Annotated in this window: 66 protein-coding genes (1 of these 66 running past the window's edge); 19 read left to right on the top strand and 47 right to left on the bottom strand. The window is 65.2% G+C overall.

All coding sequences use genetic code 11. From position 1 onward, the window contains the following. Nucleotides 1-417 carry the 3' portion of a YajG family lipoprotein gene (locus tag HMJ39_RS04820; protein ID WP_194296476.1) on the top strand. The gene continues 165 nt to the left of window position 1, outside the view, so 417 of the gene's 582 nt are visible here — the last part of the coding sequence; its start codon lies beyond the left edge, outside the window; the stop codon is at nt 415-417. Between the two features lie 7 nt (nt 418-424). On the opposite strand, the gene HMJ39_RS04815 is transcribed toward HMJ39_RS04820, so the two are convergent. Both HMJ39_RS04815 and HMJ39_RS04810 read right to left on the bottom strand, forming a co-directional pair. Continuing rightward, on the bottom strand, nt 425-613 hold the full coding sequence (locus HMJ39_RS04815; RefSeq protein WP_161385878.1) for a CPXCG motif-containing cysteine-rich protein: 189 nt from the start codon (nt 611-613) through the stop codon (nt 425-427). A gap of 4 nt (nt 614-617) precedes the next feature. Next, on the bottom strand, nt 618-1,010 hold the full coding sequence (locus HMJ39_RS04810; protein WP_194296475.1) for an HIT domain-containing protein: 393 nt from the start codon (nt 1,008-1,010) through the stop codon (nt 618-620). A 168-nt stretch (nt 1,011-1,178) separates the two neighbouring features. Between HMJ39_RS04810 and HMJ39_RS04805 the strand changes: the two genes are divergently transcribed. Continuing rightward, nucleotides 1,179-1,568 (top strand): MAPEG family protein, encoded by a 390-nt coding sequence (locus HMJ39_RS04805; RefSeq protein WP_194296474.1) that lies wholly within the window; start codon nt 1,179-1,181, stop codon nt 1,566-1,568. A gap of 6 nt (nt 1,569-1,574) precedes the next feature. On the opposite strand, the gene HMJ39_RS04800 is transcribed toward HMJ39_RS04805, so the two are convergent. Beyond that, nucleotides 1,575-2,588 carry an AraC family transcriptional regulator gene (locus HMJ39_RS04800; RefSeq protein WP_194296473.1) on the bottom strand — a complete coding sequence of 338 codons (1,014 nt, stop codon included), beginning with the start codon at nt 2,586-2,588 and terminating at the stop codon, nt 1,575-1,577. 186 nt (nt 2,589-2,774) lie between these two features. Between HMJ39_RS04800 and HMJ39_RS04795 the strand changes: the two genes are divergently transcribed. Next, on the top strand, nt 2,775-3,611 hold the full coding sequence (locus HMJ39_RS04795) for an SDR family oxidoreductase (RefSeq protein ID WP_161385874.1): 837 nt from the start codon (nt 2,775-2,777) through the stop codon (nt 3,609-3,611). Between the two features lie 170 nt (nt 3,612-3,781). Next, entirely contained in the window at nt 3,782-3,985 is a 204-nt protein-coding gene (locus tag HMJ39_RS04790; protein WP_194296472.1) for a hypothetical protein, read from the top strand. 68 nt (nt 3,986-4,053) lie between these two features. On the opposite strand, the gene HMJ39_RS04785 is transcribed toward HMJ39_RS04790, so the two are convergent. Then, entirely contained in the window at nt 4,054-4,434 is a 381-nt protein-coding gene (locus HMJ39_RS04785; RefSeq protein ID WP_161385873.1) for a hypothetical protein, read from the bottom strand. A gap of 224 nt (nt 4,435-4,658) precedes the next feature. On the opposite strand from HMJ39_RS04785, the gene HMJ39_RS04780 reads away from it, so the two are divergent. Further along, on the top strand, nt 4,659-5,090 hold the full coding sequence (locus HMJ39_RS04780) for a phasin family protein (protein WP_161385872.1): 432 nt from the start codon (nt 4,659-4,661) through the stop codon (nt 5,088-5,090). A 115-nt stretch (nt 5,091-5,205) separates the two neighbouring features. Next, on the top strand, nt 5,206-6,525 hold the full coding sequence (locus HMJ39_RS04775) for an ABC1 kinase family protein (protein ID WP_161385871.1): 1,320 nt from the start codon (nt 5,206-5,208) through the stop codon (nt 6,523-6,525). Between the two features lie 85 nt (nt 6,526-6,610). Here the strand turns inward: HMJ39_RS04775 and HMJ39_RS04770 are convergent, their stop codons facing one another. Further along, complete coding sequence (locus HMJ39_RS04770; protein ID WP_194296471.1) at nt 6,611-7,162, bottom strand: porin family protein; 552 nt, start codon at nt 7,160-7,162, stop codon at nt 6,611-6,613. A 132-nt stretch (nt 7,163-7,294) separates the two neighbouring features. Between HMJ39_RS04770 and HMJ39_RS04765 the strand changes: the two genes are divergently transcribed. Continuing rightward, nucleotides 7,295-9,691 carry a hybrid sensor histidine kinase/response regulator gene (locus tag HMJ39_RS04765; protein WP_194296470.1) on the top strand — a complete coding sequence of 799 codons (2,397 nt, stop codon included), beginning with the start codon at nt 7,295-7,297 and terminating at the stop codon, nt 9,689-9,691. On the opposite strand, the gene HMJ39_RS04760 is transcribed toward HMJ39_RS04765, so the two are convergent. The 4 genes from HMJ39_RS04760 to HMJ39_RS04745 all read right to left on the bottom strand — a co-directional run bounded on the left by HMJ39_RS04760 (nt 9,688) and on the right by HMJ39_RS04745 (nt 13,127). Continuing rightward, complete coding sequence (locus tag HMJ39_RS04760; RefSeq protein WP_194296469.1) at nt 9,688-11,043, bottom strand: VWA domain-containing protein; 1,356 nt, start codon at nt 11,041-11,043, stop codon at nt 9,688-9,690. The genes HMJ39_RS04765 and HMJ39_RS04760 overlap by 4 nt on opposite strands. 3 nt (nt 11,044-11,046) lie before the next feature. Further along, a complete protein-coding gene (locus HMJ39_RS04755) occupies nt 11,047-11,976 on the bottom strand; it encodes an AAA family ATPase (protein ID WP_194296468.1) in 930 nt (309 codons plus the stop codon). A gap of 46 nt (nt 11,977-12,022) precedes the next feature. Continuing rightward, on the bottom strand, nt 12,023-12,373 hold the full coding sequence (locus HMJ39_RS04750; protein ID WP_161385866.1) for a putative quinol monooxygenase: 351 nt from the start codon (nt 12,371-12,373) through the stop codon (nt 12,023-12,025). Nucleotides 12,374-12,440: 67 nt separating this feature from the next. After that, entirely contained in the window at nt 12,441-13,127 is a 687-nt protein-coding gene (locus tag HMJ39_RS04745; protein WP_194296467.1) for a nitroreductase, read from the bottom strand. 184 nt (nt 13,128-13,311) lie between these two features. On the opposite strand from HMJ39_RS04745, the gene HMJ39_RS04740 reads away from it, so the two are divergent. The 4 genes from HMJ39_RS04740 to HMJ39_RS04725 all read left to right on the top strand — a co-directional run bounded on the left by HMJ39_RS04740 (nt 13,312) and on the right by HMJ39_RS04725 (nt 18,901). Next, nucleotides 13,312-15,318: an SDR family oxidoreductase gene (locus tag HMJ39_RS04740; RefSeq protein ID WP_161385864.1), complete on the top strand. Its 2,007-nt coding sequence runs from the start codon at nt 13,312-13,314 to the stop codon at nt 15,316-15,318. A gap of 225 nt (nt 15,319-15,543) precedes the next feature. Continuing rightward, nucleotides 15,544-17,487 carry an FAD-dependent oxidoreductase gene (locus HMJ39_RS04735; protein WP_194296466.1) on the top strand — a complete coding sequence of 648 codons (1,944 nt, stop codon included), beginning with the start codon at nt 15,544-15,546 and terminating at the stop codon, nt 17,485-17,487. Beyond that, nucleotides 17,484-17,930: a hypothetical protein gene (locus HMJ39_RS04730; protein ID WP_194296465.1), complete on the top strand. Its 447-nt coding sequence runs from the start codon at nt 17,484-17,486 to the stop codon at nt 17,928-17,930. The genes HMJ39_RS04735 and HMJ39_RS04730 overlap by 4 nt, the downstream gene beginning before the upstream one ends. Continuing rightward, the gene (locus tag HMJ39_RS04725; protein ID WP_194296464.1) at nt 17,927-18,901 is read left to right on the top strand and encodes a hypothetical protein; all 975 of its coding nucleotides are present in this window, start codon (nt 17,927-17,929) and stop codon (nt 18,899-18,901) included. Before HMJ39_RS04730 ends, HMJ39_RS04725 begins: the two co-directional genes overlap by 4 nt. Here HMJ39_RS04725 and HMJ39_RS04720 read toward each other — a convergent pair. After that, nucleotides 18,898-19,869: an alpha/beta fold hydrolase gene (locus HMJ39_RS04720; protein WP_161385857.1), complete on the bottom strand. Its 972-nt coding sequence runs from the start codon at nt 19,867-19,869 to the stop codon at nt 18,898-18,900. The genes HMJ39_RS04725 and HMJ39_RS04720 overlap by 4 nt on opposite strands. A 239-nt stretch (nt 19,870-20,108) precedes the next feature. Here HMJ39_RS04720 and HMJ39_RS04715 point away from each other — a divergent pair, with 239 nt between their 5' ends. After that, nucleotides 20,109-21,497 (top strand): adenylate/guanylate cyclase domain-containing protein, encoded by a 1,389-nt coding sequence (locus HMJ39_RS04715; protein ID WP_161385863.1) that lies wholly within the window; start codon nt 20,109-20,111, stop codon nt 21,495-21,497. Beyond that, nucleotides 21,490-22,521: a tetratricopeptide repeat protein gene (locus HMJ39_RS04710; protein ID WP_194296463.1), complete on the top strand. Its 1,032-nt coding sequence runs from the start codon at nt 21,490-21,492 to the stop codon at nt 22,519-22,521. Before HMJ39_RS04715 ends, HMJ39_RS04710 begins: the two co-directional genes overlap by 8 nt. Before the next feature lie 48 nt (nt 22,522-22,569). Here the strand turns inward: HMJ39_RS04710 and gspD are convergent, their stop codons facing one another. The 5 genes from gspD to HMJ39_RS04685 form a co-directional block, all read right to left on the bottom strand. Continuing rightward, nucleotides 22,570-24,696: a type II secretion system secretin GspD gene (gene gspD, locus HMJ39_RS04705; RefSeq protein ID WP_323370839.1), complete on the bottom strand. Its 2,127-nt coding sequence runs from the start codon at nt 24,694-24,696 to the stop codon at nt 22,570-22,572. A gap of 40 nt (nt 24,697-24,736) precedes the next feature. Continuing rightward, complete coding sequence (gene gspC / locus HMJ39_RS04700; RefSeq protein ID WP_228462160.1) at nt 24,737-25,537, bottom strand: type II secretion system protein GspC; 801 nt, start codon at nt 25,535-25,537, stop codon at nt 24,737-24,739. A gap of 165 nt (nt 25,538-25,702) precedes the next feature. Then, entirely contained in the window at nt 25,703-26,425 is a 723-nt protein-coding gene (gspN, locus tag HMJ39_RS04695; protein ID WP_194296460.1) for a type II secretion system protein N, read from the bottom strand. Nucleotides 26,426-26,440: 15 nt separating this feature from the next. Further along, nucleotides 26,441-26,968 carry a single-stranded DNA-binding protein gene (gene ssb / locus HMJ39_RS04690; protein WP_194296458.1) on the bottom strand — a complete coding sequence of 176 codons (528 nt, stop codon included), beginning with the start codon at nt 26,966-26,968 and terminating at the stop codon, nt 26,441-26,443. A gap of 101 nt (nt 26,969-27,069) precedes the next feature. After that, nucleotides 27,070-28,443 (bottom strand): MFS transporter, encoded by a 1,374-nt coding sequence (locus tag HMJ39_RS04685; RefSeq protein ID WP_194296457.1) that lies wholly within the window; start codon nt 28,441-28,443, stop codon nt 27,070-27,072. Between the two features lie 173 nt (nt 28,444-28,616). Here HMJ39_RS04685 and HMJ39_RS04680 point away from each other — a divergent pair, with 173 nt between their 5' ends. The 3 genes from HMJ39_RS04680 to HMJ39_RS04670 all read left to right on the top strand — a co-directional run bounded on the left by HMJ39_RS04680 (nt 28,617) and on the right by HMJ39_RS04670 (nt 32,704). After that, a complete protein-coding gene (locus HMJ39_RS04680) occupies nt 28,617-29,276 on the top strand; it encodes a LuxR C-terminal-related transcriptional regulator (protein WP_228462159.1) in 660 nt (219 codons plus the stop codon). 121 nt (nt 29,277-29,397) lie between these two features. After that, nucleotides 29,398-32,247 carry an excinuclease ABC subunit UvrA gene (gene uvrA, locus HMJ39_RS04675; RefSeq protein WP_161385850.1) on the top strand — a complete coding sequence of 950 codons (2,850 nt, stop codon included), beginning with the start codon at nt 29,398-29,400 and terminating at the stop codon, nt 32,245-32,247. A gap of 73 nt (nt 32,248-32,320) precedes the next feature. After that, nucleotides 32,321-32,704: a hypothetical protein gene (locus HMJ39_RS04670; RefSeq protein WP_194296456.1), complete on the top strand. Its 384-nt coding sequence runs from the start codon at nt 32,321-32,323 to the stop codon at nt 32,702-32,704. Nucleotide 32,705: 1 nt separating this feature from the next. On the opposite strand, the gene HMJ39_RS04665 is transcribed toward HMJ39_RS04670, so the two are convergent. The 3 genes from HMJ39_RS04665 to dauA form a co-directional block, all read right to left on the bottom strand. Further along, on the bottom strand, nt 32,706-33,176 hold the full coding sequence (locus tag HMJ39_RS04665; RefSeq protein ID WP_161385848.1) for a GyrI-like domain-containing protein: 471 nt from the start codon (nt 33,174-33,176) through the stop codon (nt 32,706-32,708). A 36-nt stretch (nt 33,177-33,212) separates the two neighbouring features. After that, nucleotides 33,213-33,749 (bottom strand): ferritin-like domain-containing protein, encoded by a 537-nt coding sequence (locus HMJ39_RS04660; RefSeq protein ID WP_161385847.1) that lies wholly within the window; start codon nt 33,747-33,749, stop codon nt 33,213-33,215. A 112-nt stretch (nt 33,750-33,861) separates the two neighbouring features. Continuing rightward, the gene (gene dauA, locus HMJ39_RS04655; protein WP_194296455.1) at nt 33,862-35,574 is read right to left on the bottom strand and encodes a C4-dicarboxylic acid transporter DauA; all 1,713 of its coding nucleotides are present in this window, start codon (nt 35,572-35,574) and stop codon (nt 33,862-33,864) included. Nucleotides 35,575-35,668: 94 nt separating this feature from the next. Here dauA and HMJ39_RS04650 point away from each other — a divergent pair, with 94 nt between their 5' ends. The 3 genes from HMJ39_RS04650 (at nt 35,669) to ahpF (ending at nt 38,217) form a co-directional block, all read left to right on the top strand. Continuing rightward, a complete protein-coding gene (locus HMJ39_RS04650; RefSeq protein ID WP_161385845.1) occupies nt 35,669-35,881 on the top strand; it encodes a CopG family transcriptional regulator in 213 nt (70 codons plus the stop codon). Nucleotides 35,882-36,003: 122 nt separating this feature from the next. Continuing rightward, on the top strand, nt 36,004-36,567 hold the full coding sequence (ahpC, locus tag HMJ39_RS04645; protein WP_161385844.1) for an alkyl hydroperoxide reductase subunit C: 564 nt from the start codon (nt 36,004-36,006) through the stop codon (nt 36,565-36,567). Nucleotides 36,568-36,642: 75 nt separating this feature from the next. Then, nucleotides 36,643-38,217 carry an alkyl hydroperoxide reductase subunit F gene (gene ahpF, locus HMJ39_RS04640; protein WP_194296454.1) on the top strand — a complete coding sequence of 525 codons (1,575 nt, stop codon included), beginning with the start codon at nt 36,643-36,645 and terminating at the stop codon, nt 38,215-38,217. A 277-nt stretch (nt 38,218-38,494) separates the two neighbouring features. Here ahpF and rplQ read toward each other — a convergent pair whose 3' ends face one another. The 29 genes from rplQ to HMJ39_RS04495 all read right to left on the bottom strand — a co-directional run. Further along, nucleotides 38,495-38,878: a 50S ribosomal protein L17 gene (rplQ, locus tag HMJ39_RS04635; protein ID WP_161385842.1), complete on the bottom strand. Its 384-nt coding sequence runs from the start codon at nt 38,876-38,878 to the stop codon at nt 38,495-38,497. 20 nt (nt 38,879-38,898) lie between these two features. Further along, on the bottom strand, nt 38,899-39,906 hold the full coding sequence (locus HMJ39_RS04630) for a DNA-directed RNA polymerase subunit alpha (protein WP_161385841.1): 1,008 nt from the start codon (nt 39,904-39,906) through the stop codon (nt 38,899-38,901). A gap of 20 nt (nt 39,907-39,926) precedes the next feature. Further along, entirely contained in the window at nt 39,927-40,553 is a 627-nt protein-coding gene (gene rpsD / locus HMJ39_RS04625; protein WP_161385840.1) for a 30S ribosomal protein S4, read from the bottom strand. 16 nt (nt 40,554-40,569) lie between these two features. After that, on the bottom strand, nt 40,570-40,968 hold the full coding sequence (rpsK, locus tag HMJ39_RS04620) for a 30S ribosomal protein S11 (RefSeq protein WP_067609474.1): 399 nt from the start codon (nt 40,966-40,968) through the stop codon (nt 40,570-40,572). Between the two features lie 22 nt (nt 40,969-40,990). Continuing rightward, nucleotides 40,991-41,347: a 30S ribosomal protein S13 gene (rpsM, locus tag HMJ39_RS04615; RefSeq protein WP_161385839.1), complete on the bottom strand. Its 357-nt coding sequence runs from the start codon at nt 41,345-41,347 to the stop codon at nt 40,991-40,993. 124 nt (nt 41,348-41,471) lie between these two features. After that, on the bottom strand, nt 41,472-41,588 hold the full coding sequence (gene rpmJ, locus HMJ39_RS04610) for a 50S ribosomal protein L36 (protein ID WP_008928865.1): 117 nt from the start codon (nt 41,586-41,588) through the stop codon (nt 41,472-41,474). 36 nt (nt 41,589-41,624) lie between these two features. Then, nucleotides 41,625-43,004 (bottom strand): preprotein translocase subunit SecY, encoded by a 1,380-nt coding sequence (gene secY, locus HMJ39_RS04605; RefSeq protein ID WP_161385838.1) that lies wholly within the window; start codon nt 43,002-43,004, stop codon nt 41,625-41,627. 12 nt (nt 43,005-43,016) lie between these two features. After that, the gene (gene rplO / locus HMJ39_RS04600; RefSeq protein ID WP_161385837.1) at nt 43,017-43,451 is read right to left on the bottom strand and encodes a 50S ribosomal protein L15; all 435 of its coding nucleotides are present in this window, start codon (nt 43,449-43,451) and stop codon (nt 43,017-43,019) included. 3 nt (nt 43,452-43,454) lie between these two features. Next, the gene (rpmD, locus tag HMJ39_RS04595) at nt 43,455-43,637 is read right to left on the bottom strand and encodes a 50S ribosomal protein L30 (protein ID WP_138770791.1); all 183 of its coding nucleotides are present in this window, start codon (nt 43,635-43,637) and stop codon (nt 43,455-43,457) included. A 24-nt stretch (nt 43,638-43,661) separates the two neighbouring features. Next, nucleotides 43,662-44,159, bottom strand: a complete 498-nt coding sequence (rpsE, locus tag HMJ39_RS04590; RefSeq protein ID WP_161385836.1) for a 30S ribosomal protein S5 — start codon at nt 44,157-44,159, stop codon at nt 43,662-43,664. 12 nt (nt 44,160-44,171) lie between these two features. Continuing rightward, complete coding sequence (gene rplR, locus HMJ39_RS04585; protein WP_194296453.1) at nt 44,172-44,522, bottom strand: 50S ribosomal protein L18; 351 nt, start codon at nt 44,520-44,522, stop codon at nt 44,172-44,174. Nucleotides 44,523-44,539: 17 nt separating this feature from the next. Next, on the bottom strand, nt 44,540-45,073 hold the full coding sequence (gene rplF, locus HMJ39_RS04580) for a 50S ribosomal protein L6 (RefSeq protein ID WP_161385835.1): 534 nt from the start codon (nt 45,071-45,073) through the stop codon (nt 44,540-44,542). A gap of 33 nt (nt 45,074-45,106) precedes the next feature. Next, entirely contained in the window at nt 45,107-45,499 is a 393-nt protein-coding gene (gene rpsH, locus HMJ39_RS04575) for a 30S ribosomal protein S8 (RefSeq protein WP_161385834.1), read from the bottom strand. 27 nt (nt 45,500-45,526) lie between these two features. Further along, nucleotides 45,527-45,832: a 30S ribosomal protein S14 gene (rpsN, locus tag HMJ39_RS04570; protein ID WP_161385833.1), complete on the bottom strand. Its 306-nt coding sequence runs from the start codon at nt 45,830-45,832 to the stop codon at nt 45,527-45,529. Between the two features lie 11 nt (nt 45,833-45,843). Further along, entirely contained in the window at nt 45,844-46,383 is a 540-nt protein-coding gene (rplE, locus tag HMJ39_RS04565) for a 50S ribosomal protein L5 (RefSeq protein ID WP_161385832.1), read from the bottom strand. Nucleotides 46,384-46,396: 13 nt separating this feature from the next. After that, on the bottom strand, nt 46,397-46,711 hold the full coding sequence (gene rplX / locus HMJ39_RS04560) for a 50S ribosomal protein L24 (protein ID WP_161385831.1): 315 nt from the start codon (nt 46,709-46,711) through the stop codon (nt 46,397-46,399). A gap of 16 nt (nt 46,712-46,727) precedes the next feature. Next, complete coding sequence (rplN, locus tag HMJ39_RS04555; protein ID WP_138770784.1) at nt 46,728-47,096, bottom strand: 50S ribosomal protein L14; 369 nt, start codon at nt 47,094-47,096, stop codon at nt 46,728-46,730. A 49-nt stretch (nt 47,097-47,145) separates the two neighbouring features. Next, the gene (rpsQ, locus tag HMJ39_RS04550) at nt 47,146-47,415 is read right to left on the bottom strand and encodes a 30S ribosomal protein S17 (protein ID WP_161385830.1); all 270 of its coding nucleotides are present in this window, start codon (nt 47,413-47,415) and stop codon (nt 47,146-47,148) included. A 2-nt stretch (nt 47,416-47,417) separates the two neighbouring features. Beyond that, on the bottom strand, nt 47,418-47,609 hold the full coding sequence (gene rpmC, locus HMJ39_RS04545) for a 50S ribosomal protein L29 (RefSeq protein ID WP_161385829.1): 192 nt from the start codon (nt 47,607-47,609) through the stop codon (nt 47,418-47,420). A gap of 3 nt (nt 47,610-47,612) precedes the next feature. Beyond that, nucleotides 47,613-48,026, bottom strand: a complete 414-nt coding sequence (gene rplP, locus HMJ39_RS04540) for a 50S ribosomal protein L16 (protein ID WP_161385828.1) — start codon at nt 48,024-48,026, stop codon at nt 47,613-47,615. 13 nt (nt 48,027-48,039) lie between these two features. After that, nucleotides 48,040-48,735: a 30S ribosomal protein S3 gene (rpsC, locus tag HMJ39_RS04535; protein WP_161385827.1), complete on the bottom strand. Its 696-nt coding sequence runs from the start codon at nt 48,733-48,735 to the stop codon at nt 48,040-48,042. A gap of 4 nt (nt 48,736-48,739) precedes the next feature. Then, entirely contained in the window at nt 48,740-49,084 is a 345-nt protein-coding gene (rplV, locus tag HMJ39_RS04530) for a 50S ribosomal protein L22 (protein WP_161385826.1), read from the bottom strand. A gap of 10 nt (nt 49,085-49,094) precedes the next feature. Next, nucleotides 49,095-49,370 (bottom strand): 30S ribosomal protein S19, encoded by a 276-nt coding sequence (gene rpsS / locus HMJ39_RS04525; RefSeq protein ID WP_067612803.1) that lies wholly within the window; start codon nt 49,368-49,370, stop codon nt 49,095-49,097. Between the two features lie 22 nt (nt 49,371-49,392). Then, the gene (gene rplB / locus HMJ39_RS04520) at nt 49,393-50,217 is read right to left on the bottom strand and encodes a 50S ribosomal protein L2 (RefSeq protein ID WP_194296452.1); all 825 of its coding nucleotides are present in this window, start codon (nt 50,215-50,217) and stop codon (nt 49,393-49,395) included. A 19-nt stretch (nt 50,218-50,236) separates the two neighbouring features. After that, nucleotides 50,237-50,533: a 50S ribosomal protein L23 gene (gene rplW / locus HMJ39_RS04515; protein ID WP_161385824.1), complete on the bottom strand. Its 297-nt coding sequence runs from the start codon at nt 50,531-50,533 to the stop codon at nt 50,237-50,239. After that, on the bottom strand, nt 50,530-51,132 hold the full coding sequence (gene rplD / locus HMJ39_RS04510) for a 50S ribosomal protein L4 (protein WP_161385823.1): 603 nt from the start codon (nt 51,130-51,132) through the stop codon (nt 50,530-50,532). The genes rplW and rplD overlap by 4 nt, the downstream gene beginning before the upstream one ends. A 14-nt stretch (nt 51,133-51,146) precedes the next feature. After that, nucleotides 51,147-51,782: a 50S ribosomal protein L3 gene (rplC, locus tag HMJ39_RS04505; RefSeq protein WP_194296451.1), complete on the bottom strand. Its 636-nt coding sequence runs from the start codon at nt 51,780-51,782 to the stop codon at nt 51,147-51,149. A gap of 56 nt (nt 51,783-51,838) precedes the next feature. Further along, entirely contained in the window at nt 51,839-52,150 is a 312-nt protein-coding gene (rpsJ, locus tag HMJ39_RS04500) for a 30S ribosomal protein S10 (RefSeq protein WP_067612426.1), read from the bottom strand. A 210-nt stretch (nt 52,151-52,360) separates the two neighbouring features. Then, a partial coding sequence (locus tag HMJ39_RS04495; protein ID WP_456061956.1) for an EF-Tu C-terminal domain-related protein occupies nt 52,361-52,517 on the bottom strand: 157 nt, incomplete at its 5' end.

The raw sequence follows: 52,517 nt of genomic DNA, 5'->3' as shown, positions 1-52,517 counted from the left end.
TTCGGCTCCCGAGGCGGCGTCTACAAGGACACCGCTCTGGTGCAGCCCTCCAACGACGTGCGCTCGGCCCTCGCCGATTCGGTGCGCAAGGGGTTGCAGAGCCTGGGCTTCAACGCCTTCAATCCGGGCCAGGACGCCACCACCCTGGAGGTGCGCCTGGAGAAACTGGACTACATCCCCGAGGAAGGCTCGGTGGTGAACCGGGTCAACCTGGACCTGACCCTGCTGGCCGAGGCCCGGCGTGGTGACACCACCCACACCGGCACCTACAACAGCAGCGTCGAGCACAAGCTGCCGTTCACGCCGTCGGCGGCGCGCAACCAGGAAATGGTCAACCAGATCCTCAGCCGCTCCATCGAGCGCCTGCTCAACGACCGGGAAATGATCCGCTTCCTGGCCGGCGACGACGCGCCCTGAGGCGCGTCTAGTCGTTCTCCGGGCGCGCCGTCACCTCCGGCGCGTCCGGGTCCGTCAGCGCCACCGTGAACACCAGCGGGCGGCAGCAGACGTGACAATCCTCCACGTATTCCTGATCCCCCTGGGACGGATCCACCAGGGCATCGAACCACTCCCAGCAATGCGGGCACTGCACCGGTACCGGAATCAGCTCCATCGCCCTACTCCGGCAGCCGCAGGCGGTGCAGCCACTCCGGCGCCGTGTCCACCGGCACCGGCTCGCCCTGCCCCCACACCGGCCCCGGCCAGCAAGGGTCGCCCTCGAAGCGCGCGATAACGTGCACGTGCAGCTGCGGCACCAGGTTGCCCAGCGCTCCCAGATTGATCTTGTCCGCTCCGGTGACCCGCTCCAGCTCCCCGGCCAGATGGTTCACGGTGGCCAGCAGCCGGCCCTGCTCCGGCGCCGGCAGATGATGCCATTCGCGCAGACCGTCGCGCTTGGGCACCACGATCAGCCAGGGGAAACGGGCATCGCGCATCCAGCGCATCCAGCACAGATCGGTTTCGCCCAACGCGCCGGTGTCGGCGGCCAGACGGGGGTGGAGAGTGGTCATGGTCACAAATCCGCCTTAAAAGCCCGGGGCGACGGCTGGGCAAGGGCGCCGTCGTCGCCTAAGATGATACGCAAAAAATAGCGCTTTAATAAAAGACCGGCGAACACAAAAAGGGGAGCGCCGGGCCGTTTCCAAGGATGGCGTACGATACCTGTCTGGGGGAAGTTCATGGAATGGGTAGCCATCGTTACCATCGTGGCGTTGTTGCAATGCGCCCTGTTCAGCTTCGTGGTGGGCCGCGCCCGGGTCAAATACCAGGTGCGCGCCCCGGCCGTGCACGGCCATGAAATCTTCGAACGCTGCCAGCGCGGCCACGCCAATACCGTGGAGCAACTGGTGCTGTTCCTGCCGGCACTGTGGTTGTTCGGCTGGTACCTGGAACCGCGCGCCGCGGCGGTGCTTGGCCTGGTGTTCGTGATCGGCCGGCAGCTCTACTTCAACGCCTACCTGCAGCAGCCGCGCAATCGCGGACGCGGCTTCCTGGTCGGCTTCCTGGCCACCGTGACCCTGCTGCTCGGCGGTCTGGGCGGCGCCGTCTTTCACCTTATCAACGGCTAGCGGCGGCTAACGGTAGTCGGAGGGGCTGCGGCCGGTCCAGCGACGGAAGGCGCGGGCGAAATTGGAAGCGTCGGAATAGCCCAGGGCCAGGGCGATCTCGTCCACGGAGCGGTGGCTCTGGGTGAGATACTCCACCGCCAGCCCCTTGCGCAGATCGTCCAGCAGGGTCTGGTAGCTGGTGCCCAGCTGTTGCAATTTACGCTTCAGGGTGCGCGACGACATGTGCAGCTCCGAGGCCACGTCGTCGACGCCGGGGAAGCCGCCGGAGCCGGCCAGCATGATGCGCCGCACCTGGCCGAGCAGCGCCGGCGGCGCCTTGATCTGCTCCATTTCCTGCTCGCACTGGGCGGCGGCCATCTGCGCCAGCCGCGGGTCGGCGAACCGCAGGCGCCGCTGCAGGCGCTCCACCGGAAAACGCATCTGGCTGTAGGCGCAGTCGAAGTACACCGGCACCGGGATCAAGGGCCGCAACCGCGCGAAATACGGCGGCTCCGGATAGGAGAAACGCAGCTCGCCAAGGATTTCCACATCGGGGATCAGCTGCATGGCCATGAAATGGAAGCTGGAGAACAGACTTTCCACCACCAGCGGCGCCAGGTCGCCCAAGGCCAGCATCTCGTTGACCTGCAGCACCGCCCAGTCGCCGTCGGCGAAGCTCTCCAACTGGATGATGGTGCTGCGGGTGCGGAAGAACTTCACCGCCAGCTCGATGGCGTCGCCCAGGGTTTCACTGCTCATCGCCGCGTAGCCGAGAAAGCCGTGGGACGACAGCGTCATGGACGCACCCAGCTCCCACCCCATCCAGGGTTCGCCGGTGAGCGCCAGGGCGCGCCGCGCGAAGCGATCGAACACGGCGGCGGTGAGCCGCGCCTTGGGGTCGCGCCAGCAGCCCGGTTCAATGGGCAGCCCCTCCAGGGCGCGCTCTTCCCCGATGCCGCGCCGGTCCAGAAACTCCAGCATCAACGCCAGGTATTCGGCGGAGATGGTGTAGTCCTCCGCGCTCATTTTCAGAATCGTCATACTTATTATCCCATGGCCCAATATGACCAGCCCGGGCACAAGATACCCACACCCTTCCCGCCAAGGCAAGGCCATAGCGACGGCCCCGGGCCGGAGGGGGAGTCATGGCGGCGCCTTTTGTGTATTGCCGGGCTCGGCGGCCCGTTGCTACTTTCGAGGTCTTCACACGGAACCCTCGGAGCCGCCATGAGCACCCCTTCCCTGAACGGCAAGACCCTCTTCATCACCGGCGCCAGCCGGGGCATTGGCAAGGCGATCGGCGTGCGCGCCGCCCGCGATGGCGCCAACGTGGTGCTGTTCGCCAAGACCACCGAACCGCACCCGAAGCTGCCCGGCACCCTCTACACCGCTGCGGAGGCCATCGAGGAAGCGGGCGGCACGCCGCTGGTGTGCGTGGGCGACATTCGCTACGAGGATCAGGTCCAGGCGGCCATGGACCAGGCCCGGGAGGCCTTCGGCGGCGTCGACATCCTGGTCAACAACGCCAGCGCCATCGCCTTGACGCCCACCGAAGCCACCTCCATGAAGTCCTATGACCTGATGCACCGGATCAACACCCGGGGCACCTTTCTGGCCAGCAAGCTGTGCCTGCCGCTGCTGCGCGAAGCGGACAACCCGCACATCCTCAACCTGTCGCCGCCGCTCAACCTGAACCCGGCCTGGTTTGGCCGGCACCTGGCCTACACCATGGCCAAGTACGGCATGAGCCTGTGCGTGCTGGGCATGGCCGACGAATACGCCGGCAAGGTGGCGGTGAACGCCCTTTGGCCGCGCACCGCCATCAACACGGCGGCGGTGCGCAACCACCTGGGCGGTGAGATGGCGGTGCGCGCCTGCCGCCAGCCGGAGATCATGGCCGACGCGGCGCACTGGATCCTGACCCGTCCGCACACGGAGTACACCGGCCGTTTCTTCATCGACGACGAGGCGCTGCGCGAAGCCGGCGTCACCGACCTGAGCCGCTACAAGGTGGACCCGAGCCTCTCCGAGGACCAGTTGCTGCCGGACTTCTTTCTGGACTGATCAGGGCAGCGAACTGACAACCTGGGTCACATCCTGCCAAGGCGCGCCGGCACCCACGCTCGGCGCGTTTTTTCGGCTAGCCGCCAACTCATTGATTTTTATATGAAAAAAAGGAGCCATGGAATGGCACGATTCTGGCTTTGCCGATGGTGCGCAAAGGGATGGTCACCATGAGCAAAATCATCAGAATGGAAAAACGGCACCCGGAAACGGCCCTGGAGAACCTGAACCGGCTTACCGGACTGGACTTCCAGGCGTGGCCGGAATCCCTGCTGGAAACAGGTGAGGACGTGGTCGCCGACAATCTCGACGACCCGTCCCGGCCCGAGGGGGGAAGCCTGGCGTGCCGGCGCGTGGCCGATAACGGCCGCTAACCGGCTGGCGGGCCCCGGGGGAAGGAAGGGGCCCGCCCCGCGGCTTGCCGGGAAGATCCGGCCGCCGGCTAGTAGTTGGAGATCAACTTGTCCTGGGGGCGCAGTGCCGTGCCACGACGCTGCATGTACAGCTCTTCCACCACGTAACGCATGCCCGGATCGGACAGTCGCAGGGAAATCTGCACCTGCTCCACGCTATCGGTGAAGCGAAGCCGCACCAGCCCCGACAGCAGCGCGCTGCCGTCGCCTTTCACTTCCGCGGCATCCACCAGCACCGCCTGGTCGTTCTTGGTGTCCAGGTAACGCACCAGCAACTGAACCCGCCCCGGCTCCCCGGAGACCCGGGTCCAGGCCGCCACGTTGAATTCCGCATCCCACTGCCGCGCGCGGGCCGGTCGCCCATCCGCCCAAATCCGGCTGGGCACCTTGGCGATGAATTTCTCGATCATGAATTCGTATCTCGGCCGATTGGTACTTTCCTATGGAGTGTACGGGGCCGGGCCCGGTTCCCGCCACGTTCAAATTGGCGTCACCGCTGGGAGCTCCATCACAGGCTGCCCAATTCATGGCGGCCAGCCATGTTCAATTGTTCGACAATGATCGCGCACAGCCGTCTCTTTCGCCCGTATCGTTCGTCATGAACAGATTAGCGAAGACGCTAAGGAGGTACATCATGGGTGAACTGAAAGACTTGCGTGAAGAACAGGACAAGCTGCTGAGCCGCGTCAAGGACTTCGGCAACAAGCTCTATCTGGCCGGCCTGGGCGCCTACAGCAAGGCCGGAGACGGCTCCGAGGAGCTCTACGAGGAATACGTGAAGGCGGGCACCGAGGCCTATGGCGACGACGCCGAGGGCAAATCCAAGGTGCTGCTGGCCGGTCGCGGCTTCGCGGTCCGCGCCCGGGCGCTCATCGATGAAGCGCCGCGCAAGCGCCAGGAACTCTACGAACAATGCATCAGCACGGGTAAGGAAGCCCGTGGCGAGAAAGCCGAATCCAGCAACGAATTCGTGCTGGCCGGCCTGGGCGCCGTGACCACCGCCCGCGAGCAGAGCCGCAAGCTGTTCGACGAGCTGGTCAGCGCCGGCGAGAAACAGCGCGCCTGATTCGAACCACCGTTTTTTCTGCCTACTCTCCTTTGGCGGGGCCCTGATCGGGCCCCTTTTTTTGCGCGCGTGGCGGCGCTAGGCTTGCTGAATTCCCATCAGCAGCGAGCGAACCATGGCCAAACGCCGTGACCGGGCCGCCACCGGCGGCCGTTTCTGGAAACTCACCGGCATGACCACCTCCATCGCCACCCGGGTGGCCGGCCAGCAGGTGCGCGGCTGGTTTCAATCGGCGGAGGACCGGCAGAGCAGCCGCGAGGAACTGATGCGCCACATCGGCCGGGAGGTGGCCGCCACCCTGGGTCAGATGAAAGGGGCGGTAATGAAGGTGGGCCAGATCGCCTCGCAGATGCAGGACGTGCTGCCCCGGGAGATCAGCGAACAGCTGGCGGTGCTGCAGAATGCCTCGGCGCCGATGCCCTTCCACGTGATCCGGCGCCAGCTGGAGCGGGAGCTGGGCGGCCCGGTGGCGGAGCACTTCCAGGACTTTCAGGAAACCCCGTTCGCCGCCGCCTCCATCGGCCAGGTCCACCGCGCCACCACCCTCGACGGCGAGGAGGTGGTGGTCAAGGTGCAGTACCCGGCGGTAAAGGCGTCCATCGATTCGGACATGAAGCACCTCAAGCGCATTCTCAAACTGGGCAGCCTGCTGCGCGTGGACGAGCGCGCCCTGGACGCGGTGTTTGCCGAAATCCGCCAGCAACTGGACGAAGAGCTGGACTACCACCAGGAGGCGGCGAACCTGAACCTGTTCCGGGATTTCCACCGCGACGATCCGGACGTGGTGATCCCGCGGGTATTTCCTTCCCTGTCCGGCACCACCGTGCTGACCCTGAGCCTGGAGGAAGGCACGCCCCTGGAGCAGGTCGACGACGCCCACGGCTTCGATCAGGCCCTGCGCAACCGCCTCGGCGAGCGGCTGTTCGACCTGCTTGCCCGGCAGATTTTCCAGCTGCACGCGGTGCATTGCGATCCGCACCCGGGCAATTTCGCGTTCCGTCGGGACGGCGGCATCGTGTTCTACGACTTCGGCGCGGTGAAACGCCTGCCCGAGGAGGACGTGACGCTGATGGCGGCGCTCACCGGCGCCGCCCTGGAGCGGGACTGGGACCGGCTCGACCGGGCCCTGGTGGAAATCGGCGCCCGCCGCGAGGACGCCACGGTGCCGGACGGCTTCTACGAGGCCTGGGTGCCGGTGCTGCTGCAGGGCATCGCCGATACGCCGTTCGACTTCCGCACCGCGCGGCTACACCAGGACGTGATGAAGCAGGCCCGGGCCACCGCCTGGGAGGACATGCTGAAATTCCAGCCCAGCTCGCGGACCTTGCTGGTGCAGCGGGTGGTGGGCGGCCACTACTGGACCATGAAGAACCTGGGGGTGGCCAGCGCGCTGCGGCCGCGCCTGGAACGGATCCTCCGGGAACGGGCCGCCTGAACATGAAAACGCCGGCTTGAAAGCCGGCGCGGGTCGCCATCCCTGGCGGATCGGGGCGTCCTTCGCCCCCGGATCGGATCGCGGATCAGAACGCGGAGCGCAGGCCCACGCTGATACCGGAAATTTCCTCTTCGTCCTGATCGTAGTAGCGCATGTACTCCAGGTTGGCGCCCACGGTATCGGTCAGGTTGAAGTCGATGCCGGCACCGTAGGATTCACCTTCGTAGTGCTCGTCATCGTCCACGGAGTAGTCGATGCCGGCCACGGAGCCCTCGGCTTTCACGGTGCCCTTGAGTTTGGTGTAACCGCCGATGATGTAGGGGTGAACGGACTCGGCCAGCGGCGCGGACAGTTTCACGTAGCCGCCATACATATTGTCCAGCTCGAAGTCGACGATGCCTTGGGAATCTTCTTCGAAGCCCATGCCACCGCGCGCTTCCAGCCCGATGTAGTCATTGAACTCAATACCGGCACGCAGAACGGCGGCGTCGATTTTCAGAGTATCGCTATCGTACTCATCGTTGTCGTACTGGAACTGGCTGTAGTTCGCGCCGATGTACGGTCCCGCCGCGAAGGCGCCGCCGGCCACCAGGGAACAGGACAGTACCATTACCTTGCCCAGAATCTTGACCTTCATTTGCGTCTCCTTTTGCGTGTGAAGTCATCAGTTTGAAACAGGGTACTTGGCCTCGTTCCAGAACCCCCGTTAAATACGGTAAAAGCAACGTGATAATAATCACATTCGGCGAGCAGCCACCGGGAAGGGTGAATGAAGCGTTCTATCAAGGCGGCGGGGTTTCTGATCGGGTTGCTGCTGGTGCTGTGCACCAGCGTTCAGGCCAACACCCTGACACTGGGTGACCAGGCTTACTACGACGCGGCGCCGGAGCTGCGCTGGCTGGACGGCGGTGGCCGGGAACTGACACCGGAGCAGGCCCTGGGGCGGCTGCGCGACGGCCAGGGGCAGCGTCTGTCGGACAGCTATCCGACCCTGGGTTTCCGCCAGGGAGACCAGTGGCTGCTGCTGCCGCTGGCTAACCGCTCCGGGCTGGACCTGTGGTACCTGCGCGCCGCCCGCCCGCATCTGGATCATTTGGACCTGTACGTGTTCGACCAGGACGGGCGACGCCTGAATCACTGGCGCAGCGGCGACCGGGTGCCCTTCGCCGAGCGGCCCCTGCCCCATTACCAGATGGTGTTTCCCCTGGTAATCCCGGAAGGCGCCCGGTGGTGGCTGCTGTTCCAGGCCCGGGGCGAGAACGTCATCGACTTCCCGCTGACGATCCGCTCCCCGGACGACTTCAACCAACTGGACGGCCGCCTGAACCTGTTCCACGGGTTCTACTTCGGCGCCGTGGCGATTCTGTGCCTGTTCAACCTGCTGATCTTTTTGTCCATCCGCGAACCCAGCTATCTGCACTATGTGCTGTATCTGGGCACCTTCGGCCTCAATCTGTTCGCCCGCGAGGGGCTTGCCTTCCAGTGGCTGTGGCCCGGCGCGCCGCAGTGGAACCACCACAGCCTGACGGTACTGAACCTGCTCACCCTGGCCTTTTCCATGGTGTTTTCGTGCTCTTTCCTGGAGCTGCGCCAGCGCGCACCGGCCCTCAACCGGGCCCTGCTGGGCAGCGCCGTGGGGCTGATGGTGCTGGCGCCGATCTCCCTGCTGAACTTCGATTTCTTCATCCAGTTTTCCTCGGCCATCGTGCTGCCCTGGCCGTTCATCGCCACCGGCCTGGCCCTGTGGCTGGTGGGCCGGGGCTACCGCCCGGCGCTGTTCTTCCTGATCGCCTTCGCCGCCGTGGCGGTGACCTCGGTGATCTACATCCTCAAGACCTTCAATCTGATCCCCGGCCACTGGCTGATCGAGAACGCCTTCCAGCTGGGCATCCTGATCGAGGCCCTGTTGCTGTCCTTCGCCCTGGCCCACCGGATGACCACCCTGAAAACCGAGAATGATCGCATCCAGCGCGAGGCCACCGAGGTGCTGGAACGGCGCGTGGAGGAACGCACCCGGGAGCTGAACGCCGCGCTCAGTGCCCGGGGCGAATTCCTGGCGGTGATGAGCCACGAGATCCGCACGCCGCTGAACAGCATGATCGGCACCGTGGACATGCTTCGCGACACGCCGCTCAATGACGATCAGCGCCGCCATCTGCACGTCATCGAGCAATCCGGCACCGCTCTCACCAACCTGATCGACGACGTGCTCGACTATTCCCGGCTGGACGCCGGCAAGATGCCCATCGATCAAACGCCCTTCGACCTGCCCACCCTGGTCCGCGACTGCGCTCATCTGTTCGAGCACCGCGCCCGGCTCCAGGCCAGCGAGCTGCGCCTGACCCTGTCCCCGGAGCTGGGTGAGTACTGCATCGGCGACCCGGTACGGCTGCGCCAGATCCTGGTCAACCTGATCGGCAACGCGGTCAAGTTCACCCACGACGGCGCCATCGACGTCAGCGTGCGCCGCGAGGAGGCCAACCGGGATTACGTCCTGTTCGAGGTGCGCGACACCGGCATCGGCATCGCCGCCGATCAACTGGAGCACCTGTTCGGCTACTTCCAGCAGAGCAATCCGGTGCCACGCCGCCCCCAGGGCGGCAGCGGCCTGGGGCTGGCGATCTGCCGCCAGTTGGTGGAGATCATGGGCGGCGAGATCGGCGTGGAAAGCGCGCTGCACAGCGGCTCGCTGTTCTGGTTCCGGCTGCCGCTGCCGCCCGGCGAGCCCAGCCAGGAGGAAGCCGCGCCGGCCACCGAGGCACAAGGGCCCGGCGCCCACCTGCTGATTGTCGATGACAATCACGTCAACCTGCTGGTGGCGGAGGGGCTGTGCCGAAAGCTCGGCCATGAATGCGAAACCGCGGAGAGCGGCACCGAGGCCCTGGCCACCCTGCTGGCGCGGCCGGACGGCTTCGATCTGGTGCTGATGGATTGCGAGATGCCGGACATGGATGGCTTCGAGACCACCCGGGCGATCCAGCGCCTGCAGCGCGAGGGGCGCCTGCCGGTGATTCCGGTGATCGCGCTCACCGCCCACGCGGTGCCGGAGAAGATCGCCGCCTGCCACGATTCCGGCATGGTCGGCCACATCGCCAAGCCGGTGAACCTGGCGCGCCTTAACCAGGCGCTCAGCGCCGCCCTGGACGGCATCGCCAACAGCCGCTAATCGAGCCGGCGCAGCAGCTCGTCGGTGAACCGGCTCAGGTCGTTGAGCGACGCGCAGCGGCGCGCCGCGCGGCAGTAGGGCTGGTAACGGGCCATGATGGCGTCGCCGCTGTTCCAGCGCGACGGCGGCTCGGGATTGAGCCAGAACACCTGCCGGGCTCGGCGGGCGATGTCCGCCAGGTGGCGCTCGCCGGCGGGCAGGTCGTTGTTGCGGGCGTCCCCGAGGATGATCACCGTGGTCTGGCGGTCGATCTCGCCCCGGCAGCGGGCCTCCAGTTCCTGGAACATGGTGCCGTAATCGGTGCCGCTACCGGACACCCGGTCCAGGATCCGCCCCACCGCCACCTCCGGCGCATAGCGGTCGAAATCCTCGGTAACTTCGTCGAAGCGGGCGGCGAAGGCGAAGCTGCGCACCCGGGGCAGCACATCGGTCATGGCGTACAGGAACTGCAGCAGGAACCGGGCGGCGTCGCGCACCGAGCTGGATACGTCGCAAACCACCAGCACCTTGGCCTTGAGCCGGCGCCGCTGGCGCCAGTGCAGCTCCACCGGCACGGCGTTGTAGCGCAGGCTGGAGGCCAGGGTGCGGCGGGCGTCGAGGGCACCGCGCCGGGCCTTTTTCTGGCGGCGCTGATGGCTGCGGGCCAGGCGCCGGGCCAGCCGCCGCACCAGCTCCTGCACCTGCTGGAACTCGCGCAGTTCGCGAAACGGCGCCGCCCGCAGGGTATGTTCGCGCAGGGCCCGACCGTGGGCCCGGCCGTGCAACTCGAACTGCCGCCGCACATGGGCCAGGGCCCGCTCCCGAACCTGGCTACGCCAGTCCCGGAGCTGTTCGGCGCGACGCTGGTCGGCGCCCCGTGGCGAGGCATCCAGACGCAGGATCTCATCGTCCACCGCGCCCATGCCCATGTTCATCAGCAGGCGGCGGGCGTAAAGGCCCTGCTGGGTGATGACCTGCATGGCGGTGAAATCGATCCGGGCGGCGGCCTCGGCCAGGGTCTGATCAAGCCGCGAAGGGTCCTGGGCGGCGAGCGCGGCGGCGGCCGGCTCCAGCCCCTCGCCACCGCCCTCCTCGGCGGACGGCGCCGCCGGGACCGGGTCGCTGCTGTCGCCGTCGCTGCCGTCGGCGTCGGCGTCCTCGAAATGGAAGAACGCCTCGAAGCAGGCGTCGAAGTCCGGCCGCTCCGCCTGGCTTTTCACCAGGGTCAGCGCCAGGGTCTCGCGAAACCGGTCACGGGGGTGATAGCCGAGCAGCGCGGCGGCGCGGAATGCCTCTTCCGCCTCCACCGGCGATACCCGGACGCCGGCGCCCCGCAGGGCCCGGACGAATTCATGCAGGCGCCGGGCGGCCATGGCTCAGGGCGCGCCGCGCCGGCGGAACCAGTGTGGCAGCAGGTCCCGGGCCAGCTCCGCGTCCTGTTCGTTCTTGAGCACCAGGGTCAGGGTCTGCTCCACCAGCTCCGGCTCCAGGCTGTCGGCGTGCAGCAGCACCAGGGCCCGGGCCCAGTCCAGGCTTTCCGAGACCGCCGGCAGCTTCTTCATGTCCTGCTCGCGCAGGTACTGGATGAAGTCCACCAGTTGCTCGCGCAGTTCCGCGTCCAGTTCCGGCACGCGCTCGGCCAGAATGCGCTGCTCCAGAGCCGCGTCCGGGTAGGGGATGTAGAGGTGCAGACAGCGCCGCTTGAGGGCGTCGGACAGCTCCCGCTGGTCGTTGCTGGTGAGGAACACCAGGGGCTGATGGCGGGCGCGCACCGTGCCCATCTCCGGGATCGAGATCTGGAAGTCCGAGAGCAGTTCCAGCAGGAAGGCCTCGAACTCCTGGTCCGCCTTGTCGATCTCGTCGATCAGCAGCACCACCGGTTCCTCGGCGCGCAAGGCGCGCAGCAACGGCCGCGGCTCCAGGAAGGTCTCGCTGTAGAAGGCGTCGCCCAGATCACCCAGGCGGTGCATGCTCTGCTCCAGGCTCTCGGTGTCCGCCAGCACCCCGCTGAGCTTGTCGCGCAACAGCTGGGTGTAGAGCAACTGCTTGCCGTATTTCCATTCGTACAGGGCGCGGCTCTCGTCCAGGCCCTCGTAGCATTGCAGCCGGATCAGCGGCGCTTCCAGGAAGCCGGCGGCGGCCTTGGCCAGCTCGGTCTTGCCGACCCCCGGGGGGCCTTCCACCAGCACCGGCTTGTGCAGCTGGGCGGCCAGGTACACCGCCAGGGCGGTGCGCTGGTCGCAGATGTAGCCCTGGCGGGCGAAGCTTTGCGTGACGTCGTCGACGGAATCGATCCGCGTTTTCATGGGAAGCCGCCCCTCGGCCGGTTCATGGTTTCAGTGCAGGGTGGTCTCAGTGCAGCGTGGTGCCGTCGGCGAGGGTGGTGACCGTCTGGCCGGCCGGGGCCTCCTCGCCGTCCTCGGTGACATCGAAGTGCAGCGAATGCACCTCGCCGTCGATCATGTCCGGGATGCGGTCCAGGAAATCGTCCAGGTAGTCGGACTCGAAGTGCCGCTCCAGGGCGTCCAGATCGGTCCACTGCTGCCAGAGCATGATCACCCGCGGCGAATCCGCCTTCAGATACACCTCGTAGGACAGGCACCCTTCCTCGTCGCGCGCCTGGCGTGCCAGATGCTGGGCAAGCGCCACCGCGCTCTCGCGCAGGTTGTCGCGGACCGGAATCAAACCTTTGACAATGACCATACTGCTCTTTGGGGGACGGGGAATGAACCCGGCAGTATAGCATGAAAGCGCTCCCCGGTCCGCCCGCTCAGAGGCCCGCCTTGAAGGTCACCGAGTCACCCAGGGGCGCGCGGCCGACCCGGGTACGGTTGGCGGCCACGCTCTCGTCCTCGTAGCCGAAGCTGATGCCCACCAGGATGGCGGTGCTGTCCGGCTCGCCGAACACCTCCCGCACATCGTTGGGGTAGTAGCGCATGCTGCCCTGGGCACAGCTACCCAGCCCATGGGCGGTCATGGCCAGCATCAGCGACTGGATGTACATGCCCACGTCCAGGGCCACGGTGGGGCCGAAGGTCCGCTCCATGCCGATGAATACCACGTGGGGCGCGTCGAACAGCTCGAAATTGCGCAGCTGGGCGCGCAGGCGGCCGGGCTTGTCGTCCCGGGCGATGCCCATGTTGTTGTACAGCTCCACCGCGCAGTCCACCTGGCGCTGCCGGTAGACGCCCTCGAACTTGCCGGCGTTGGGCTCGAAATCCGGCTCCATGGGCACGCCGGCGGAGACCTTCTCGACCATGCGCCGGCGCAGTTCGCCACGGGTTTCGCCGGAGGCCACGAACACCTTCCAGGGCTGGATATTGCAATTGGAAGGCGCCAGCTGCGCCAGCCCGAACACCTCGCGCAGCACCTCCTCGGGGACCGGCTTGTCCAGGAAGCCGCGCACCGAACGGCGCCGGCGCATGGCCTCGGCCAGGGAAACGGATTCAGGGTTCATGGGCATCCTTTTGTTCTTGAATTAAAAATGGAATGGAATTCCATCCTATCCATTCGCGGCCAAAGTACAACCACGCCGTCGCGGCGGCCCTGGTCCTTTCCGCGACGAGAGCGCATCATCGACGGGGACACACAGCAACGTGGCCGCGTGCCGCCAGGGAAGTCGACATAACAAGGGGAATTCCATGAACTACTTCGTCACCGGAGCCACCGGTTTCATCGGCCGCTTTCTGGTCGCCCGCCTGCTCAAGCGCGACAACGCCCGGGTGTTCGCGCTGGTCCGGCCGGGTTCGGAGTACAAGCTGGACGCCATGCGCCGCCGGCTGTGCGTGGAGGAAAACAGGCTGGTCGCCATCAGCGGCGACCTGACCAAGAAGCTGCTGGGCGTGAGCAAACGGGACCAGGACGACCTGGTGGGCCAGATCGACCATTTCTTCCACCTGGCCGCCATCTACGACATCAGCGCCGACGAGAACAGCCAGCGCTACATCAATATCGAGGGCACCCGCCATACCCTGAAGCTGGCCGAGAAGCTGGACGCCAAATGCTTCCACCATGTTTCTTCCGTGGCCGCCGGCGGGCTCTACGACGGCACCTTCACCGAGGACATGTTCGAGGAAGCCGAGGGCCTGGACGATCCCTACCTGCTCACCAAGCACGAGGCGGAAGCCCTGGTGCGCCACGAGAGCCGCATTCCATGGCGCATCTACCGACCTTCCCTGGTGGTGGGCCACTCCCAGACCGGCGAGATGGACAAGGTCGACGGCCCCTACTACTTCTTCAAGCTGATTCAGAAACTGAAGGACTTCCTGCCCAACTGGATTCCGCTGGTGGGCCTGGAAAGCGGCCACTTCAACATCGTACCGGTGGACTACGTGGCCGACGCGCTGGACCACATCGCCCACCAGAAGGAAGGCAACGGCCACTGCTTCCACCTCACCGCCGACCGCAGCTACAACTTCGGCGAGGTGATGGACATCATCGCCAGCGCCGCCCAGGCGCCGCGCATGCCGGTGCGGCTGGACGGCAAGGTATTCGACGCGGTGCCCGGTTTCGTGCGCAAGGGGGTCAGCGCCCTGACCCCGCGCCTGCTGGTGAACCAGACCCTGGAGAACCTGGACATTCCCCCTTCGGTGATCAAGTTCCTCACCTTCCCCACCGAGTACGACAACCAGCGCGCCCGGGCCGCCCTGGAAGGCAGCGGCATCGAAGTGCCGGAGCTGGAGAGCTACATCCAGCAGCTGTGGGATTTCTGGGAAAACCACCTGGACCCGGACCGGGACAGCCGCGAGGACGAACTGCAGCCGATGCCTTCGCTGCCGGAGCGGGTGGAGGACAAGATCGTGCTGATCACCGGCGCCACCTCCGGCATCGGCAAGGCGTCCGCCCTGAAGCTGGCCCGCGCCGGTGCCACCGTGCTGGTGGTGGCGCGCACGCCGGAGAAGCTGGAGGAGACCCTGCACGAGATCAAGCAGCTCGGTGGCACCGCCCACGCCTACCGCTGCGACGTCTCCAAGATGGAGTCCGTGGACGAACTGGTGGAGCAGGTACTGGCCGATTACGGCCGAGTGGACATCCTGGTCAACAACGCCGGCCACTCGATCCGCCGCTCCGTGGTGCATTCGTTCAACCGCTTCCACGATTTCCAGCGCACCATGCAACTCAACTACTTCGGCGCGCTGCGGCTGATCATGAAGCTGATGCCAGGGATGGTGGAGCGCGGCTTCGGCCATGTGATCAATATTTCCAGCATCGGCGTGCTCACCAACGCGCCGCGCTTCTCCGCCTACGTGGCCTCCAAGGCGGCGCTGGATTCGTTCACCCGCTGCGCCGCCAGCGAACTGGCCCACCAGGGCATCCACTTCACCACCATCAACATGCCGCTGGTGCGCACGCCCATGATCGCGCCCACCAAGCTCTACAACCACGTGCCCACCATCAGCCCCAACCAGGCGGCGGACATGATCTGCGAAGCCATCGTGCGGCGCCCCAAACGGATCGCCACCAGCCTGGGCGTGCTCGGCCAGGTTATGCACTTCATCACCCCCAAGGTCACCGAGACGATCATGAACACCGGTTACAAGATTTTCTCGGACTCCGCCGCCGCCATGGGCCGGCGCGAGGCCACGCCGAAGAAAATCAGCCGCGAGCAGGCCGCCTTCTCCCGGCTGTTCAAGGGAATTCACTGGTAGGCCGCCCGAACGACGAGCAAAAAAAAGGCCCCGCCAGAGCGGGGCCGAGTGTCCGGTGTTTTCCGGAAGCATACGCAGCGGGGCGTCGCCGCCCCATGAACATAATGCCTCCAGGGCCGCCGTCGTCTCTTGATCCAGGTCAGGGGCCGGTGCGTTGACCGGTCGCGCGGTGCCGGGCCGCGCCCCGGGTCAAGCAACCGCCGCCGGCGCCCCTAGACTGGGGGCATGACTTCGAACCGACTCACCCGGCACGTCACCGCCCGGGCCCTGGTGGCGACGCTGTTTCCCGCCGGCGACCGTCTGCCGGCGGCGGACCCGGATGTGCTGCTGCCCGACCTGGACGCCCACCCGCGCCTGGCGCGCGCCCTGCGCCTGGGGCTGGCCTGGCTGGCGCTGCGCTATCGCCTGCGCCACGGCGGCGCCTTCCACCGGGCCGGCGCCGAGCGGCGGGCCGCCTTTATTGAGGGGCTCAGCCACCGTCCGCTGTCCGGGCGGCTGCTGCGCGCCCTGTGCCTGCCCTTCAAGGCCCGCTATCTGCTCGACGAACGGGTGGAGGCCGCCGCCGGCTGCCGCCCGCCGGTGCAGGTGCCCGCCCAGGTGGAGCATTTCCGCTGGCGGCAGCAAATCACCGCCGCCCGGGACTGCGACCAGGACCTGGATCTGGAAGCGGACGCGGTGGTGATCGGCAGCGGCGCCGGCGGCGCGGCGGCGGCCTATGAGCTCGCCAGCCGTGGCCTCGCCGTGGTGATCGTGGAGGAAGGCGACTACTACGACCGTTCCCATTTCAGCGGTCGCCTCACCGAGGTGGTGCCCAAATTGTACCGGGCTTTCGGCAGCAACTGCGCCACCGGCAATGCCCTGATGCCGGTGCCGGTGGGACGCAACGTGGGCGGCACCACCACCATCAATTCCGGCACCTGCATGCGCACGCCGGCGGCGGTGCGCGAACACTGGCGGGCCCGTGGCCTGGGGGATTTCAGCGACGCCGCCCTGGGGCCCTGGTTCGAGCAGGTGGAAGCCATGCTCAAGGTGCGGCCGGCGGACCCGCGCCATGTGGGCCCGATCGGCGACATCATCGACCGGGGCGCGGCGGCGCTGGGCTTCGAAGCGCGCCATCCGCTGCGGCGCAACGCCGAAGGCTGCGACGGCCAGGGCCTGTGCCAGTTCGGCTGCCCCACCGACGCCAAGCAATCCACCAATGTGAGCTATATCCCCCGGGCCCTGGAGCGCGGCGCCTTTCTGTTCACCGGTTTCCGGGCCACCCGCCTGGAGCGGGATGGCGGCCGGGTCACCGGCGTGCGCGCCCGGGGCCGCGATGGCCAGGGGCGCACGGTCCGGCTGAGGGTCCGTTCCCGGGCCGTGGTGGTGGCCATGGGCACCTTCTTCACGCCCCTGTTCCTGCGCCGCCAGGGCATCCGCAACCGCCACCTGGGCCGGCACCTGACCCTGCATCCCGCCGGCGTGGTCAACGCCCTCTTCCCGGACCGGGACCTGGCCAACAGCCGCACCATTCCCCAGGGCTTCGGCGTCGCCGACCTGGCCGACCAGGGCCTGATGTTCGAGGGCGGCACCATTCCGCTGGCCGGCCACGGCCTGCTCAGCAACCTGAATGGCCGCGACTGGGTACGCTTCACCGAATCCTATCCGCACACCGCCTACTTCGGCTTCATGATCCGCGACACCTCCGAGGGGCGCGTGCGGCGTGGCCCGCACCGGGACTGGCCGCTGATCCGCTACCACCTGAACCGGCACGATTTCCGCCTGTTCCTGCGCGGGGTGGAGACCCTCGCCAGGATGTACTTCGCCGCCGGCGCCCGGGAAGTGCTGGTGCCAGGCCCGGAGGGCATCACCCGGCTGCGGGACCGGCACCAACTGGACGCCTTTCTGCGCCGCCCCCTCAAGCCCCGCCACTTTCTGATCACCGCCTACCATCCGCTGGGTACCGCGCGCCTGGGCCGCGACGCCGACGACGGGGTCTGCGACGCCGAGCACCGTGTGTTCGGCCAGCCGGGGCTGTACGTGATGGACGGCGCGGCGGTGCCTTCGAGCCTTGGGGCCAACCCCCAGGTAACCATCATGACCCTGGCCGGGCGCGCCGCCGCGCGTCTGGCCGACCGCCTGCAGGACCCGCAAGGCCAGCAAGGCCCACAAGGAGAGACCCGACCATGACCATGGGTTTACTGATCAAGGAGACCATGAGCGGCTGGCTGTCGCTGGACGAGGCGCCGGCACGGCGATCGTTCCGCTTTAGCATCCAGGCCTTCACGCCCCGCATCTTCAGCCTCTCCACGCCGCGCTTCTTTCGCGGGCGGGTGGAGCTGGATGGCGAGCCGTATGCCTGCGAGGGAGAACTGACCCTGCACCTGGGCGGCCCCCATTACTGGCTGCGCTTCGAGCATCCGGTTCTGGGCACGCTGCGCGCCGAGGGCCGCAAACGCTACGGCCACGGCGGCTGGATTCAGTCGCTGGTGACCTGCCCGCTCACCGTGTTCCGGGACGGCCGGGAGGTGGGCCGGGCCAGCGTCGCCTACCGGGACAGCATGCTGTTGTTCCCGTTCAAGGCCCTGCGCCTGGTGGACGAACAGCGGGCCTACCAGGGCGCCACGCCATGATTCCCTTCCACGGCAGCCAGTACCCCGGCCAGGGCGGACACTACGAATCCTGGTTCGTGCGCGCCAATGACCCGCGCCGGGCGCGGGCGTTCTGGATTCGTTATACCCGCTTCATGGCCGCCGATGGCCGCCCCTCCATGGGCGAGCTGTGGGCCATCGCCTTCGACGGCGACCGGCCGCCGGTGGCGGTGAAGGAGGAATTTCCGCTTTCCCGGTGCCACTTCGCGGCAACGGACCTGGCGGTGGATCTGGCCGACAACCGCCTGCGCGAAGGGGCATTGAGCGGCGCCGCCGCCCTGGGCGGCCACCGGCTGCGCTGGTCGCTGACCTACCAGGGCGGCGGCGCGCCGCTGCTGTTGCTGCCGGAAGACCGCTACCGGGCCGCCTTCCCCAAGGCCAAGTCCCTGGTAAGCCGGCCGGCGGTACGCTTCCACGGCACCCTGGAGGTGGACGGCGAAACCTGGCCCGTGGACGGCTGGCCGGGCAGCGAGAATCACAACTGGGGCCGGCGCCACACCGATCAATACGCCTGGGGCCAGGTGGCGGCCTTCGACGACCACCCGGAGGCGTTCCTGGAATGCGCCACCGCCCGGGTCTGGATGGGACCGGTCCCCACGCCCTGGGTGAGCCTGGCGGTGCTACGGCTGGACGGCCGGGACTATCGCTTCAACCGGGTGGGGCAGGCGCTGCGGGCGCGGGGCCGTTATCGTTTCTTCGAGTGGCGATTGCGCAGCCGGGGGCCGGACGGGCGGCTGGATCTCACCGTGAGCGCGCCGCCGACGCGCTTCACCGCCCTCACCTATCTGAACCCGCCCGGCGGCCACAAGACCTGCCTGAACAGCAAGCTGGCCACCGCCCGGGTACGGCTGACGCGGCCGGATGGCCGGGTGGTGGAACTGAACAGCGCCAGCGGCGCCGCCTTCGAGATCCTCACCGACCGCGAGGATCACGGCGTGCCGCCGGGCGTTTAACCGGGAGGCTGGAGCCCTTTCGCGGCGAGAAAGTTGAGGATTTCCCGGTTCACTTCCACCGCCTGCTCCATCTGGATCCAATGCCCGCACTGGTCGAGCATCACGGTGGTCAGGTCGGGCACGTAGTCGGGCATGCGCGCCAGGGCCTTCTGGCTGAACAGCACCACCGGATCCTGCATGCCGCCCAGAAACAGGGTGGGCGCGTCCAGGGTCCAGTGGTCATCGCCGCGGCTTTCCTCCCAGGAGGCGTCCATGGCCCGGTACCAGTTGAGCGCGCCGGTGAAGCCGGTCTTGCGGAAACGGGCCACGTAATAGGCCAGATCCTCGTCGCGCATCCAGCGCGGCGGCGTCTCCGGGGGGCGCATGGCCGCCAGCACCCGGGTGTCGTCCGGGGCCACGCGGAAGTCGTCGATGCCGTCGGCGGACAGGCTGTGGAACAGACGGCGCAGGCTGTCCTCCACGTCCGCCTCCAGCTCCCGCTCCGGCACCTCGGGCCGCTGGAAATACAGCATGTAGAAGAAGTGGTCGCCGAACAGGTCGCGCATGGCGCGGGTCGGCGGCTGCGGCGCCGGGCCGCCGTAGGGCACCGACAGCCCCACCAGGGCGGCCACCCGATCCGGGTGGCGGCGCGCCACTTCCCAGCTCAGCGCGCAGCCCCAATCGTGCCCCACCAGCACGGCGCGTTCCGCGCCCAGGGCGTCGATCAGGGCGACCACGTCCTCCGCCAGCCGGGACTGCCGATAGGCGTCCACGTCGGCGGGTCCGCCGGTTTCACCGTAGCCGCGCAAATCCGGAGCCACCGCGTGGTAGCCGGACTGGGCCAGCGCCGGCAATTGATAGCGCCAGGAGGCCCAGCACTCCGGGAAGCCGTGCAGGCAAAGCACCAGGGGGGCCCCCGGTTCGCCCGCCTCGGCGATGAAAAAGTCCATTCCGTTGGCGTTAAGACGCCGTTCGCGAATAAATGCCATGCTCTCGTCGACCTTATGGTGGTTTCCCTACGGCCAGTCTGGCAATGTGACACTGCCCACGCACCCTGACAAGAGAAGCCGCGACGGTAGCCACGGTGAACAAACCTTCCGCCCCCCAGACATCCACCGGAAAAAACGACGGCGGCGCCCCCGACGGCCCCCGGTCCGGCGGTTTCAAGCGGCGTTTCGACGCCCTGATCCGGCCTTACATTCCCGAGTATTTTCCGGTGGCCTGGAAGATGGGCCTGTCGATTTCGGCGCTGATTCTGGTGGGCATGACCCTGTTGGGCGCGTTTCTGCTCAATAACCAGCTGGAGCGCATGCGCCAGCAGGCCGACCGGTTCGGCACCGCCATCGCCACCCAGCTGGCGCACACCGCCCGGGAACCGCTGCTGGCCGAGGACCTGTTCCTGCTCAAAGTGCACCTGAGCAACCTGGTGCGCAGTGAAAGCATCGAGGGCGCCGCCCTGTTCGACCGCGACGGCGAGACCGTGGAGCAGGCCGGCCTGCAGCCGCCCCGGACGTCGCCGGCCACGGACGCCATGCGCCGCTGGCGCTATCGCGGCGAGGCCATGAGCACCTATGAAGCCCCGGTGACCGTGGACGAGAATCGCGCCGGTACCGTGGCCGTGACGATTTCCGACCGTTCCATCACCGCCGCCCAGCAGCAGGTGCGCAACACCATGATCACCGCTACCCTGGCCATGGGGCTGCTGGCGATCATCGCGTCCTTCCTGATCAGCCGCCGCCTGGCGCAACCGATCCACAACCTGTTGGCCGCCACCAGCGCCATGCGCAAGGGGGATCTGCAGTACCGGATTCAGGAACGCCGCAACGACGAGATCGGCCATCTGATCGAGGCCTACAACGGCATGGCCCACGACATGCTGGAGAAGGATCAGGTGGAGCGCGTCCTGCAGCGTTTCGTGAGCCCCTCGGTGGCGCGCAAGATGATGGCCAACCTGGATCAGGTCACCCTGGGCGGGCGCGACGTGAACGCCACCGTGGTGTTCGCCGACATCGTCGGTTTCACCCGGCTCTCGGAAAGCCTGGCCCCGGAGGCGGTGGCCGACATGCTCAACGTCTATTTCGACGCCATCACCACCGCCACCTCCTTCTACCGGGGCACCATCGACAAATACATGGGCGATTGCGCGATGATCGTGTTCGGTGTGCCGGAAGAGGATTCCGAGCACCTGTTCCACGGCCTGTGCTGCGCGGTGATGATCCAGCGGCTGGTGGCGCGCCTCAATGAATACCGGGCCGCCCGCGGTCAGACCACGGTGGAGTTCCGCATCGGCATGAACTCCGGGCCGATGCTGGCCGGCAACCTGGGGTCCCGGGAAAGGATGCAGTACACGGTGGTGGGCGACGCGGTGAACCTGGCGTCGCGGCTGTCCAACATGGCCGGCGCCGGCGAGATCATCGCCGCCGCGCCGCTGATCGAGAATCCCAACATCGGCTCCCGCGTGCGCGCCGCCGCCTACGGCGACATGCGCGTGCGCGGCCGCAGCGAGCCGGTGGGCACCTACCGGGTGGACGGCGTGCACGCCCTATCGGAAACCCTGATGGAACAACGCATCGCCCAATTCCTGGCCGAGCAGTATCTGGAGAGCCCTGGTGCCTGATCGTAATTTCCCGCGCCTGAGCGCTCTGGCCGCCGCCCTGCTGTTGTCCGGGTGCGCCGGCCTGTCGTCCTTCTCCGACCCCGCCGACCGGGTCGGCGATGCCCTGGCGGATCAGGATTACCGCCGCGCCCTGGCGGTGATCGACGAAGCCGACGAGGAGCATCCCCGGCACGCCCTGCTCATGGAGCAACGCGAGGGGGTGCTGCAGGCCAGCCATGAGTACCGTGACCAGGCCCTGGACCAGGCCCGCGCCCTGGCCGAACGGGAACAATGGGGGGATGCCCTCCAGGTTCTCGAGCGGGCCCGCCAGCGGGTGGTGGAGCCGGAGCCGGTGGCCACCCTCATGGAACAGCTGGACGACCGGCGCGAGACGCGCTTGCGGGCGCTGCTCAACCGCGGCTATCTGGCGGAGGCCCGCGCCCTGCTCAGCACCGAGGATCTGGACCAGGCATTGGCGCCCTATCAGGACCCGCGCGCCCGCCATACCCGGCAACGGCGCGCGGCGCTGCGCCAGGAGCTGCACGGGGAGTTGCTGACCATCGGCAACACCTACGCGGACGAGGGCCGCTGGCCACAGGCTCTGGAAGCCCTGGAAACCGCCCACCGGCTGGCGCCGGACAGCCCTGCGCCGGACGCCCTGTCGAAGGCGCGGCGGGTGCTGCACAGCGCCCGCGACCGGGCCCGGGACGCCCGCGACCGGGCTCACCACGAAGAGGGCCAGGCCCTGGTGGCGCGGTACCGCGCCAGCGGCCGCCTGGAGGATTTGCTGGCCGCCCGGGCCTACCTGCTGCAACACCAGGGACCTCGGCTGGACGACCTCCGCGACCGCGTGGAAAGCTGGTCCCGCCAGCGCTTCCAGCGCGCCATGGCGCGGGGCGAGGCGCTCTATGCGGAAGGGGAATACCAGGCCGCGCACCGACTCTGGCGGAGCGTGGCGCCGCTGGACCCGGACAACCCGGAACTGCTCAAGAAACTGGAGCGCAGCCGCAAGGTGCTGGACAACCTGCGCTCACTGGAAGAATAAAGGCGGGAAACGGACGCCGCCGGGCCCGGGAGCCCGGCGGCGGGCCGGTCAGGAGCCGGACGCGCCAGCGCCCTCCTCGGGGCGGCTGGCGGCGGGCTCCTCCTTCTCCGGCACCACGCTGTCGGTGTCGGTGACCGGGCCAGAGGTGGGCGGCGTGGCGGAATCCTCGTCGCTCTTTTCCTGCTCGTCCTGATAGGCGCGGCGGTAATCCTCGGACACCGGCGAACGCCCTTCGAAGATGCGCTCCACCTTGGTGGGCAGCGGGAACTTCACTTCACGCACCAGCTCCCCCTCATCGTTGACGCGGAACTGCATGGCGGTGACGCCCATGTATTTTTCCCGCGTCATGTCCACCAGCCGGTCGTTGCTGGCCAGCACCGTGGGCTTGATGAACACCATCAGATTGCGCTTCACGTGGCTCTTGCTGGTGGAGCGGAACAGCACCCCCAGCAGCGGAATGTCGCCGAGCAGCGGCACCTTACTCACGGAGTCCTGCACGTCGTCGGTGATCAGGCCGCCCAGAGCGATGGTCTCACGGTCGTCCGCCAGCACCGTGGTGGCGAGCTTGCGCTTGGTGGTGACGATGTCCACGGCTTCGCCGGTGGATTCCTTCACCGCCGAGGTCTCCTGTTCCAGCTCCAGGCGGATGGTGTCGAGCCCGGCCACATGGGGCGTGACCTTGAGGGTCAGGCCCACGTCCTCGCGCTGGATGGTGGTGAACGGGTTGGAGACGCCGGAGCCGGTGCTGGACGCCTGGCCGGTGACGAAGGGCACGTTCTCACCGACGATGATGGAGGCTTCCTGGTTGTCCAGGGTCAGGATGCTGGGCGTGGACAACAGATTGGTGTTGGTGGTGCGCGCCAGGGCCTGGATCAGCGCGCCCCATTCGATGTCGCCGTCGGCGTCGGTCTCGCCGATGCCAGCGGTGATGCCGTCCCCCAGGGAGATGTTGGACGGATCCTCGGTGATCACCGCCTGCAGCAGGGAGTTGACGCTCACCCCGTTGCCGCCGAAGTTCACCGCGCCGACGCCGTTCTCCAGGTCGCCGGCCACGTACTGGAAGCCCAGGGAGCTGGCCTTGTCGCCGGTGACCTCGACAATCGCCGCCTCGATCAGGATCTGGGCGCGACGCACGTCGAGCTGGCTGATCACCGATTGAAGCTGCTTCATCATTTCCGGCTCGGCGCGAATCACCAAGGCGTTGAGCGAGGTGTCCGCCTGAATCGACACGCCGGAGGCGGCGTTGCTGGTGCGCGAGGCGGCCGCGCCGCCGTTGCCCTCGCCACCCTGGCGCACCGCGGAAGCGCCGGCGGCGAAATTCTTGAGCAGCTCCGCCATCTGTTCGGCGTCGCCGTGGCTGAGACGCACCACCTGGACGCCACCGGCGGCGCTGGACGGCGTGTCGAGCTGATTGACCAGCGGGATCAGGCGCGCCCGGGTACCACGATCGCCCTTGATGATGAGGCGGTTGGTGCGCTCGTCGGCGACCACGGTGGCGGCGCCCTGCAGCCCCCGGCGGCGGTTGTTGCCGGAGGCGTCGGCCTTGGTCAGTTCCTCCAGCAATTGCACCATGTTGCCGGCGAAGGCGTGTTGCAGCTGGACGATTTCCACCTCGTCGCTTTCCGCGGTGTCGAGGCTGTTGATGATGGCGCGCATGCGCTGAATGTTGTCGGCGTGATCGCTGATGATCAGCGCGTTGGCGGACCCCACCGCCGCCAGGTGACCGTACTGAGGCACCAGCGGGCGCAGCACTGGCACCAGCTCCTCCACTGGCGAGTTGTCCACCGGAATCACCTGGGTGATCAGTTCCTCGCCATCCACACTGCCGGCGTTCTCGGTGAGCGGCAGATTGCTCTGCTTGGCGGTGGTGTTGGTGACGATCTTGATCACCTCGCCGGAGGGCACCGCGGCGTAGCCGTGCACCTGCAGCACGGACAGGAACAGCTCGTAGACTTCGCTGGCGGTCAACGGCTTGTTGGAAATCACCGTGACGTCGCGGGCCCGCACGCGCGGGTCGACCACGAAGTTCTTGCCGGTCATTTCCGCCACCTGGTTGATGAACGCCTGAATGTCCGCGTTACGGATATTGACCGTCCAGGTCTTGCCGTCGCCGGTTTGCTCCACCGGAGCCTGCTGCTGGGCATGGGCGCCGAGGACCAGGCTCAGCGCCACCACTGCGATTATCGTTTTTAAGGCCGACTTCATAGGTGTCTCGCTACGGTGGGTAGTTCACGGTAAATTCCTGTTCGCCGCGCTGCACGACAATGGTGGCGGCCTGGCTTTCCATGTAGGACTGCAACGCCGCCAGATCACTTTCCTCGGTGCCGAGGGGGTAGCCGTTCACCGAGGCCACCACGTCCCCGGGTTGCAGCCCCACCTGCTCGATCAACTGCTGGGGGGCCCGGTCGCCGATTTTGTAGCCTTCGGTGGCGCCGTCGGTGACCGGCTGCAGGCCCAACTGGCGAATCAGCGCCGTGCGCTGCTGGGCCAGATCCGTTTCCGGGCTGGGCGCGGGCGTGCGCGGCTCCGGCTCGGTGACCTGGGTCACGCCGCCGGCCAGCCCTTTCAGTTCGTTCAGGCGCAGGGTTTCCAGGCGGCCCTGGCGCCGCAGAATCACGCGGTCCGCGTAGATTTCCTCCAGGGTGGCGTTGCCGGGAATGCCGTCACCGATGTGGTACAGCTCGGCGTCGCCGCCACGTTCGGCGATGATCGCCGAGGAACGCCCCCGGTCCCGGGTCTGGAACAGGCCCAGCAACTCCAGGCTCAAACGGGTTTCCGGCGCGTCCACCGGACGCTCCTGGGTGGGTTCGGCCTGGTACACACCGAACAGGCGCCAGTTCTCCACCTGGGAAGCGGACAGCGACGGGCCGCCCTGGGCGCCGCCCTCCACCGCCACCTGGCGCAGCCGGGTGTCGGGCAGAGCGTCGCGGGGGCCATACCACAGCAACCACACGGTCTGGGCGATCAAATAGGCGAGAATCACCACCAACAGCAAAGCCAGGACGACGCGCGCCATCCGTTCCCACCGCTGTCGGTTTCCCCTCCGGGCCCACTGAATCATAAAACCATCAATCCCATTTGTTTTATACCGGCCCGCCGGGCTGGAAGCTTGGCTCCAGCAACCGGACGTCCCTGGCCATTCTAGGCACGCTAGTGTGACCTACTTATTATCCGTCGGCACTTAACCCGACCGCCCCAGGGTCAAGGGACGGCTCATGCGAAATACCACGTCGGAGGGATCGCCCCCCTGACTTACCCCCAGCAGCTGGGGCCAGGCCCGGCGGACCTGCACGTTCAGTTTCTCGTTTTCAAGCCGGGCGTGCACCAGTTGCTGGCGCCGCGGCCCGGTGACTTCCAGTTCCGGCGACCCGTTCACCATGGCCAGCCGCCCGTCCAGGGGCGGCACCTGGGCGGCGCCGTCGCGGCCCCAGGTCACGGTGCCGCCGCTGTAGGTCAGGGTCCCTTTGGCATCGACCACGGTTTGATCGGCGAGTTCCAGGGCCATGAGGGTCAGGTCCACGGTGCCGTCGGCGTTGCCCTGGGGCACGTTGGCGCTGAACGGAGCCACCGGCACGGTGGCGCGCCATTGCTCCAGGCGCCAGTCCCCCCAGTCCGCGCCGAGCCAGCCGCTGGCGTCGAGATCACCGCTTACCATGGACAGTTGCACGCCGGGCGTCAAACCGTGCCAGTCCAGGCGCCAGCGCAGCTCACCGCGGCGATCACGCCAGCGCGCGTCCACGCGGGCATCCCACCAGGGCCCGCGGGCGTCGGACAGTGTCAGCGGCGCGCCGCCGGGCCGCGGCACCGGCACCCGCTCCACCACCACGGCGGCGGGCATCAACACCACCAGACACACCAGAAAACTGACTACGAACACCGCCCCCAAGGCAAACCAGCGCCGCATTGGAACCCCTGATGATCAGAACGGAATGTCGTCGTCGAAATCGTCGGCGGGACCGCTGAAGCCGCCGCCCTGGTTGGCCGGCGCCTGCTGCTGGCCACCGCCGCCACCCTGATTGCGACTCTGGTCGTAATAGTCGTTGTTCTGGTTGCCCTGGTTGCCATAACCACCCTGGCCACCGCCACCACCGCCTTGGAAATCACCGCCGCCACGGCCGTCGAGCATTTGCATCTCGTTGGCCACGATTTCGGTGGTGTAGCGGTCCTGGCCGTCCTGACCCTGCCATTTACGGGTGCGGATGGAACCTTCCACGTACACCTTGGAGCCCTTCTTGAGGTACTCGCCGGCGATTTCGCCAAGCTTGTTGAAGAACACCACCCGGTGCCACTCGGTGCGTTCCTGCTGCTGGCCGCTCTGGCGGTCCTTCCAGCTTTCCGTGGTGGCCAGCCGGACATTGGTCACGGCCCCGCCGCTGGGCATGAATCGGGTTTCCGGATCGGCGCCCAGGTTGCCGATCAGGATGACTTTGTTGACGCCTCTCGCCATGGCTGTTCGCTCCCTCAATGCTTAATACGGCCGCCGGCGGCGAGCCGGGGCGTGGAAGACCGTCCATTGTGCCGCTTTGCGGCCGCCGGCGTAACCCCCGCTCAGGAGCGCGCCTCCACCTCGCCGGCCAGGGTGGCCAGGGCGTCCTCGTCGAGCAGTTGGTTATCCACCTTGAGCAGCGCCAGGCTCTGCTCGGCCACCACCACCGCCTCGAGCACGCCGGGCACGCTGCGCAACCGGGCAGCGGTGTCGCCCCAGTCCTGGTGGCCGGCCAGGTGGATCACCCGGTTGTCCAGCTTGGGCAGTTCCCGCATGCGCCACAGATACGCCAGCCAGACCACCGCCATCAGGGCACAGCCCAGGAACACGGCCTCCGCGCCGACCCACTGATACAGGGCGCCGCCCAGCTGGCCGCCGATGAACACGCCCAGGAACTGGCTGGTGGAGTACACCCCCATGGCGGTGCCCCGGGTGCCCGCCGGCGCCGCCCGGCCCACCAGGGACGGCAACAGGGCCTCCAGCAGGTTGAACGCCATGAAATACACGAACAGCGCCAGCACGAAGTGCCACAGGGCGCCGCCGGCCAGGGCCAGCAGCACCTCCGCCACGATCAGCAGGCTCACCGCCAGCCTCTTGACCGGCATGGCGCCACGCCGCTCGGCGGTGATAATCAGCGGCACCATGGCCAGGAAGCTGGTGACCAGCACCGCCAGATAAAGCAGGCTGTGCTGCTGCAGATCCAGCCCCAGGCGCTGCTTGAGAATCTGCGGCAGCACCACGAAGGAGGCGGTCATGGTCAGGTGCAGCACCATAATGCCCAGGTCCAGGCGCCGCAGGTTGGGGTCGCCGAGCACCCGGCGGAAGCGCTGGCCCGCCGGCAACGGCTCGGCGGCGCGCACCTGAGGCGAAGGCACGCCGAAGGCCACGCCCATGGCCAGGGCGCCGAGCACCACGGTGAGCCAGAACAGCCCGCTGAGCCCCAGCCAGTGGGCCAGCAGCGGGCCCAGAATCAGCGCCAGAATAAAGGAAGCGCCCACCGACATGCCGATCAAGGCCATGGCCCGGGTGCGGTGGCGCTCGCTGACCACATCGCCAATCAGCGCCATGATGACGCTGGCGATGGCCCCGGCGCCCTGCAGAGCGCGCCCCAGGATAACGCCATGGATGGTGTCGCTGAGCGCCGCCACCGCGCCGCCGGCCACGAACAGCAACAGGCCCGCCAGCAACAGCGGGCGCCGGCCGAAGCGGTCGGAGAGCATGCCGAACGGGATCTGCAGCATGGCCTGCATCAGGCCGTAGGCGCCGATGGCGGTGCCGATCAGCAGCGGGGTGGCGCCGTCCAGCTGCTCGCCGTACACGGCGAACACGGGCAGGATCATGAACAGCCCGAACATGCGCAGCGCGAAGATCGCCGCCAGGGAGCCGGTGGTGGAGAGTTCGGTGCGCCGCAGGGCGGCCCGGGAAGCGTCCGTCATGGTCGAGCGTCAGTGATACGGAAATGGGACTGGAGTGTATCAGATTAGCGGACGACAGGGATGATGCCGCGCCCTGGAATGATGGTAAATTGAAGCCCCGCTAAAGCGGTGATAAATTGATGACTTGATTCAGTTTTTCTTCTTAGCTTCCCCCGGGCTTTCCGGGATGCATCATGGACGAATCGATGGATACTTCAGCAACACAAAAGGTGTATGTAGTGGGCGGCCAGCATCTGCAGAACGCCCTCCTCACCGAATTTCTCGACAAGGCGTCGATCCCGGCCGCGGCCATCAAGTCCGTGGATCAGGTCAACGAGGATGACCTGGTCGGAGTGGAACAAAACCTGTTCCTGGTGGATTTTCATTCCGTGGACGTCAATCAGGTGATCACGCGCCTGATGGACGCCGACAAGCGCCTGCCCAACGACATCCTGATCGGCGTGTTCAACGTCGACCACGAGGACGACCTGTCGCGCCTGGCCGGGCTGCCCATGGTCAACGGCGGCTTCCAGCACGACTGCCCCCAGGACCTGCTCACCAAGGGCATCAAGGCCATGTTCAAGGGCGAACTGTGGTTTCCGCGCAAGGTGCTGCAGCAGTACCTGGTCAAGAGCCGCGCCTTCAACAAGACCTTCGCCCGCAACGAGGTGAACCTCACCGACCGCGAGATCGAGGTGCTCAAGGTGATGGCCACCGGCGCCAAGAACTCCGAAATCGCCAAGGTGCTGAGCCTCAGCCCGCACACCATCAAGACCCACATCTACAACATTTTCAAGAAGATCAACGCCTCCAATCGCCTGCAAGCGGTGAACTGGGCCCAGGAAAACCTCTGACCGGGCCCCGACGCCGGCGAGCCTGGCCGGTGTCGGTGTGCGCCCTCCTTCTTTTCCCGTTCACGGAATTTCCCCTATACTGCACTGTTCATTTTGACAGTAGCCGAGGGCTCGCCATCTCATGGATACCATTCTGGTTCGGGGCGCGCGCACCCATAACCTGAAGAACGTGGATCTCGACATTCCCCGCGACAAGCTGGTGGTGATCACCGGGCTGTCCGGGTCCGGCAAATCGTCCCTGGCGTTCGACACCCTGTACGCCGAGGGCCAGCGCCGTTACGTGGAGTCCCTGTCCACCTACGCCCGGCAGTTCCTTTCCATGATGGAGAAGCCGGACGTGGACCACATCGAGGGGCTCAGTCCGGCGATCTCCATCGAGCAGAAGTCCACCAGCCACAACCCGCGCTCCACGGTGGGCACCATCACCGAGATCTATGACTACCTGCGGCTGCTGTTCGCCCGGGTCGGCGAACCGCGCTGCCCGGAGCACGACGCACCGCTGACGGCGCAGACCATCAGCCAGATGGTCGATCAGGTGCTGGCCATGGAGGAAGGCAGCAAGCTGATGCTGCTGGCGCCGGTGATCCGCGAGAAGAAAGGCGAGCACCTGAATCTGTTCGACGAGCTGCGCGCCCACGGTTTCATCCGCGCTCGGGTGGACGGCCGCATCCACGATCTGGACGAGGCGCCCACCCTGGACAAGAACAAGAAGCACACCATCGAGGTGGTGGTGGACCGCTTCAAGGTGCGCGGCGACCTGCAGAACCGGCTGGCGGAGTCCTTCGAGACCGCCCTTAATCTCGCCGACGATACCGCCATCATCGCCTCCATGGACGGCGAGGCTCTGGATGGCGACAGCCCGGAAATCACCTTCTCCGCCAAGTTCGCCTGCCCGCACTGCGGCTACTCGATCCCGGAGCTGGAGCCGCGCCTGTTCTCGTTCAACAACCCGGCCGGCGCCTGTCCCAGCTGCGACGGCCTGGGCGTCAAGCAGTTCTTCGATGAGGACAAGGTGATCACCAGCGACGAGCTGTCCCTGGCGGAGGGCGCGATCCGCGGCTGGGACCGCCGCAACGTCTATTACTTCCAGATGCTCAACGCCCTGGCCCAGAGCCTGGGCTTCGACATGGACCAGCCGTTCAAGAAGCTGCCCAAGGCGGTGCGCCGCAAGATTCTCTATGGCACCGGCAAGGAGAGCGTGGAATTCCGCTACCTGAACGACCGGGGCGACATCATCAAGCGCAACCACCCGTTCGAGGGCATCGTGCCGAACATGGAGCGCCGCTATCGGGAGACCGAATCCGAGGCGGTGCGCGAGGAACTGGCCGGCTACCTGTCCACCTCCACCTGCCCGAGCTGCGGCGGTTCACGGCTGCGCGAGGCGGCCCGCCACGTGTTCATCGGCGACACCAATCTGCCCGACGTGGTGCGCCTGGCGGTGGGCCGGGCGTTCGATTACTTCGACGAGCTCAAGCTCAGCGGCAGCCGTGGCGAGATCGCCGAGAAGATCCTCAAGGAGATCCGCGACCGGCTGCAGTTCCTGGTCAACGTGGGGCTGGACTATCTGACCCTGGAGCGCAGCGCCGAGACCCTGTCCGGCGGCGAGGCCCAGCGCATCCGTCTGGCCAGCCAGATCGGCGCCGGCCTGGTGGGCGTGATGTACGTGCTCGACGAGCCCTCCATCGGCCTGCACCAGCGCGATAACGAACGGCTGCTCAACACCCTCACCCGGCTGCGCGACCTGGGCAACACGGTGCTGGTGGTGGAACACGACGAGGACGCCATCCGCACCGCCGACCACGTCATCGACATCGGCCCCGGCGCCGGCGTGCACGGCGGCCAGGTGGTGGCCCAGGGCACCGCCAAGCAGGTGGCCGCCAACAAGAAATCCCTGACCGGCGACTATCTTTCCGGCCGCAAGCGCATCGAGGTGCCCACCGAGCGCCGCCGCAACGAGGACGACCTCTGGCTGACCCTGTTCGGCGCCACCGGCAACAACCTGAAGGGCCACCCGCTGAACCTGCCGGTGGGCCTGTTCACCTGCGTCACCGGCGTGTCCGGGTCGGGCAAGTCGACCCTGATCAATCACACCCTCTACCCGCTGGCGGCCACCAGGCTGAACAAGGCCAGCACCCTGAAAGCAGCGCCCCACGAAAATCTGGAAGGCCTGGAGCACCTGGACAAGGTGGTGGACATCGACCAGAGCCCCATTGGCCGCACGCCGCGCTCCAACCCGGCCACCTACACCGGCATCTTCACGCCGGTGCGCGAGCTGTTCGCCGGCACCCAGGAAGCCCGTGCCCGGGGCTACAAACCCGGCCGCTTCAGCTTCAACGTCAAGGGCGGACGCTGCGAGGCCTGCCAGGGCGACGGCGTGATCAAGGTGGAGATGCACTTCCTGCCCGACATCTACGTGCCCTGCGAGGTCTGCGAAGGGCGCCGCTACAACCGGGAAACCCTGGAGGTCACCTACAAGGGCAAGAACATCTACGAAGTCCTGGAGATGACCATCGAGGAGGCGCGGGAGTTCTTCGACGCCGTGCCGGCGCTGCAACGGCGCCTGCAAACCCTGCTCGACGTGGGCCTGAGCTACGTGAAGCTGGGCCAGGCGGCGACCACGCTGTCCGGCGGCGAGGCGCAGCGGGTCAAGCTGGCCCGGGAGCTGTCCCGGCGGGACACCGGCCGCACCCTCTACATTCTGGACGAGCCCACCACCGGCCTGCACTTCCAGGACATCCAGCTGCTGCTGGATGTGCTCAACCGGCTCCGCGACCACGGCAACACCATCGTGGTGATCGAGCACAACCTGGACGTGATCAAGACCGCCGACTGGATCGTCGATCTGGGCCCGGAAGGCGGCGACGGCGGCGGGCAGATCATCGCCGAGGGCACGCCGGAGCAGGTCGCCAAGACCAAGGGCAGCCACACCGGCCGCTTCCTGAAACCCATGCTGGCCACGAAATCGAAATAGCCCCTCCCCCCGCCACGCTGATCTGGCACGGAAGCTGCTTGGTTCTTCAGGCCGATGTCACGGAGCGAAGAGCATGAGCGGGGGAGGAATCAACGCCCATTGGTTGATGCACTATCGAGTGGTCACCCTGGTGAACCAGTGCCGACGATTGATTCGCGACGAATTCGGGGCACGCCTTTCGCTGACCGATCCGGATTTGCGCGAATCGCTGGGGGCCTACGCGGAACGCAGCGCCTCGGGGGAATTGAAGCGCCTGATGGCGCGCATCAATGAGGAAGCCGGGGAGCCGGAGCACAAACCGGAAACGGAAGCGGCCCCGGACACGGCGGCGCGGCCGCCCCGGCGAATGTACCGGGGGCAGCCGCTGCCGGAGCCGGAAACGCCGCCGGCGGCGGGGCCGGACGACGGCTCCACCAGCGACAAGCCGGTGATCTACCGGGGCCGGCGGGTGCGCTGAATCATTTCACGCCCACGAAAATAGCGACCTTGTCGGTACTCTCGTAGACCTCGTAATCGGTGAGAAACGCCCGTTCCGGGGCATCCTCCGCCTCGAAGTAGTGCCACACCTTGCCCCAGGTCTCCATCGCCGTTTCCGGCATCCGGCCCTGGGCGCGGAAAACCAGATACTCGCCGGCTTCCAGGGTCAGGGTGGCGTAGTCATCCGGAACCTTGGTCTCGTCCGTCACCTCGACACCGGCCAGCACGCTGTAATCACCCTGGCCACCGTTCTCGTACTCCGTGTACACGCCATACACCGGCGAACCGGCAACCTTGTCCGGGATCGTCTCGGCGAGCCGTTCATCGTTGAACTTCTCCCAGAGACGGTCCAGCTGGGCGTCCTCGGCCTGCAATTCCCGCTCCTGATTGGTGCGGACCTGAATGCCCGCCACGGTTTTGCCGTGGCGGCGTTCGCGTTCCGGTTCGATCACTCGGCGTTCCTCCCTTCGATGGTGATTCAGTGCGACTTAAAGCGACTCCAGGATCGACGCCATGTCGTCGGCGTGCTCCTCTTCCTGAGCCAGGATATCTTCCATGATGCGGCGGGTGGTCGGATCCTTGTCGCCCAGGTAGGTGGCGATCTCCCGGTAGCTGTCGATGGCGATGCGCTCGGCGATCAGGTCTTCCTTAACCATGTCCTTGAGGGTGTCACCGGCCACGTACTCGGCGTGGGATCGGCTTTGCAGGCCTTCCGGGGAGAAGTTGGGTTCGCCGCCCAGCTGCACAATGCGCTCGGCCAGCCAGTCGGCATGCTGCTGTTCCTGCTGGGCATGCTCGAGGAACTCGTCGGCGGCGATGCTGGCGTTGAGACCGTCCGCCATGTAGTAGTGCCGCTTGTAGCGCAGCGTGCATACGATCTCGGTGGCGAGCGCCTCGTTCAGCAGGCTGAGCACGGTTTCCCGATCCGCGGCGTAACCGGCGGTGACCGCGCCACGCTCGATGTGCTCGCGGGCGCGCTCGCGAATGGTTTTTATGTCGGTCAGAAAGGGCTGCTTCTCGCTCATGGTCTCTCCCTGCGTGAATGAAGGAAATGTCTCTTGGGGGTGCCCCTAGTGATGCCGATGGCAACCCGGGAAAACAAGAGGACCAATCGCAAAATCGCGTAAAGCGCCGGCCTCAGGCCGGCGCGCGCAGACTCTCCTCCAGGGTGGAGTGGAAGGAATAAACGCCCTCGCGGGGTGTCACGCCGGCCCGGGCCAGGGTCTTGAGCGGCTGGAACTGCAGATCGGCGATGCGCACCCGGGTGCCGGTTTCCTCGCATCGCGCCAGGAAACGCTGCAGGGCCGCCAGGCCGCCGGCATCCATAACCGGCACGCCGTCCATGTAGAGCACCAGCACGCGGCGTTCGCCGGCCAGGGCGGCGAGATCGCCGAACACCCGGTCGGCGGCGGCGAAGAACAGGGCCCCGCTGATCTTGAACACGCCCCAGTCGTCCGGCAGCTGATAGGGCGCCAGCCGGGCCGAGCCGGTCATGTCGGTGACCCGGGTCATGGCGGCCAGGTCGCGCATGAACAGCAGCGACGCAAGCAGCACCCCGGCGGTGATCGCCACCACCATGTCCAGGAACACGGTCAGCAGGAAGCAGACCAGGAACACCAGTACGTCGCCGACCGGCGCCCGCCGCACCAGCCGCACCGCCTTCGGCGCCTCGCTCATGTTCCAGGCCACCAGCAGCAGCAAGGCGGCCATGGCCGGCATCGGCAGATAGCCAAGCCAGCGCGCCAGGGCGACCATGGCCAGCAGCACCACCAGCGCATGCAGCATGGCGGCCACCGGCGTTTGCGCACCGGCCTTGTAATTGGCCGCGGAACGGGCAATGGCGGCGGTGGCGGTGATGCCGCCGAACAGCGGCACCACCAGGTTGCCCACGCCCTGCCCCAGCAGCTCGCTGTTGGCGCTGTGCCGACGGCCGGTCATGCCGTCCAGCACCACCGCGCACAGCAGGGACTCAATGGCGCCGAGCATGGCAATGGCGAACGCCGTGGGCACCAGGCTCACCGCCAGATCCCACAGCGCGGCGCCGCTCATCGCCTCGGCGCCACGGGCCCAGGGCCAGGCCAGCTCCGGCAGCACCGGCGGAATGCCCTGGCCGGTGAGGCCGTTGTCGAGCACATAATGAAACCGGGAGGCGATGGTGGGCACCGCGGCGCCCTGATGGTTGAACCAGGCCGCCAGGGCACCGCCCACCAGCACCGCCGGCAGGTGGGGCGGCAGCGGCGTTTTCAGACGTGGCCAGAGCAGCAATACCGCCAGGGTAGCCAGAGCCACCGCCAGGCTGGCACCGTGCACGTCACCCAGGGCGCCGGCCAGGGCCGCCAGCTTGCCCGGATAGGACGCCGGTAGGGATTCCAGGGGCAGCCCCAGCAGGTCCTTGATTTGCAGCGTGGCGATCACCACGGCAATACCCGCGGTGAAGCCCAGGGTCACCGGCGGCGGGATGTACTCGATCAGCCGGCCCAGGCGCAGCAGCGCCATCAGAATCAGCATGGCCCCGGCCATCATGGTGGCGATCAGCAGCCCGGTGAGGCCGTGTTCCTGGGCCACCGGATACAGGATCACCACGAAGGCGGCGGTGGGCCCGGAGATGCTGAAGCGGGAGCCGCCCAGCAGGGCAATCAGGAAGCCGCCGATAATGGCGGTGTAGAGCCCGTACTGGGGCGCCACCCCGCTGGCGATGGCCAGCGCCATGGACAACGGGATGGCGATCAGCCCGACGGTGATGCCGGCGGCCAGGTCGCGACCGAAGCGGCGGGCGTCATAGCCCTCGGCCAGGCTCTCGCGCAGAGCATGGCCGGGACGCAGGGAAAACAGGTGAGCGCGGTGGGACATGATGATGGGACCCGATGCGGTTGAGAAAATGGGACCTGAGCATTATATTCAAACTGAACCTACATCATATGTTAATGAGATTAACATTGCCGCCATGGAAAAACGTACCGCCCGCCTTACCCTGTTGATCGACCCCCGCAAGAAAGCCGTGTTCGAGCGTCTGTGCGCCCGGGAGGACGTCACGCCCTCGCAAAAGGTTCGCCAGTTCATCCGCGAGTACGTCCAGCGGGAACTCGGCGACGACTGGATGACCCAAGCGGAAGTGGTGTTGCGGGAGAAGGAGGAGAACGAGGATCCGGACCGCTGATCCGCGCCGTTTCACGATAGGTGACACCAATCATGACTATTCCCGCAATCCATTATTAAAATCACACCTTCACCCCTATCTTAGGGGGTGTCACGTTGACCACTCTGAAAAAGGAGCTAGACATGTCTGTAATCAACACCGAAATCAAGCCGTTCAAAGCCCAGGCTTTCAAGAATGGCGAATTCATCGAAGTCAGCGACGCTGATGTGAAAGGCAACTGGGCGGTATTCTTCTTCTACCCCGCCGACTTCACCTTCGTATGCCCCACCGAGCTGGGCGACGTGGCCGACCACTACGAAGAGTTCCAGAAGATGGGCGTGGAAATCTACTCCGTGTCCACCGACACCCACTTCACCCACAAAGCCTGGCACGACAGCTCCGACACCATCGGCAAGATCCAGTACACCATGATCGGTGACCCGACCGCCGCGATCAGCCGTAACTTCGAAGTGCTGCGTGAAGACGAAGGCCTCGCCAACCGTGGCACCTTCATCGTCGACCCGGACGGTGTCATCCAGGCCGTGGAAATCACCGCCGAAGGCATCGGCCGTGACGCGTCCGATCTGCTGCGCAAGGTCAAGGCGGCTCAGTACGTGCGCGCCCATCCTGGCGAAGTATGCCCGGCCAAGTGGAAAGAAGGCGAAGAAACCCTGGCGCCTTCCCTGGATCTGGTCGGCAAGATCTAAGCGCGTCCCAACGCGTGAAGACGCCCGGGCCCCGCGCCCGGGCTTCCCTCCCCTTTCATTGTCATGGAGACCGGCATGCTTGACGCCAACCTGAAAACCCAACTGCAGTCCTACATGGAGCGCATCACGCAACCGTTCGAGATGGTCGCGTCCCTGGACGACGGCGACAAATCCCGGGAGCTGTTGGAGCTGTTGCGCGAAATCGAAGCAATGTCCGACAAGATCAGCCTGCGCGATGACGGCGACGATGCCCGTACGCCCTCGTTCAGCCTGAACCGGATTGATGGCGACATCAGTCTGCGCTTCGCCGGTATCCCCATGGGCCATGAATTCACCTCCCTGGTCCTGGCGCTGCTGCAAGTAGGCGGCCACCCGCCGAAGGCCAGTGAAGAGGTGATCGAACAGGTGAAGGCGCTCGAGGGCGACTTCCAGTTCGAGACCTATTTCTCTCTGTCCTGCCAAAACTGCCCGGACGTGGTCCAGGCATTGAACCTGATGGCGGTACTGAACCCGAACATCAAGCACGTGGCCATTGATGGCGCGCTGTTCCAGGATGAAGTGGAAGAGCGCGAAGTGATGGCCGTGCCCAGCGTTTTCCTCAACGGCGAACCCTTCGGCCAGGGCCGCATGGGCCTGGAAGAGATCATCGCCAAGCTGGACAGCGGTTCCGCGGAACGTGACGCGGAGAAACTCAACGCCAAGGACCCGTTCGACGTCCTGGTGGTGGGCGGTGGCCCGGCCGGCGCGGCCAGCGCCATCTACGCCGCGCGCAAGGGCATCCGCACCGGCGTCGCCGCGGAACGGTTCGGCGGCCAGGTGCTGGACACCAACGCCATCGAGAACTTTATCTCCGTGGCCGAGACGGAAGGCCCGAAACTGGCCAGCGCCCTGGAAGAGCATGTGCGCCAGTACGACGTGGACATCATGAACCTGCAGCGCGCCGAACAGCTGATTCCGGCGGCCCAGGAGGGCGGCCTGCACGAGGTCAAATTCGCTTCCGGCGCCAGCCTCAAGTCCAAGACACTGGTGCTGGCCACCGGCGCCCGCTGGCGCAAGATCAACGTGCCCGGCGAAGCCGAGTACCAGGGCAAGGGCGTGGCCTACTGCCCGCACTGCGACGGCCCCCTGTTCAAGGGCAAGGACGTGGCGGTGATCGGCGGCGGCAACTCGGGCGTGGAAGCGGCCATTGATCTGGCCGGCGTGGTCAAGCACGTGACCCTGCTGGAGTTCGACGACAAGCTGCGCGCCGACGCCGTGCTGCAGAAGAAGCTGCACAGCCTGCCCAACGTCACCGTGCTGGTGAGCGCCCAGACCACCGAGATCACCGGCGAGAACGGCCGCGTGAATGGTCTGGTCTACAAGGATCGCGAAACCGGCGACGAACACCGGGTGGATCTGGCCGGGGTGTTCGTGCAAATCGGCCTTCTGCCCAACACCGACTGGCTCAAGGGCGCCGTGGAGCTGTCCCCGCACGGCGAGATCCTGGTCGATGAGCGCGGCGAAACGTCCGTGCCCGGGGTGTTCGCCGCCGGCGACGTGACCACCGTGCCCTACAAGCAGATCGTGATCGCGGTGGGCGAAGGCGCCAAGGCGGCGCTGAGCGCCTTCGATCATCTGATCCGGCAATCGGTGAGCAGCGACGCCGCCTGATCGCCCCGCTCTTCCCGGCAATAAAGAGCCCGGCCCACCTCGGTGGCGCCGGGTTTTTTATGCGTCAGAGAAACATCTGGTGGCCGCGCCGAACCCGCTGTAGGAGCGGCTGGGCACCATTCCGCCTCAGTCGCGACGAGTCGGGCGCCAACACCAATCGCGACTGAAGTCGCTCCTACAACGGGCCTGGGGGTCGCATGACCAGGCAAAACAAAACCCCCGGCCGTCTCCGGCACGGGGGTTTCGTTTCAGCCCTGGCCGCGAACGGCCGCCGGGCTTATTCGGCTTCGGCGGCTTCGCCTTCCGGGCGATCGACCAGCTCGACGTACGCCATGGGCGCGTTGTCGCCGGCCCGGTAACCCATCTTCAGGATACGCAGGTAGCCACCCGGGCGCGCCTTGTAGCGCGGGCCCAGTTCATTGAACAGCTTGCCGACCATTTCCTTCGACCGGGTGCGGTCGAACGCCAGCCGACGGTTGGCCACGGAGTCTTCCTTGGCCAGGGTGATCAGGGGCTCGGCCACCCGACGCAGTTCCTTGGCTTTGGGAAGCGTGGTCTTGATCGCTTCGTGTTCAAACAGCGACACCGCCATGTTGCGGAACATGGCCTGACGGTGTGAGCTGTTCCGATTCAGTTTTCTGCCGCTCTTGCGATGACGCATGGTTCTGTTCCTAAAATCGATTAACGCAACTTGGTGTTGAGCCGGTCATCATCCCGGAGGCTGACCGGCGGCCAGTTTTCCAGGCGCATGCCCAGCGACAGGCCTTTGGAAGCCAGCACGTCCTTGATCTCGGTGAGGGACTTCTTGCCCAGGTTCGGGGTCTTGAGAAGTTCCACCTCGGTACGCTGTACCAGGTCACCGATGTAATAGATGTTCTCCGCCTTGAGGCAGTTGGCGGACCGGACGGTCAGTTCCAGATCGTCCACCGGACGCAGCAGGATCGGATCGATTTCCTCGCGTTCCTGCTTGGGCTCGGGCTTGGCATCCTGCTCGAGATCGACGAACACGGCGATCTGTTGCTGCAGGATGGTGGCCGCGCGGCGGATCGCTTCTTCCGGATCGATGGTGCCGTCGGTTTCCAGATCGATCACCAGCTTGTCCAGGTCGGTACGCTGCTCCACCCGGGCGGCTTCCACCACGTAGGCCACGCGACGCACCGGGCTGTAGCTGGCGTCCAGCTGCAGGCGGCCGATGCCGCGGGTCTCGTCTTCGTCGGCCTGGCGGGTATCGGCGGCTTCGTAGCCGCGGCCCTTGCGCACCTTCATGCGCATGCGCAGCTCGGTGTCACCGGTGATGGTGCAGATCAGGTGGCCGGGGTTGACGATCTCCACGCTGTGATCGCGCTGGATGTCGTCGGCGGTCACTTCACCGGCGCCTTTCTTGACCAGCTCCAGGGTCGCCTCTTCGCGGTCCTCCATTTTGAGGGCCACGTTCTTCAGGTTGAGGAGGATGTTGATCACATCTTCCTGCACCCCTTCGATGGAGGAGTATTCGTGCTGTACGCCCTCGATCTCCACTTCGGTGATCGCGCACCCGGGCATGCTGGACAGCAGGATGCGGCGCAGCGCCGTGCCCAGAGTATGGCCAAAACCACGCTCCAGCGGCTCCAGTACGACCTTGGCGTGGGTCTCGCTGATCGCGTTGACCGCGATCGAGCGGGGCGTGAGAAATTCGTTCACGGCGGTCATAGAGATCCCTCAGGCAGTCCTTACTTGGAGTACAGCTCGACGATCAGGTTTTCGTTGATCTCGGCCGGCAGATCGATGCGCTCCGGGCGGGCCTTGAACGTGCCCTCGAGCTTCTTCTCGTCCACTTCCACCCAGGTCGGGAAACCGCGCTGCTGGGCCAGCTCCATGGCGTTTTTCACGCGCAACTGGTTCTTGGCCTTTTCACGCACGGTGATCACATCACCGGGTGCCACCTGGTAGGAGGCGATGTTCACGCTACGACCGTTGACCAGGATCGCGCGGTGGGCGACCAGCTGGCGCGCTTCGGAGCGGGTGGCGCCGAAACCGAGCCGGTACACCACGTTGTCCAGACGGCCTTCCAGCAGCTGCAGCAGAACCTCGCCGGTGGCGCCGCGGGAACGGGCGGCTTTCTTGTAGTAGCCGCGGAACTGCTTCTCCAGCACGCCGTACATACGACGAACTTTCTGTTTTTCACGAAGCTGCACGCCGTAATCGGACAGACGGCCCGGACGGCGACCGCCGGCGGCCTGACCCGGGGGCTGTTCCGCCTTGCACTTGGACTCGAGAGGGCGAATGCCGCTCTTGAGGAACAGGTCGGTGCCTTCACGACGGGAAAGCTTGCACTTGGGACCGATGTATCTTGCCATCTTGCTCTATCTCCCGTTACACGCGGCGCTTCTTGGGCGGACGACAACCATTATGCGGAATCGGCGTCACGTCCTGAATGTGGGTGATCTTGTAGCCACAGCCGTTGAGCGCGCGAATAGAGGACTCGCGGCCCGGGCCAGGGCCCTTCACGCGCACTTCCAGGTTCTTCAGCCCGTAGTCCTTGGCGGCATTGCCCGCGTTTTCAGCGGCTACCTGAGCCGCGAACGGGGTGCTCTTGCGTGAACCACGGAAGCCGGCACCACCGGAAGTCGCCCAGGACAGCGCGTTGCCCTGCCGGTCGGTGATGGTGATGATGGTGTTGTTGAAAGAAGCGTGTACGTGCGCGATACCGTCCGCAACGGTCCGCGTTACCTTCTTCCGACGTGCGCCACTGTCTCTTTTCGCTTTAGCCATGTTGCTCAATCCAAATCAGGACTTACTTGCGGATCGGTTTCCGCGGGCCCTTGCGGGTCCGGGCATTGGTTTTGGTGCGCTGCCCGCGCAGAGGCAGGCTGCGACGATGACGGATGCCGCGATTGCAGCCCAGGTCCATCAACCGTTTGATGTTCATGTTGATTTCCCGGCGCAGATCGCCCTCCGTGGAAACCTTTGCCACTTCGGCGCGGATCGCGTCCAGCTGATCGCCGGACAGATCACGGACCTTCATGGTCGGCTCGATGCCGGTCTGCTCGCAGATCTTGCGGGCACTGGTACGGCCGATCCCGAAAATATAGGTGAGGGAAATCACCGTATGCTTGTTGTCCGGGATGTTAACGCCTGCAATACGGGCCATCCGAATATCTCCGATTCACAACGCGGTAGTGCCAGGCTCTGGCGCCGAAAGGCGGAAGAGTCTAGCGTCACACCGACTGAATTTCAACCAAATACCAGGAAAGAAGTTCTGTCCCGACAACGCCTTAGCCTTGGCGCTGCTTGTGCCGGGGCTCGGCACTGCAGATCACCATGACTCGACCCTTACGACGGATCACCTTGCAGTTGCGGCAGATCTTCTTCACAGAAGCCTGAACTTTCATCGCACTCGCCTCGTTTTACCTGTAGCCCGGGGGCCGTTAACGCACCAGACCGGTGCCGCCATACCCTTTCAGGTTGGCCTTCTTCATCAATTTTTCGTACTGGGTGGACATCAGGTGCGAATTCACCTGCGACCAGAAGTCCATCACCACCACGACCACGATCAACAGCGAGGTACCGCCCAGATAGAAGGGCACGTTCCACACCGCCTGCAGGCCCAGCGGGAGCAGGCAGACCAGGGTCATATAGACCGCGCCTATCAGCGTAAGGCGGCCCATCACCGTATCGATATAACGGGCGGACTGCTCACCGGGGCGGATCCCGGGGATGTAGGCCCCGGATTTCTTCAGATTGTCCGCCACGTCCTTCGGGTTGAACACCAGCGCCGTGTAGAAGTAGCAAAAGAACACGATCGCCAGGGTGAACAACAGAATGTACAGCGGCGTACCAGGCAGCAACGCGTCACTGACCACCCGCAGGGCCTGGCCCCACCAGGAGTCCGGATCGCTGGTGCTGAACCACTGGCTCAGCGACGCCGGAAACAGCAGGATGGAGCTGGCGAAAATCGCCGGGATCACACCCGCCATGTTCACCTTGAGCGGCAAATGGCTCTGTTGCGCCGCGTACACCCGGCGACCTTGCTGGCGCCGCGCGTAATTCACCGTGATCCGGCGTTGCCCGCGCTCGACGAACACCACGCCGAAGATCACCGCCACCGCCACCAGGAACACCAGCAGCATGGCCAGCAGACTCAGGTCGCCCTGACGGGCGGACTCGAAGGTCTGCGCCACCGCGCCGGGCAGGCCCGCCACGATGGAGGCGAAAATCAGCATCGAGATGCCGTTGCCGATGCCGCGTTCGGTGATCTGCTCGCCGAGCCACATCAGGAACACGGTACCGGTCACCAGGGTGCTCACCGCCACGAAGTAGAAGCTCGCCACCTGCAGGGTGCTGGCCGCCTCCGGCAGCAGGGTGATGCCCTGGCTCTTCAGCCCGGCGACCACGCCGAACGACTGAATCGCGCCCAGCGCCACCGTGAGATACCGGGTGTACTGGGTGATCTTGCGTCGGCCCTGCTCCCCTTCCTTGCGCAGCTGCTCAAGGCTGGGAACCACCGCGCTCATCAGCTGAATCACGATGCTTGCCGTGATGTAGGGCATGATGCCAAGCGCGAAGATGCTCATGCGCTCCAGCGAGCCACCGGAGAACATGTTGAACAGGCCAAGAATGGTATCCCGGTTATTGTTGAACATCTGTTGCAACGCTTCCGGGTTCATCCCCGGCACCGGAATATGCGCACCGATACGGAACACCACCAGAGCGCCCAGCAGAAACGCGATGCGGCGCCCCAGTTCACGGGTGGCGCCGCCGGTGGCCCCGGTGTTGTTCTTCAAGGTCTGTGCACGGTTCTTGGCCATAACCCCGCCCCGTTACTCTTCGACTTTACCGCCGGCCTTTTCCACCGCTTCGCGGGCACCTTTGGTGATCGCCAGGCCGCGCACGGTCACGGCCCGATCGATGCCGCCACGCAGCACGATCTTGGCGCGTTTCTTGTCCGCGCGGACAACGCCGGCTTTCTTCAGGGTGTCCAGGTCGACCACGTCGCCTTCCACCTTGGCCAGCTCCTCGAGGCGCACCTCGGCGGTGGCCATGGCCAGCTTGGAAGTAAAGCCGAACTTGGGCACGCGGCGCTGCAGCGGCATCTGGCCGCCTTCGAAACCGGGCTTCACGGTGCCGCCGGAGCGGGATTTCTGACCTTTGTGGCCACGACCGCCGGTCTTGCCCAGACCGGAGCCAATGCCACGGCCCACCCGCTTCTCTTCCGGACGGGAACCGTCGGCCGGATGCAGATCATTCAGACGCATCGCTTATTCTCCCTCTACCCGTACCAGGTACGCGACCTTGTTGATCATGCCGCGCACCGCAGGCGTATCTTCAACTTCCACGGTGTGACCGATGCGGCGCAGCCCGAGACCGCGCACACAGGCCTTGTGGCCTTCGAGCCGGCCGTTGGTGCTTTTAACCTGGGTTACTTTGATCTTGTCAGCCATGTTTAAGCTTCCGTCTGTGTGCGCTTAGCCGAGAATCTCTTCAACGGACTTGCCACGCTTGGCCGCCACGGATTCCGGGGAGGACATTTGCTTGAGCCCGTTGAAAGTGGCTCGCACCACGTTCACCGGATTGGTGGAACCATAGCACTTGGCCAGTACGTTCTGTACGCCGGCCACTTCCAGCACGGCGCGCATGGCGCCACCCGCGATCACGCCGGTACCGTCGTCGGCGGGCTGCATGTACACCTTGGAGGCGCCATGGTTGGCCTTGATCGGGTGCTGAATGGTGGTGCCTTTCAGGTCCACCTGAATCATATTGCGACGGGCGGCTTCCAGAGCTTTCTGGATCGCGGCCGGCACTTCCCGCGCCTTGCCACGGCCGAAGCCTACTTTACCCTTGCCGTCGCCTACCACGGTCAGCGCGGTGAAGCCGAAGATACGGCCGCCTTTTACTACCTTGGCGACCCGGTTCACCTGAACCAGCTTCTCCTGGAGACCTTCGTTGGGATCAACTTTCGCCATAACCAAGCACCCTTAGAATTCAAGCCCGTTTTCGCGCGCGGCATCCGCCAGCGCCTTGATACGACCGTGGTAACGGAAACCGGAACGGTCAAAGGCGACGCGCTCGATGCCCGCCTCTTTGGCGCGCTTCGCGATCAGTTCGCCCACTCTGGCGGCGGCGTCGGCATTGCCGGTCGCCCCGCCACGCAGGTCCTTTTCCACCGTGCTCGCCGTAACCAGAACCTGGTCACCGGCCGCGCTGGTGATCTGTGCATAGATGTGGCGCGGGGTGCGATGTACGGACAGACGGATCTGGCCGGACTCGCGAATGCTCAAGCGAGTACGTTTGGCCCTGCGCAGACGTGCAACTTTCTTGTCCATCATGGCTCTAGTCTCAACGATTATTTCTTCTTGGCTTCCTTACGGCGCACTTGCTCGTCGGCATAGCGCACCCCCTTGCCTTTGTAAGGCTCGGGCGGACGGAAACCACGGACATTGGCGGCAACCTGACCAACCAGCTGCTTATCAATGCCCTTGATGACGATTTCGGTTTGCGTCGGCGTCTCGATGGTGATGCCCTCGGGCAGCGCGTAGGCCACCGGATGGGAGAAGCCCAGCGTCAGGTTCAGGGTCTTGCCCTGGGCCTGGGCCCGGTAACCAACACCGTTGAGGACCAGCTTGCGCTCGAAGCCCTCGGAAACACCGGTGACCATATTGTTGACCACGGCCCGGGTGGTGCCGGCCAGCGCCCAGGCTTCCTGGGATTCCTCGCGCGGCTTGACGGTGAATACACCGTCGTCCAAAGACACTTCCACCAGCTCGTGTACTTCGTGCTCCAGATTGCCCTTGCTGCCCTTCACGGACACCTTGGCGCCGTCGATTTTCAGCTCGACGCCGCTGGGCAGTTTAACCGGATTCTTCGCTACTCTAGACATTGTTGCACCTAAACCCGTCTACACCGCTCACCGTCAGGACACTTCGCAGATCAGCTCGCCGCCAACGTTGGCCTGGCGCGCCGCGCGATCGGAAATGATGCCCTGGTTGGTGGACACGACCATCACGCCGAGGCCGCCCTTGACCTTGGGGATCTCGCCGGCGCTCTTGTACACGCGCAGGCCGGGGCGGCTCACCCGGGCGATCTTCTCGATCACCGGTTGGCCCTCGAAATACCGAAGCTCCACGGTCAGGGTCGGTTTCTTCTCACCGTCCACCGCGAACCCTTCGATGTAACCTTCTTCCTTCAGTACCTTGGCAATGGCCTCTTTGGTTCTGGAAGAGGGGATATCCACCTTGCTCTTCCGGGCCATTTGCGCATTGCGGATACGGGTAAACATATCCGCCAGGGTATCTTGCATGCTCATGCCGCAATCGCTCCGCTTTAACCTTGCTTACCAGCTGGACTTGACCAGACCGGGGACGTCGCCACGCATCGCTGCTTCGCGCAGCTTGATGCGGCTCAAACCGAACTTACGGTAATAACCGTGCGGACGACCGGTGATCCGGCAGCGATTACGCTGGCGTACCGGGGAGGAGTCGCGCGGCAGTTTCTGCAGCTGGATCTGAGCATCCCATTTCGCCTCGGGTTCGGCGTTGGGATCCTGGATGATCGCTTTCAGCGCTTCGCGCTTGGCGGCGTAACGCTGAACCAGCTTGGCGCGCTTCGCCTCCCGATTTTTCATAGAGACCTTTGCCATGACAAATCCTCTCAGCCCTTCAGCGGGAAGTTGAAGGCGCGCAGCAGCGCGCGTGCTTCGTCGTCGGTCTTGGCCGTGGTGGTGATGGTGATATCCAGACCACGCAGCTTATCGACCTTGTCGAAATCAATTTCCGGGAACACGATCTGCTCGCGCAGGCCCATGGAATAGTTACCCCGGCCATCAAAGGACTTGGGGTTGAGACCACGGAAGTCGCGTACCCGAGGAATCGCCACGGAAACCAGGCGTTCCAGGAACTCGTACATGCGACGGTTACGCAGCGTCACTTTGCAGCCAATCGGCCAGCCCTCGCGGATTTTGAAACCCGCCACGGACTTGCGCGCCTTGGTGACCAGCGGCTTCTGGCCGGCGATCGCGGTCATGTCGGACAGGGCACCTTCGATGGCCTTACGGTCCGCGGCCGCTTCACCGACACCCATGTTCAGGGTGATCTTGGTGATTTTCGGCACTTCCATGACGTTGTCGTAACCGAACTGCTCCTTGAGCTTCGGCACGATCTCTTCGTTGTAAACCTTCTTCAGATCACTCATGGTTCACCTGTCCTCACGCGTCCAGCGGTTCGCCGCTGGACTTGAAGAAACGTACCTTGCGGCCGTCCTCGACACGGAAGCCGACTCGATCGGCTTTCTCTGCCTTGGCATTCCAGATGGCCACGTTGGAAGCGTCGATACCGGCTTCCTGTTCCACGATGCCACCCTGGATTCCGCGGTTAGGATTGGCGCGCACGTGTTTCTTCACCACGTTCACTCCGGCCACGATCAGGCGGCCGTTGGGCAGCACACGCTGTACCTTGCCGCGCTTACCCTTGTCCTTGCCCGCGATTACGATGACTTCATCATCACGCTTGATCTTGAGCATTTGCCTTCACCCGCCTTTAAAGAACTTCCGGTGCCAGTGAGATGATTTTCATGAACTGCTCGGTACGCAGTTCACGGGTCACCGGTCCAAAGATCCGGGTACCTACCGGCGCCTTGTTGTTGCCCAACAGCACGGCGGCGTTTTCATCAAAACGGATCACGGAGCCGTCCGGACGACGCACGCCGCGACGGGTGCGTACCACCACCGCGGTCATCACGTCGCCTTTCTTGACGCGGCCGCGCGGAATCGCTTCCTTTACTGTGACCTTGATGATGTCACCAATGCCTGCATAGCGGCGGTGGGAACCACCCAGCACCTTGATGCACTGCACTCGACGCGCGCCGCTGTTATCGGCGACTTCGAGCATGGTTTCGGTCTGAATCATCGCTTACTCTCTCCAACTCCTGCCCTGCAGGCAGCCACAGCAACGTCGGTCAGACCTTGTTGGTCTGCTCCACCACGTTTACCAGCATCCAGGTTTTACGCTTGGACAACGGACGGCATTCCTCGATCGTCACCAGGTCGCCTTCGTTGCACTGATTCTGTTCATCATGCGCCACCAGCTTGGTGGAGCGCTTGATGATCTTGCCATAAATAGGGTGCTGAACCCGGCGCTCGACCAACACGGTGATCGTCTTGTCACCCTTGTTGGAAATCACCTTGCCGGTAGCGGTCCGGCGCAGTTTCTCTTTCGCCTCTGCCATGACTAGTTACCCTGCTTCTCTCTCAGAATGGTTTTCACCCGTGCAATATCACGGCGAACCTTCCCAAGCTGATGGGTTTGTGAAAGCTGCCCGGATGCCAGTTGCATGCGCTGCTTGAACTGCTCTTCAAGCAACTCGAGCTGGTGGTTCTGCAGCTCCTCAACACTCTTATCTCTCAGTTCACTCGCTTTCATGGCTTACATCACCGTCCGAGTCACAACGCGGGTGCTGATCGGCAGCTTGGCCGCGGCAAGACGAAACGCCTCGCGCGCCACGTCCTCAGAAACACCTTCCATTTCGTAGAGCATGCGGCCCGGCTGAATCTGAGCCACCCAGTACTCGACGTTACCCTTACCTTTACCCATCCGCACTTCGAGCGGCTTCTGGGTGATCGGCTTGTCGGGGAACACGCGGATCCAGATCTTGCCGCCCCGCTTGATGTGGCGGGTCATGGCTCGCCGCGCCGCTTCGATCTGGCGCGCGGTGATCCGGCCGCGACCGGTGGCCTGCAGACCAACGGTGCCGAAAGACACCTTATTGCCCCGCTGTGCCAGACCGCGGTTACGGCCCTTCTGAATTTTCCGGAATTTCGTACGCTTCGGCTGCAACATCGTTAGTTACCCTTTAACCACGGCCGCGCTTCTTAGCGCCCTTGGCCTGCTGCTTCTGCTCTTCCTGAATCTGCTCCATGCCACCCAGCACTTCACCGCGGAAGATCCAGACCTTGACGCCGATGGTGCCGTATGTGGTCTCGGCACGGACGCTTGCGTAATCGATATCGGCACGCAGCGTATGCAGCGGCACCCGGCCCTCGCGGTACCATTCGGTACGGGCGATCTCGGCGCCGCCGAGACGACCGGACAGCTGCACGCGAACACCTTCGGCGCCGGCCTTCATGGCGTTCTGCACGGCACGTTTCATGGCGCGGCGGAACATGACCCGGCGCTCCAGCTGACCGGCGATATTGTCGCCCACCAGACGAGCATCCAGATCGGGCTTGCGCACTTCCTCGATGTTGATATGCACCGGCACGCCCATTTTGGCGGCCACATCGCGGCGCAGGCGTTCCACATCCTCGCCCTTCTTACCGATCACGATGCCGGGACGCGCGGTGGAGATGGTGATACGAACGTTCTCGGAAGGACGTTCGATTTTCACCCGGCTCACGGACGCGTTCTTCAGCCGCTTGAACAGGTACTCACGCACCTGCAGGTCGGTAACCAGGCAGTCGGAATAGGTTTTCGGCCCGGCATACCAGAGGGAGTTGTGCTCCTTGACAATGCCCAGGCGGATACCGATCGGATGAACTTTCTGACCCATCTGGTTACTCCTGACCTTCCGAGACTTTCACAGTAATGTGGCACGTACGCTTGAGAATGCGATCGGCGCGGCCCTTGGCGCGCGGACGGATACGCTTCATCGTCATGCCTTCATCCACGAAGATCGTGGATACCTTCAGCTCATCCACGTCGGCGCCCTCGTTGTTTTCCGCGTTGGCAATCGCGGACTCGAGCACCTTCTTCACAATGCGGGCCGCCTTCTTGGGGCTGAAGGCGAGAACATTCAACGCCTTCTCCACCTCGAGGCCGCGGATCTGGTCAGCCACCAGCCGGGCCTTTTGAGCCGAAATTCTTGCGCCCCGCAGACGGGCTGCAACTTCAGTCGCCATGGCTGTCACCTTATCGCTTAGCCTTCTTGTCCACGATGTGCCCGCGGTAGGTGCGGGTCAGGGCGAATTCGCCCAGCTTGTGGCCCACCATGTGCTCGGTGATCAGTACCGGAACATGCTGACGGCCGTTATGCACCGCGATGGTCAAACCCACCATCTCCGGGATGATCATGGAGCGACGGGACCAGGTTTTGATCGGCTTGCGGGAGCCGGCTTCCACCGCTTCTTCCACCTTCTTGAGCAGGTGGTGATCCAGAAACGGACCTTTCTTCAGTGAACGTGGCACAGCCTGAACCTCTCTCTATCCCTTACTTACGACGGTCGCGCACAATCATCTTGGAGGTGCGCTTGTTGGTACGCGTTTTGTGGCCCTTGGTGGGCACGCCCCAGGGGGTAACCGGGTGACGGCCACCGGAAGTGCGGCCTTCACCACCACCATGCGGGTGATCCACCGGGTTCATCGCCACACCGCGTACGGTCGGACGAACACCCCGCCAGCGCTTGGCGCCGGCCTTACCCAGCGAGCGCAGGCTGTGCTCGCTGTTGGAGACTTCGCCGATGGTGGCCTTGCACTCGGCGCTCACCTTGCGCATTTCACCGGAGCGAAGACGCAGGGTCACGTAACCACCATCCTTTGCCAGAACCTGTACCGCGGCACCGGCGGAGCGGGCCAGCTGGCCACCCTTGCCAGGCTTCATTTCCACGTTGTGCACGGTGGAACCCAGCGGGATGTTGCGCAGCGGCAGCGCGTTACCGGTCTTGATCGGCGCATCTTCGCCGGCCTGGACGTGGTCGCCGGCCTTGAGGCCCTTGGGCGCCAGGATGTAGCGGCGCTCGCCGTCCAGGTACTTGACCAGGGCGATGTGCGCGGAGCGGTTCGGATCATACTCGACCCGCTCGATCACGCCCGCGACGCTTTCCTTGTCACGACGGAAGTCGATGCGACGGTACTTCTGCTTGTGGCCACCGCCTTTATGGCGGGTGGTGATGCGGCCGTTGTTGTTACGACCGCCACTCTTGCTCTTGGCTTCCAGCAGCGGCGCGTACGGAGCCCCTTTGTAGAGCTCCGCGTTGACCACCTTGACGACAAAGCGGCGGCCCGGGGAAGTCGGCTTGGTTTTTACAATCGCCATGATTCCTTACTCCCTTACCTTACTCTGCGCCCAGGAAGTCGATGTCCTGACCTTCCGCCAGGGACACATAGGCTTTCTTCCAGCCCGCGCGTTTGCCGGCAACCCGACCGAAGAACTTCTGCTTGCCCTTGACGTTGAGGGTGCGAACGGACTGCACCTTCACGTCGAACAGGCTTTCCACGGCCTTCTTGATTTCCAGCTTGTTGGCGTCCTTCGCCACCTTGAACACGAAGGCATTGCCCTGATCGGCCACCAGGGTGGCTTTCTCGGAGATATGCGGCGCGAGAAGGACGTTAAAGATACGTTCTCTGTTCATGCCAGCGCCTCCTCAAGCTGTTTCAGAGCCGGCACGGTGATCAGCACTTTCTCGAAGGCGATCAGGCTGACCGGATCCACGCCCTTGGCGTCGCGGATGTCCACCTTGGGCAGATTGCGCGCCGCCAGGTAGAGGTTCTCGTCCACGTCGCTGGTGACGATCAACGCGCTGCTGATGGACAGATCCTTCAGCTTGGTGGCCACCGCCTTGGTTTTCGGCGCATCGACGGAAAACTCGTCGACCACCACCAGGCGCTCTTGACGCACCAGCTCGGAAAGGATGCAGCGCAGCGCGCCACGGTACATTTTGCGATTCACTTTCTGGGAGAAATCGCGGGGCTCCGCGGCGAACGTCTTGCCGCCGCCACGCCACAGCGGGCTGCGGATGGTACCCGCGCGAGCCCGACCGGTTCCCTTTTGCCGCCAAGGCTTGCGACCACCGCCAGCTACCGCGGCGCGATTTTTCTGGGCCTTGGAACCCTGACGGGCACCAGCCAGAAAAGCGGTCACAACCTGATGAACCAGAGGCTCGTTGAAGTCCTTGCCGAAGGCGACTTCGGAAACGGTTACGGTACCTCCAGAGGCAGTATTGAGATTCATCCTCTATTCCTCTTTCAGGCCTTCGCCTTCACTGCCGGGCGCACGATCACATCACCACCGGCCGCACCGGGGATGGCACCCTTTACCAGCAACAGATTCTTTTCCGCATCCACGCGCACGATCTCCAGATTCTGGACCGTGACGCGCTCGGCGCCCAGATGACCGGCCATCTTCTTACCCTTGAACACGCGGCCCGGGGTTTGGTTCTGGCCAATGGAACCCGGAGCGCGGTGCGCCAGGGAGTTACCGTGAGTGGCATCCTGGGTGCGGAAGTTCCAACGCTTCACGCCGCCCGCGAAACCCTTACCCTTGGAGGTGCCGGTCACGTCCACGGACTGACCTGCTTCGAAAATCTCCAGAGTGATTTCGGAGCCGGCTTCCAGCTCGCCCGCCTCGGCGCGGAATTCACCCGCCTTGCGGCCGGCCTGAACACCCGCTTTCGCGAAATGACCAGCCTGCGGCTTGGTCACCCGGTTGGCCCGGCGCTCACCCACCGTTACCTGCACGGCTTCGTAGCCATCTGTCTCGTCGGTCTTGACCTGACTCACCCGGTTCGGGGTCACTTCGATGACGGTGACCGGAACACTGATACCTTCCTCAGTGAATACCCGGGTCATCCCGCATTTTCGACCGATTACACCAATCGCCATTGTTTACCTCTTCACAACCTGTCGCGGTTGAACCGCCCGTTGTTGTCTCAGGCCAGTTATCCCAGGCTGATCTGCACGTCCACACCAGCGGCCAGATCCAGCTTCATCAGCGCGTCCACGGTCTTGTCCGTGGGCTCGACGATATCCACCAGCCGCTTGTGAGTGCGGATCTCGTACTGGTCTCGTGCATCTTTGTTCACATGCGGAGAGATCAGCACCGTAAACCGTTCTTTGCGCGTCGGCAGGGGAATGGGCCCCTGTACCTGCGCACCCGTCCGTTTTGCCGTATCCACGATCTCCTGGGCGGACTGATCAATAAGGCGATGATCAAAGGCCTTGAGACGGATGCGGATTCTTTGGTTAGCCATAGCTAACAAACTCCAGACTGTTTCGAACCATTCTTTAGATGGCAAAAAGCCCGCCCAACCTGTCCGTCCGGAAGGTGGTGGGTGTCAAAACAAGCCCGGGAACGATGCCCCGGTTGATCGCGCTCTCTAGCCGGCATTACCGGCAAAGAGGGCGCAAATTGTAGAGACAAAAAAAGGCCAGGGCAAGGCCCTGGCCGATTTTTTTTGCACTTACTCGATGATCTTGGAGACCACGCCGGCGCCGACGGTGCGGCCGCCTTCACGGACCGCGAAGCGCAGACCTTCTTCCATGGCGATCGGCGCGATCAGCTCAACGCTCATCTGAACGTTGTCGCCCGGCATCACCATTTCGGTGCCTTCCGGCAGC

The sequence above is a fragment of the Alloalcanivorax profundimaris genome, assembly GCF_015265435.1.
GTDB classification, from domain to species: Bacteria; Pseudomonadota; Gammaproteobacteria; order Pseudomonadales; family Alcanivoracaceae; genus Alloalcanivorax; species Alloalcanivorax profundimaris.
The sequence above is the reverse complement of the archived record's forward strand: the minus strand, read 5'-3'. Positions and strand labels throughout refer to the sequence as shown.

What these genes read in the sequence shown, in the direction of transcription:
- HMJ39_RS04805 (WP_194296474.1), top strand. Translation starts at nt 1,179, where the DNA reads ATGGAATGGGTAGCCATCGTTACCATCGTGGCGTTGTTGCAATGCGCC.
- HMJ39_RS04715 (WP_161385863.1), top strand. Translation starts at nt 20,109, where the DNA reads ATGGGCCTGTCGATTTCGGCGCTGATTCTGGTGGGCATGACCCTGTTG.
- rpsE (WP_161385836.1), bottom strand. Translation starts at nt 44,159, where the DNA reads ATGGCGAAAGTTGATCCCAACGAAGGTCTCCAGGAGAAGCTGGTTCAG.
- rplO (WP_161385837.1), bottom strand. Translation starts at nt 43,451, where the DNA reads ATGCGTCTGAATGATCTGCATCCGGCCGACGGTTCCCGTCCGGAAGAG.
- HMJ39_RS04630 (WP_161385841.1), bottom strand. Translation starts at nt 39,906, where the DNA reads ATGACCGCCGTGAACGAATTTCTCACGCCCCGCTCGATCGCGGTCAAC.
- HMJ39_RS04740 (WP_161385864.1), top strand. Translation starts at nt 13,312, where the DNA reads ATGAACTACTTCGTCACCGGAGCCACCGGTTTCATCGGCCGCTTTCTG.
- rpsC (WP_161385827.1), bottom strand. Translation starts at nt 48,735, where the DNA reads ATGGGTCAGAAAGTTCATCCGATCGGTATCCGCCTGGGCATTGTCAAG.
- HMJ39_RS04750 (WP_161385866.1), bottom strand. Translation starts at nt 12,373, where the DNA reads ATGGTCATTGTCAAAGGTTTGATTCCGGTCCGCGACAACCTGCGCGAG.
- HMJ39_RS04795 (WP_161385874.1), top strand. Translation starts at nt 2,775, where the DNA reads ATGAGCACCCCTTCCCTGAACGGCAAGACCCTCTTCATCACCGGCGCC.
- rplE (WP_161385832.1), bottom strand. Translation starts at nt 46,383, where the DNA reads ATGAGTGATCTGAAGAAGGTTTACAACGAAGAGATCGTGCCGAAGCTC.
- rpsQ (WP_161385830.1), bottom strand. Translation starts at nt 47,415, where the DNA reads ATGGCAGAGGCGAAAGAGAAACTGCGCCGGACCGCTACCGGCAAGGTG.
- HMJ39_RS04650 (WP_161385845.1), top strand. Translation starts at nt 35,669, where the DNA reads ATGGAAAAACGTACCGCCCGCCTTACCCTGTTGATCGACCCCCGCAAG.
- gspC (WP_228462160.1), bottom strand. Translation starts at nt 25,537, where the DNA reads ATGGCGCGCGTCGTCCTGGCTTTGCTGTTGGTGGTGATTCTCGCCTAT.
- HMJ39_RS04775 (WP_161385871.1), top strand. Translation starts at nt 5,206, where the DNA reads ATGGCCAAACGCCGTGACCGGGCCGCCACCGGCGGCCGTTTCTGGAAA.
- rpsJ (WP_067612426.1), bottom strand. Translation starts at nt 52,150, where the DNA reads ATGGCTAACCAAAGAATCCGCATCCGTCTCAAGGCCTTTGATCATCGC.
- rplN (WP_138770784.1), bottom strand. Translation starts at nt 47,096, where the DNA reads ATGATTCAGACCGAAACCATGCTCGAAGTCGCCGATAACAGCGGCGCG.
- HMJ39_RS04780 (WP_161385872.1), top strand. Translation starts at nt 4,659, where the DNA reads ATGGGTGAACTGAAAGACTTGCGTGAAGAACAGGACAAGCTGCTGAGC.
- rplX (WP_161385831.1), bottom strand. Translation starts at nt 46,711, where the DNA reads ATGCTCAAGATCAAGCGTGATGATGAAGTCATCGTAATCGCGGGCAAG.
- rplC (WP_194296451.1), bottom strand. Translation starts at nt 51,782, where the DNA reads ATGGCGATTGGTGTAATCGGTCGAAAATGCGGGATGACCCGGGTATTC.
- rpsN (WP_161385833.1), bottom strand. Translation starts at nt 45,832, where the DNA reads ATGGCAAAGGTCTCTATGAAAAATCGGGAGGCGAAGCGCGCCAAGCTG.
- rplD (WP_161385823.1), bottom strand. Translation starts at nt 51,132, where the DNA reads ATGAATCTCAATACTGCCTCTGGAGGTACCGTAACCGTTTCCGAAGTC.
- HMJ39_RS04720 (WP_161385857.1), bottom strand. Translation starts at nt 19,869, where the DNA reads ATGGCATTTATTCGCGAACGGCGTCTTAACGCCAACGGAATGGACTTT.
- HMJ39_RS04670 (WP_194296456.1), top strand. Translation starts at nt 32,321, where the DNA reads ATGAGCGGGGGAGGAATCAACGCCCATTGGTTGATGCACTATCGAGTG.
- HMJ39_RS04815 (WP_161385878.1), bottom strand. Translation starts at nt 613, where the DNA reads ATGGAGCTGATTCCGGTACCGGTGCAGTGCCCGCATTGCTGGGAGTGG.
- HMJ39_RS04725 (WP_194296464.1), top strand. Translation starts at nt 17,927, where the DNA reads ATGATTCCCTTCCACGGCAGCCAGTACCCCGGCCAGGGCGGACACTAC.
- rplQ (WP_161385842.1), bottom strand. Translation starts at nt 38,878, where the DNA reads ATGCGTCATCGCAAGAGCGGCAGAAAACTGAATCGGAACAGCTCACAC.
- gspN (WP_194296460.1), bottom strand. Translation starts at nt 26,425, where the DNA reads ATGCGGCGCTGGTTTGCCTTGGGGGCGGTGTTCGTAGTCAGTTTTCTG.
- HMJ39_RS04685 (WP_194296457.1), bottom strand. Translation starts at nt 28,443, where the DNA reads ATGACGGACGCTTCCCGGGCCGCCCTGCGGCGCACCGAACTCTCCACC.
- rplW (WP_161385824.1), bottom strand. Translation starts at nt 50,533, where the DNA reads ATGAACAGAGAACGTATCTTTAACGTCCTTCTCGCGCCGCATATCTCC.
- HMJ39_RS04810 (WP_194296475.1), bottom strand. Translation starts at nt 1,010, where the DNA reads ATGACCACTCTCCACCCCCGTCTGGCCGCCGACACCGGCGCGTTGGGC.
- ssb (WP_194296458.1), bottom strand. Translation starts at nt 26,968, where the DNA reads ATGGCGAGAGGCGTCAACAAAGTCATCCTGATCGGCAACCTGGGCGCC.
- rplR (WP_194296453.1), bottom strand. Translation starts at nt 44,522, where the DNA reads ATGATGGACAAGAAAGTTGCACGTCTGCGCAGGGCCAAACGTACTCGC.
- secY (WP_161385838.1), bottom strand. Translation starts at nt 43,004, where the DNA reads ATGGCCAAGAACCGTGCACAGACCTTGAAGAACAACACCGGGGCCACC.
- rpsH (WP_161385834.1), bottom strand. Translation starts at nt 45,499, where the DNA reads ATGAGCATGCAAGATACCCTGGCGGATATGTTTACCCGTATCCGCAAT.
- HMJ39_RS04735 (WP_194296466.1), top strand. Translation starts at nt 15,544, where the DNA reads ATGACTTCGAACCGACTCACCCGGCACGTCACCGCCCGGGCCCTGGTG.
- rpmJ (WP_008928865.1), bottom strand. Translation starts at nt 41,588, where the DNA reads ATGAAAGTTCAGGCTTCTGTGAAGAAGATCTGCCGCAACTGCAAGGTG.
- uvrA (WP_161385850.1), top strand. Translation starts at nt 29,398, where the DNA reads ATGGATACCATTCTGGTTCGGGGCGCGCGCACCCATAACCTGAAGAAC.
- rplP (WP_161385828.1), bottom strand. Translation starts at nt 48,026, where the DNA reads ATGTTGCAGCCGAAGCGTACGAAATTCCGGAAAATTCAGAAGGGCCGT.
- rplV (WP_161385826.1), bottom strand. Translation starts at nt 49,084, where the DNA reads ATGGCGACTGAAGTTGCAGCCCGTCTGCGGGGCGCAAGAATTTCGGCT.
- HMJ39_RS04745 (WP_194296467.1), bottom strand. Translation starts at nt 13,127, where the DNA reads ATGAACCCTGAATCCGTTTCCCTGGCCGAGGCCATGCGCCGGCGCCGT.
- rplB (WP_194296452.1), bottom strand. Translation starts at nt 50,217, where the DNA reads ATGGCGATTGTAAAAACCAAGCCGACTTCCCCGGGCCGCCGCTTTGTC.
- HMJ39_RS04755 (WP_194296468.1), bottom strand. Translation starts at nt 11,976, where the DNA reads ATGAAAACGCGGATCGATTCCGTCGACGACGTCACGCAAAGCTTCGCC.
- HMJ39_RS04765 (WP_194296470.1), top strand. Translation starts at nt 7,295, where the DNA reads ATGAAGCGTTCTATCAAGGCGGCGGGGTTTCTGATCGGGTTGCTGCTG.
- rpmD (WP_138770791.1), bottom strand. Translation starts at nt 43,637, where the DNA reads ATGGCTGACAAGATCAAAGTAACCCAGGTTAAAAGCACCAACGGCCGG.
- HMJ39_RS04680 (WP_228462159.1), top strand. Translation starts at nt 28,617, where the DNA reads ATGGACGAATCGATGGATACTTCAGCAACACAAAAGGTGTATGTAGTG.
- HMJ39_RS04660 (WP_161385847.1), bottom strand. Translation starts at nt 33,749, where the DNA reads ATGAGCGAGAAGCAGCCCTTTCTGACCGACATAAAAACCATTCGCGAG.
- dauA (WP_194296455.1), bottom strand. Translation starts at nt 35,574, where the DNA reads ATGTCCCACCGCGCTCACCTGTTTTCCCTGCGTCCCGGCCATGCTCTG.
- HMJ39_RS04790 (WP_194296472.1), top strand. Translation starts at nt 3,782, where the DNA reads ATGAGCAAAATCATCAGAATGGAAAAACGGCACCCGGAAACGGCCCTG.
- HMJ39_RS04730 (WP_194296465.1), top strand. Translation starts at nt 17,484, where the DNA reads ATGACCATGGGTTTACTGATCAAGGAGACCATGAGCGGCTGGCTGTCG.
- ahpC (WP_161385844.1), top strand. Translation starts at nt 36,004, where the DNA reads ATGTCTGTAATCAACACCGAAATCAAGCCGTTCAAAGCCCAGGCTTTC.
- ahpF (WP_194296454.1), top strand. Translation starts at nt 36,643, where the DNA reads ATGCTTGACGCCAACCTGAAAACCCAACTGCAGTCCTACATGGAGCGC.
- rpmC (WP_161385829.1), bottom strand. Translation starts at nt 47,609, where the DNA reads ATGAAAGCGAGTGAACTGAGAGATAAGAGTGTTGAGGAGCTGCAGAAC.
- HMJ39_RS04800 (WP_194296473.1), bottom strand. Translation starts at nt 2,588, where the DNA reads ATGACGATTCTGAAAATGAGCGCGGAGGACTACACCATCTCCGCCGAA.
- rpsM (WP_161385839.1), bottom strand. Translation starts at nt 41,347, where the DNA reads ATGGCCCGTATTGCAGGCGTTAACATCCCGGACAACAAGCATACGGTG.
- HMJ39_RS04770 (WP_194296471.1), bottom strand. Translation starts at nt 7,162, where the DNA reads ATGAAGGTCAAGATTCTGGGCAAGGTAATGGTACTGTCCTGTTCCCTG.
- HMJ39_RS04760 (WP_194296469.1), bottom strand. Translation starts at nt 11,043, where the DNA reads ATGGCCGCCCGGCGCCTGCATGAATTCGTCCGGGCCCTGCGGGGCGCC.
- rpsK (WP_067609474.1), bottom strand. Translation starts at nt 40,968, where the DNA reads ATGGCTAAAGCGAAAAGAGACAGTGGCGCACGTCGGAAGAAGGTAACG.
- HMJ39_RS04785 (WP_161385873.1), bottom strand. Translation starts at nt 4,434, where the DNA reads ATGATCGAGAAATTCATCGCCAAGGTGCCCAGCCGGATTTGGGCGGAT.
- rplF (WP_161385835.1), bottom strand. Translation starts at nt 45,073, where the DNA reads ATGTCTAGAGTAGCGAAGAATCCGGTTAAACTGCCCAGCGGCGTCGAG.
- rpsD (WP_161385840.1), bottom strand. Translation starts at nt 40,553, where the DNA reads ATGGCAAGATACATCGGTCCCAAGTGCAAGCTTTCCCGTCGTGAAGGC.